Origin of the sequence: Phaeobacter sp. SYSU ZJ3003, assembly GCF_041300735.1 — a bacterium.
GTDB classification, from domain to species: domain Bacteria; phylum Pseudomonadota; class Alphaproteobacteria; order Rhodobacterales; family Rhodobacteraceae; genus Phycobacter; species Phycobacter gallaeciensis_A.
Map to the genome: position 1 here is coordinate 1 of NZ_PXNU01000043.1, position 53016 is coordinate 53016.

The window sequence follows — 53016 nt, forward strand, 5'->3', positions numbered from 1 at the left end:
AAAGACATGAAATCATAGGAACAACATCAGGGGAATCCTGAATCTGGTCAGAGGCGACATGCTCTAAAGTGCGGGAGATTTCGGGGGGCAGGTCAACAGCAGGAGGATTCACAATGACCAAAGACAATAACGACAACTCAGGCAAGTGGAGTGATCCTACGTCCAGCTATTCAGATGCGATGGCCATCAAGCGCCTGATAAAAAAGGTCAAGGAGCAGAAGGAAAATAAACCGAAGGATGATGATAAAATTTCATCCTGATCTACGTCCGCCGAGGCATCATGCATTCTTAGTGCAATGGTGCCCCTTCAAGGAAATCATGCCATTGCTCCAACATTTTTGCACGTAACCTCAAAAGGGTTGTGCGATTGTATGCTTGCTCGGTTTCGTTACCTATGCGGTGCGCAAGTTGGAGTTCTGCAATATCCCTATTTTGCTGGGTTTCCGCTGCCCAGTTCCGGAAAGTAGATCGTATTCCGTGCGGCACAGCAGGCTGTCCATACTCTTTATCAAAATATCCTTCATCATCACTGTGATGCATACGCTTCATTGTTGCAGAAATGGTCATATCAGAGAGCACCCCACCTCGTGGTGCTGGAAACACAAGACCATTATGATTGGGTTGTGCGTTTATTAACTCTTTCACAGGTGCAATTATTGGGATTTCGTGCGCAATACGGGCTTTCATGCGTTTTGCAGGTATCTTCCAGATTCCCCAAAAGCCAGATTTTTCAGATTCTTTTTCGCTGAAAAACTCGATTTCCTCAAAGGTCATTCCACGCACTTCGCCTGATCGTGCGGCAACAAGCGTCAGCATTATTAGCGCCTTAGCGCCATTACCGTCTCGCATTTTGAGTTCCTGCCACCACCTGTGAGCGTCTTTTAGTTGTAGTGCAGGCATTTTTTTCGATTTCTGAACCTTGGAGGGTTTTGGAAGCAAGTGCTCTAAGTTGCCTTTCCAGACTGCCGGATTTGGATGTGAAGCATATCCTTTGGTGATGGCGTAGTTCAGAACGTATTCAATGCGCCCTCTCGTGCGCTGAGCAGTTTCATTCTTTTTAAGCCAAATCTTTTCCAGTGCTTTGTGAACATCATTCACAGTAATGGTGTCTACAGGCATATCGCCAAGTATCGGAAAGGCGTATTGGGTAAGAGTCGAGGTCCACTGATTGAAGTGTTTCGTGTTGCTGAGTTCTTGCTTTTGCTTGACGAGAGCGTCGCCGGTAACATCCCGAAATGTGGGTATTTCGGTTGGTTTTGCATTGTGTTTTCTTGGGTCAATGCCCTTTGAGCGCAAAATGGAATTTTCTTGGGCAGCTAGTCGAGCATCCTTTAAATCTGTCGTTGCCACGCTGCCCAGTGAAATGTCCACCTGCTTACCATTGACCGTCGTCCTCTGGATATAAACTTTCGTCCCCCCTTTGCGAACCCAAAGGTGCAGTCCAGTATTCTGGTTGTCAAAGTAGCGTCCCGGTGTTTTGGCATTCTTCACGAACGTGACAGTAAGTGGCCCCTTGCGCTTCATGATGACCCCAATTGTGTCCCTAGATATGTCCCTAAAAATATCACGGATAGAGTGAGTTTGCAATGGAACAGTATGGAATATGATATGACAAAAATGTTTTAAAAACAGATATTTAAGGTAATTTGTGGGAACATTCTAGAATGCTAATTATACAGACTTCGTCTCCGCCATTACCCAAGAAATCATGGGAAACGGCGATTAGGGAAGCCTACCCGCCAGCATACCGCTAACAGGTTCACGCTTGGACACGACGTGAAGCATCGGCTTCGGCATGTGCGAAATCGTGGGGAATCTGGACCGGTCGTTTTGCTACTATGCTTTCGGAAGTTGGTCTTTAGCTGCTTTCTATAGCTGTTCGGGTAGGTCTCGCCAGATTGATCTAACCCTGTCTGCCCGCAGAGGTTCAATCTGAAGGTAGCCATTGTGTCTCTGCATCTTCGGTTCCCTAAAGGGAGCCATATTGTGTTTTTGATGAGAGGTTTGGCGCAAAGAAGGTCTTCGGACTTGCGGAAAACCAGCTGGTGCAGGGGTTGCCTGCCGACAGTCAGGCCGAGCTGGCCGCTGCCCGCGCGCTGGTCCGGGATGCGGCGCGCACGTATGACGCAACCGGGGCTGCGGCGCTGGAAGCCTCTTGTGCCAAATATTTCTGCACCGAAATGGCGGGCCGGGTTGCGGACCGCGCTGTGCAGGTGCATGGCGGCGCTGGCTACATGGCCGAATATGCCATCGAAAGACTGTACCGAGACGCGCGGCTGCTGCGCATTTACGAAGGCACCAGCCAGATCCAGAAGATCATCATTGCCCGCAACATCGTGAAGGCCGCAAAAGACCGCATGTAAGCGGCAGGGAAGGAAAGAATATGTTTGAAGACGTCGTAATTTGCGAACCGGTCCGCACGCCGGTTGGCCGTTTCGGAGGCCAGTTCCGCGACCTGCACGCCCATGAGTTGGGCCGCATGGTGATCGAAGGCCTCTTGGCGCGCACCGACCTGCCGGGTGATCGCGTGGACGAGGTGATCTTCGCCCAATGCTACCCATCGATGGATGCGCCGGCGCTGGGCCGTGTGGTGGGGCTGGATGCCGGTCTGCCGATCAGCATTGGCGGCTATCAGATCGATCGCCGCTGCGGCTCTGGCCTGCAGGCGGTGATCAACGCAGTAATGCAGGTGGCGACCGGAGGGTCTTCGCTGGTGATCGCAGGCGGCGCCGAGTCGATGTCGAATGCGCCCTTCTATTCGACCAAGGGTCGCTGGGGCATCAAGGGCACCGCGATGGTGTTCGATGATGCGCTGGCGAAGGGACGTGTGACGGCAGGCGGGATCAACCACCCGGTGCCGGGGGGCATGCTGGAAACCGCCGAGAACCTGCGCCAAGAATACAATATCGGCCGCGAGGAACAGGATGCCTTTGCGGTGGAAAGCCATCGCCGCGCGGTGGCGGCGCAGGACGGCGGGCTGTTCGATGATGAAATCATTCCGGTGTCCGTCAAAAGCCGCAAGGGCGAAGAGACTTTCTCGAAGGATGAGCATCCGCGCCCCGAGGCCACGATGGAGAGCATGGCCAAGCTGCGCCCGATCCGGGGCGGTATCGACAGTCAGGCGACGGTCACGGCGGGCAATGCCTCTGGTCAGAACGACGGCGCCTCGGCGGCGATCATCACCACCCGCGCCATCGCGGAGGAACTGGGGCTCAAGGCCTATGCCCGGATCAAGTCCTGGGCCGTGGCCGGTGTCGGTCCCGAGGTCATGGGCATCGGCCCGGTGCCGTCGGTGGCCAAGGCGCTGGACCGTGCGGGTATGGCGCTGAAGGACATCGACCTGATCGAACTCAATGAAGCCTTCGCGGCGCAGGTTCTGGCCTGCACCCGTGAATGGCAATTCGCCGACAGCGATTTTGAGCGAATGAACGTCAATGGCTCGGGCATTTCGCTGGGGCACCCGGTGGGTGCGACCGGCGGACGGATCATGGCTGGGCTGCTGCGCGAGATGCACCGCCGCGATGCGCTGTATGGGGTTGAAACCATGTGCGTCGGTGGCGGTCAGGGTCTGGCCGCGATCTTTGAAAAGGTCTGACCGGGCCGCGCTTTGCGCCTGATCTTAAAACGGACAGGGCCGCTCTGGCTGGAGCGGCCCTTTTTCGTGTGTGGAGTAGGTGACAGAAACGGCCGCCCCGATGTACTGGGACGGCCGCAGGGTCTGTCAGCCCGTTGGTCAGTCGTTGTTCAGCATGATCACGTTGCGCCGCGCGTTGCCGGCCATGGTGTCGGCAAAGGCCTCGTTCACCTGATCCAGCGTCCAGCGCCCGGTGATCAGCTCGTCCAGCTTCAGGCGGCCCTGCTGGTAGAGGTCCACGATCCAGGGAATGTCGCGCTTGATCACCACGTCGCCCATTTTCGAGCCGAGGATTTTCTGCCCCGCGTCCGCCATCACAAGCGGCGAATAGCTCGCGTTAGAGCCGAAATGCGGCATGCCGACCATGACGATCTTGCCGTTGTGGGCAAGGTAACGGGGCGCCTGATCATAGACCGCAGCGACACCGACCGTCACCAGCACCGCATCTGCGCCGCGCCCGTCCAGCAGCGCCTTCACCTCCTTGAAGGGTTTGCCTTCGGCCAGCACACCATGGGTGGCGCCAAAGGCTTTGGCGTCTTCCAGTTTGGCGGGGTTCATGTCGACCGCGACGATGCGGCGGGCGCCAGCGATACGGGCGCCCTGAATGGCATTGAGGCCGACACCGCCCGCGCCGATCACCACCACGTCGTCACCGGGGCGGACATTGGCGGTATTGATCGCGGCGCCGACGCCGGTGATCACGCCGCAGGAGATCAGCGAGGCCGCATCTTTCGGCATGTCGGCGGGGATCTTCACGATCTGGCTTTGATCCACGACCACCTTTTCGGCAAAGGCGCCGGTGAAAACCGCCTGCCAGACCGGGGCGCCTTCGGTCGTGGTGATCGGGCCCTCGGCCGGATCGCCCGGTTCTTCGCAGACGGTCGGATGGCCCTGGCCGCAGGACGGGCAGGTACCGCAGGAACGGATCAGGGTAACGGCCACGCTGTCGCCTTCGGCAAAACCTTTGACGCCGGTGCCGACGGCGGTCACGGTGCCTGCGGCCTCGTGACCGAAGATCGCCGGAACAGCGCCGCCAAAGCCCCCCTGCCACAGCGAGATGTCCGAATGGCAGACGGCCACGGCATCGATTTTCACCTCGACTTCACCCAGTTCGGGCGCACGCAGTTCCACCTCCTCGATCACAAGGGGCTCTCCGTGTTTGTGGCAAACGGCGGCTTTGACTTTGGTCATGGGAGGTCCTTTCGGTCTGTCGTGTCATGCGCGGGCAGCGCGGATTTCCGTATGTACATGAAGCTGCCGATTGCAGTGGCGCGCGGTCTTGGTCTGGATATCCGCGAAACGGAACATGCAAAGCTTCTCCTCTTTCGCAAATTTTAGGGTGCCATGGTGATTGTTAGCAATCTAATTAAACCACGTGACGCAACGGACTATGCGAAAACCAGCAACGCAACGGTCAGGATCGACATGGCGAGCGTACCATAGGCAAGGTTCCAGCGCAGACCGACGCGGGCGGGATCTTCATCGATCATGCGCGCCGACAAGCGGACTGAGGCCGAAAACGGCGTTACGTTCACCACGATGGACCAGATCGACACCATGGTAACCGCAACCGCGAGCGGGCTGATGGCCAATGGAGTCAGGTTCGGCAGCGTGCCCGCCAGGATGGTGACCGAGATGATCGGGCTGACGCCCACCATCGACAGCAGATAGGCGATCCAGCCCGCCAGCGCCAGAACCGCACCGCTGCCAAGTCCGAGGGCGACGATGGTCTGACCAAGGGCATCGGTGTCGATCAGCGGTAGCACCAGAACACCCAGAAAGGCCGAGGTTGTGAACAGGCCGATTTCGGAGCGCATGCTGGGCAATCCGGGGAGCAGCCCGGTCACGGTGGCTCGGGCGGTGCCGGTGAGCGCCGGAAGCGCGCCCTCATGCCAGCGCTGGATCGCCATCCAGCCAAGGGAGACCAGCGGCAAGCACAGAAGCAGCGCCTGAATGAGTGTAACGCCGAGTATTACGGAGACGCCCCAGGAAAACGACGGCACGAAGATTACCATCCCCATCAAGGGCAGCAATCCAGCAAGGGAGGGCGCCTCGGGCAGGCCCGGAAGCACCCGGCGCGGATAGCTCATCCGGTCGATCCCCCAGCCCAAAAGCAGCATCACCACCGCCAGCGGCAGTGAATAGATGATGATCTGCCCATAGGCGACGCTGGGAATGGCCGCAGTGATCAGTGCCATGGTGACGGTCATCGGCGACCACATCGGAAGCGAGGAAAACCCGCGCATCATGGCCAGCGTCATGCGGCGGCGGCGGATGCCCGCGATGCGCTTTTCCTCGTCGGTCTCGCCGGGAGATACACCCTTGGCGATCATTGTCCCCAAGAGGCCAATGGTCGAGAAATTCAAGAGGATGCCAAATACCGCCGCGCCGAAGGTCAGGACCAGATAGCGGCGGCCCGGGCGCTGGTTCACCAGGATCTCGCCAGAGCGCAGGATCAGCGGTGAGCTGTTCGCGGCGAACTGAAGGAAGCTGAGCGAGGTGAGGAAAAAGGCGAAGAACGCGGCCCGGTCGATGGCAGTGGAGGCGCGGGCAAGATCAAAGGTGCCTTGGCTGACCTCATAAAGCGGTAGCGCTATGCACAGTGAAAGGAGAATTAAAGCGACTTTGGACAGGCCGCGCAGCTCCAGCGCCAGAAAACCCAGGATCCCCACGAGCTCCATCAGCCGCAGAGCGGGCGCATCGGTAAAGATTTCACCGATGGCCCCGAGGCTGACAAGAAGAAGAAAAGCGGACGACAGCATTATTGGGCGCTGTATTGTGACGGCGAGTTTTGCTTGGCCATCTTGTCAGAACTCCTCAGAGCTGTGCGGGTTAGAGTGGTGCAGCTCCGTGCGAGAGCTGCCTCCGGCGGTTGCGGAAGCAGAGCCAAAGCCTTTTGGTTAGGGTATTTATCTTGCAAATAATAATCAAGCTAATTACCCTTTTTTGCCAAGCGGTCGCGCGGGCGGGCCGGGGCAGATTGGCGAAGTATGGGGCGGCAGTATGACCAAAAGCGATAAGGCAACCACGGCTCGCAATGAAGGGGTCTCGGGCCCGGTGTTTCAGGATATCGCGCGGTTTCGCGGCATTCTGTTTGACGGGCTATTGCGGCCGCACGACATCACCATGGCGCAGGGTTGGGCGGTGCTCAGCCTCATGCGAGAGGCTGGTCAGCGGCAGGCGGATCTTGCAGCGAAGCTGGACATCGGGCCAGTGACCACTTCCAAACTGATCGACCGGTTGGAGGCACGCGGCTTTGTTGAACGGCGCGCCGATCCCGGCGACCGGCGGTCGAAACGGATCTTTGCAACAGACAAGGCGCACCAGCTGATGGATATCATGACCGAGACGCAGCGCCAGGTGGATACCATCGCCAATACAGGGATCGAACCGGAAGAGCTGGCCACCACCATGAAGGTGCTGGCGAAGATGCGGCAGAACCTCAAGGCGTCGATGACGCGGGATTGAGGCGGGTCAGGATCTCGTCTTAAGGCTGGGCTCAACCCGGGCAATGCACGGGCTCCGCTGGCCGCGGCTCCTTCCACCGTGCAAGTCGATTGCCCCGACCGTCTGTGACGCGTGCCTTCGCCTCGGCACCTTCTTGGGACGGACGAATCCGTAATTAATTACCAAGCTAATTGTTTGCCAAGTATCTAACCGGCCTTATAAGGGGCGGTAACGCGCCCGGTCCGGTGCAGACCGGACCGGCACCCTTTGCAGTAGGACAGGAGAGAACATGTTTTTGGTGCTCATCGAACGCCCCGGTGACCGGGTTGGTGTGATCCGGCTCAACCGCCCCGAACGGCGCAACGCGCTGTCGACCGAATTTCGGGCGGAAATCGCCAAGGCGGTGACTGAACTGGACGCCGACCCCGGGATCCGGTGCATCGTGATGACGGGCGACGAAAAGGCCTTTGCCGCAGGTGCTGATCTGGCCGAGCTGGCCGAGGTGCGGCCGATGCAGGAGGTCTTCGACCGTCTGGGTGCTGTCAAACGCGCGCTCGAAGCGTCGAATACCCCCGTCATCGCAGCGGTGCGTGGCATGGCGCTGGGCGGCGGTTGTGAGATGGCGATGATGTGCGACATCATCATTGCAGGCGACACCGCCAAATTCGGCCAGCCGGAAATCAAGGTGGGCATCATGCCCGGCGCCGGTGGCACCCAGAAGATCCTGCGCACGGCAGGCAAGGCCAAGGCGCTGCGTTACCTTCTGACAGGCGATCTGTTCCCGGCGGATGTGGCGTTGGATTTGGGCATCGTCTCAGAAGTGGTGCCGGATGCCGAGGTGATGGACACGTCGCTTGCCATGGCCAAGAGGATCGCCGCCCAGCCTGCCAAGGCGGTGCAGGCGATCCGTGACGCGGTGCGCGAGGGGGCGAACACGCCGCTGGATACCGCGCTCATGCTGGAGAACCGCCTGTTCCAGATGCTGTTTTCCACTGACGATCAAAAAGAGGGAATGCGCGCCTTTCTTGAAAAACGCGCCCCCGAGTTCAAAGGACAATAAGTGATGGCTTACGCATTCGACGACATCAAAAAGGTTGGCGTGATCGGCGCCGGGCTCATGGGGGCGGGCATCGCGCAGGTGCTGGCGACTGTGGGCTATGACGTGGTGCTGAACGACATGAACGCCGAGGCGCTGGCCAAGGCGAAGACCGATATCGAAGGCCGCATCGACCGGCTGGTGGAGAAAGGCAAGCTGGAGGCGGACGCCGCCGCTGCGGCCAAGGGGCGGCTGACTACCTCTGGCGATCTGACATCCCTCGCGGATACGCAGATGGTGATCGAAGCCATCATCGAGCGGCTCGACATCAAACAGAGCCTGTTTGCCGAACTTGAAGGCATCGTCAGCGCGGACTGCATTCTTGCGTCGAACACCTCCTCGCTCTCTATCGCATCGATTGCGAAGAACTGCGAAAACCGCGCCCGCGTGGTGGGCATGCACTTCTTCAACCCGGTGCCGCTGATGAAGCTGGTGGAGGTGATCGGCGGCGCGGCCACCGATGCGGGCGTTGTCGATGCGACCTATGAAATGGGCAAGGCGATGGGCAAGGTGCCGGTGATCGCCAAGGATGGACCCGGCTTCATCGTGAACCTGGGTGGGCGGGCCTATTACACCGAAGGTCTGCATATCGAGGCCGAAGGCGTCGCCCCGCCTGAGCAGATCGACCGCATCATGAAGATGGCAGGCGGATTCCGGATGGGCCCGTTCGAGTTGATGGATCTCACCGGCATCGACACCAACTTCCCGGTCTCGACCTTCATCTTCAACGGCTACCATAGCGATGCGCGCCTGCGCACCACGCCGCGCCATGGCTATATGGTCGAAGCGGGGCTGCTGGGGCGCAAGGTGGGGCGCGGTTTCTACGACTACGCGCAGGACCTGCCCAAGCTGCCGACCCCGCCCGAAGCCGGACCAAAGACCCCGCTGACCGCAGTTCTGCCGGAACGCTCCGATGCATTTGCGCCGCTGGTGGAAAAGGGCCTCAGCGCTGCCGAGGATGACGGCAAGGCGCCGATCCTGGTCAGCCCGCTTGGCGAGGATTGCACCAGCACCGTTGCCCGCCTCGGGCTTGATCCCAAACGCACCGTTGCGGTGGATCTGAGCGCGGTCGAACGCGGGATCGTTACCGTCATGACTGCTCCCGGTGGCTCGGATGTGCTGGAGGCGGTGACCACCTGGCTGGCGGGCGCGGGCCTGCATGTCGAGGTCATCAAGGACAGCCCCGGCTTTGTTGCGCCGCGCATCATTTCGATGATCGTGAACCTGTGTTGCGAGATGGCGCAGATCGGCGTCGGCAGCCCCGAGGATTTGGGCAAGGCGATGACCATGGGTCTCAACTACCCGTTCAACCCACTGGAGTATGGCGACAAGGTCGGCGCAGATCGGGTGCTGTCGATCATGGAAGGGTTGCAATCCACTACCGGGTCCGAACGCTACCGCCCCAGCCTCTGGCTGAAACGCCGCGCGCTTCTGGGGCTGTCGCTCAGCACCGCGGACTGACAGGCGCTGCGAAAGGCGGGCGCGCTGGATCAGGCGCGCCCGGCAAGATACCCCAAAGTCACCGCCGCCAGCAGCCCGTTGCCCGATAGATAACCGCTGTCGCCGGTGCCCGAAACGCCGCAGGCCGCGCCGCCCACGGCATGAAGGTTGTCAAAACTTCCACCCGCCGCGCGGCGCACCCGGGTCGTTGCGGGATCGACCTCTAGCCCGCCTTGGGTATGGAACAGCGCGCCGGTGACCTTCACCGCGTGATAGGTTGGGCGCAGTGGCGGGGTCTGCCCGCTCCAGAGTCTGCCAAAGGCGTCCGTGCCCTCGTTGGGTATATCGCCAAGGGTATTGGCCAGCGCATCTGCGGGCAGGTCGGCCGCCTTGGCAAGCTCTGCAATGCTTTCACCGGCTAGCACCGCGCCTTGCTTTTCTGCGTTCTTGAAATCCTCGAACTGCCGCGCCACGGCGGCGATGCGACTGTCGAACACCACCCAGGCGGTGCCGCCCGGCTGCGCCAGTACGGCGCGGGCTGCCTCGGAATAGCCCTGCGCCTCGTTCCAGAACCGTTTGCCCTGGCAATTCACCTGCACGCCGCCTTCGGTGATGGTGGCCCAGGTGATCAGGATGCCATGCGGATGCGCGACATTACCGTGCCCCTGATAGGCGCCCAGATGGTCGGTCGCTGCGCCCAGAGCCTGCCCCCAGGTCACGGCCTCGCCGCGGTTGCCGTCATGGCCGAACCAGACCGCATTGTCGATCTCTGCCATATGGGTGGAGACCATGGTGCGATTGCCACCAAAGCCGTTGCAGGCGAGGATCAGCCGCGCGCAGCCGATGGTTTCTGTACTGTCATCGGGCAGCTGCAACTGGGCGCCAAAGATGCGGTTTTCCTTTGAATAGAGTCTGATTGCGCGGCGATTGCAGATCAGCGGCACATCCAGCGTTTCGATCCGGGCGCGCAGGGCGTCGATCAGTTCCTGCCCGGAACGGGTCGGCAGCCCGTGCATGCGGCGGCGGCTGTGGCCGGGGTAGTCAAAGTCGGTGACCAGTGAAAACGGCAACCCGTGATCGCGGGCCAGCCATTCGATCACCGGCGCCGCCGTGCTGGCCATGCTGGCGACCAGATCCGGATCGTTTTCATCATGGGCCTTGGCCTGAATGTCCTGCGCAAACCGCTCTGCGTTGTCCTGGATGCCTGCCTCGGTCTGAAACTGCGTGCCCGCAGCGGGGATCAGACCGGCGCTGAGCGCGGTGGACCCCGATGGTACGGCGTCGGCCTCGACCAGCAGAACTTCCTGTCCTGCCTCATGGGCGGCCAGGGCGGCCACCATCCCCGCAGCGCCCGCCCCGATGATCAGTGTTTCGACCGTCAGGTCAAAGGATGCGGGCGGTTCAGCGACATCAGGACTTGCCATCGAACCGCTTTCCAAGGGCCAGCATTTCAGGTGTTCCAATGGCCGCGTTCAGCCCGTCGAAATCGTGCATCCGGTCGGAAAATGGCTTGTTAGAGCCTGATTTTTTCAGGCTGGCATAGTAATTCTGCGCGGTCATCGCCAGGGCGCGGACGATACCACCGGGGAAGATCACGATGTCGAAGCCCATGTCCTGAAGGGTCGTGGCCGAGGAAATCGGCGTGGCTCCGCCTTCGACCATATTCGCGAGCAGCGGCACCTTGCCTTTGAAGGTCGCCGCGATTTTTGCCAGCTCGTCACTGTCGCGCGGGGCCTCGATGAACAGCACGTCGGCGCCTGCCTCGATGTAGCTGCCGGCCCGGTCGATGGCGGCATCAAATCCTTCGACGGCGATGGCATCGGTGCGGGCAATGATCAGCGTGTCCTGACGGCGGGCATCGGCCATGGCGGCGATCTTGCCCGACATCTCGGTCTTGGAGATCAGCGATTTGTCGGACAGGTGGCCGCATCTTTTCGGATAGCTCTGGTCTTCGACCTGAAGGGCGGCAGCACCTGCACGTTCATAGCTTTGCATGGTGCGCCGTGCATTGAGCGCGTTGCCAAAGCCGGTGTCGGCATCCATGATCACCGGCAGATCGGTGCGATCCGCGATCAACGCCATGGTATCTGCCATCTCCGAGGCGGTGGTGAGACCGATATCGGGGCGGCCAAGGCGGGTGTAGGCCACCGCGGCCCCCGACAGGTATAGGGCCTCGAACCCGGCATCGGTGGCCAGCGCGGCCGTCAGGCCATCGTAGACACCGGGGGCCAGCAGGATCTCGGGCGAGGTCAGGCGCTTGCGCAGGCTCATGACGTGCCTCCCAGCAGTGTCACTGCCTCGGCGCAGGTCATGATCTCCGTCACCGAGCCGAGAGATTTCAGAGTGGCCTCGTGCACGTCGTCCTTGAAGGCCGCGCAGCCATCCGACAGCAGGATGGTGTGAATGTCGCGCAGGTGGGCATCGCGGACGGTGCTGGCAACGCCGCCATTGGTGACGATACCGCCGATGATCAGCGTGTCGATCTTCATCGCCCGCAGGATATATTCCAGACGGGTTTGATACAGCGCCGAATAGGCCACCTTTTCCACCGTGAAATCGGCCGGAGCCAGAGTATCGACAAGGCTGTGCCCAAAGCTGCCCGGTTCAAAATCGCCCTTGGTCAGAAAGGGGCGCAGCTTTTTCAGGTGCGGCGAGATCAGCGGCTCCCCACCACGACCCGGCACCAGCGTGAACTGGGCGGAGATATAACTACCCCCGGCCTTGGTCAGGGCGGTTTTCACCGGCGCGATCCGGTCCGGAAGGGCCTTGATGCTGTCGGCGCCCTGACCCGCACGGCCATAGGCACCCTCGGGGTGCAAAAAGTCGTTTTGGAGGTCAATTGTCAGCAGGGCAGTGGAGGAGGGGGTCATGCGCTGGCCCTTTCGATCAGTGTATTGCCGTAGGCGTCGACTTTGCCGACGAGCCCGGGTTCGATCAAGACGGTGGTGTCGGGTTGCTCCAGAATGGCCGGACCCGCGATTTCGGCGCCGACGGGCAGGGCCAGCCGGTCATAGAGGCTGGTTTCGTGCCAGGTGCCGTCGAAATGCACCTGCCGCGTGCCCCGGAAGGCCTGCTCGGTACTGCCGTCCTTGGGTGCCAGCGTTGCCAGATCGAACCGCGGACGGCGGCCTGTGATGGCCGAGCGCAGGTTGATCACCCGCCGGGTGCCGTTTTCCAGAAGTCGACCGTAGGTGGCGCGATAAGCCGCATCAAAGGCATCGGCGATCTGCGCCTCGGTCGGCGGTGTCACGACGCCATTTTCAACGGTGACCGGCAGGGTGACGGGCACCGTGTGGGTTTGCCCGAGATAGGCCATATCAAGGGTGAATTCGGTGTCGCGCCGCTCGAAATGGGTGCGCGCCGCGTCCAGTGTGGCCAGCCCGCTGTCGACGTGGCTTTGCATGAACCCGGTCAGGCTTTGCAGGTCGATACCGGCCAGGACCGAATTGATGGTCTGCACGAAATCCTGCCGCATATCGGCGATCACGCAGCCCATCGCCGAGGTCACGCCGGGATAGCGCGGTACGATGGCGCGGGCGAGACCGACCTCGGCCAGCATGGCGCCCGAATGCAGCGCGCCGCCACCGCCAAAAGGCATGAAGGCAAAACGTTCGGGATCAAAGCCGCGCTCGATAGAGACCAGCCTGAGCGCTCCGGCCATACGGCTATTGGCAACGCGCAGGATCGCCTCGGCGGCTTGCAGTGCATCCATGCCCAGCGGACGCCCGACGTGTTCCAGGATCGCAGCCTTGGCGGCCTCGACATCCAGCCGGTCCAGCTTACCGCCGATGGGATTGTCGGGATCGATGCGGCCCAGAACGACATTGGCATCGGTCACGGTGGGGCGGGTGTTGCCCTGACCATAGGCCACTGGGCCGGGAGTGGAGCCGGCGCTTTCCGGTCCGATGTTCAGCAGGCCACCCTTGTCGACCCAGGCAATCGAGCCGCCGCCCGCGCCGATAGTGGTGATTTCGATCATCGGCGAGCGGATCACCATGCCGAAATCGATTGAGGTTTGCGGCGACAGCATGGATGCGCCCTTGGCGATCAGGCTGACATCAAAGGAGGTGCCGCCCATGTCGCCGGTGATGACATCTGGAAATCCGGCCGCTTCGGCAATGTATCCGGCTGCGATGACACCGGCCGCCGGGCCCGACAGAGCAGTGCGGACAGGCAGTTTTGCCGCCGTGTCCACATCCATCACGCCGCCATTGGACTGGACGATCATGAACTCCCCGGCGAACCCGCCGTCCTTCAGCGCGGTTTCGAGCCGCGCTAGATAACCCGAGACTTCGGGTTGCAGATAGGCATTGAGCGCGGTCGTGGAAAAACGTTCGAATTCCCGGATTTCCGGCAGGATCTCCGAAGATGCCGAAACATGCGCATTGGGCCACATCTCGCGCACGGCAGAAACGGCGGCGCGTTCGTTTTCGCCATTGGCATAGCTGTTGGCAAAGAGGATCGCGCAGGCAAGGCACCCTTCGTCGATCAGTTGCTGGGCGGCAGCGCGCACCGCGTCCAGATCCACCGGTGTGCGCACGGTGCCATCGGCCAGTGTGCGCTCCGGCACTTCCAGCCGCAGGGCGCGGTCCACCACCGGAGTGAAGTTCCCCCGCAAACCCCAGGTGCGCGGGCGATCGCGGCGGCGCATCTCCAGAACGTCACGTAGGCCCATTGTGGTGATCACCCCGATCCGGGCGCCCTTACGCTCGAGCAGCGCATTGGTGCCTGCGGTGGTTCCGTGCACCACCACCGAGACGGTCGAAAGATCATCGACGCGGGAATTGATCCCGGAGAGGAAGCCGCCGGATTGGTCCGGGCGCGTGGTGGGCACCTTGGCGACTTCGGCGGTGCCGGTGGCTTCGTCCAGAACGAAGATATCGGTGAAGGTGCCGCCGACATCGACGCCGATCATGCGGTTGCTGCTGGTCATTGGGTCACCTCTTTCCAGGCCGGGCCATAGGTTTCGGTCGCTGCGTCAGGGCTCATCAACCCGCCTGCGACATCGCGGGCGACATCGGCTGCCGGGCGCTGTGACGCAGGGCCGTAGCCGCCGCCGCCTGGGGTATCGAGCCGCACTGACTGGCCGCGCTCCAGCTTGATCCCAACCATTTTCGAGGCCATCGGCGGGTGATGCCAGCCATCTGCCTGCTCGTAGGAAAAGACATTGAGCGCAGCATCGCCGCCGCCAGCCGCGCCCTTGGGCGCAAAGCGGCCACGTTCACCGAAGAGGAAGGCTGTGGCGCTTTCCTCCAGTACTTCAATTTCATAGGTCGCGCCCATGCCGCCCCGATGCATGCCAGGGCCTGCGCTGTCTGGGCGCAGGGCCCATTGCTTGAACATCACCGGATAGGCTGCCTCAAGTATTTCCATCGGCGGGATTGTCGCGGTCGAAATTGGAGCATTGCCGTGGTTCAGCCCGTCGCCTTCGATGGACCCGCCATGGCCGCCGCCGTAAAAGCTGAACATGACCCAGGGCTGACCATTGGCGCGTTTGCCGGAAATCGACAGGGCGTTGATGGTGCCATAGGCATTGGCGACGACGCGATCCGGCGCCGCCTGTGAGGCCGCGGCAAAGATCACGTCAACCATGCGCAGGATCGTTTCGGTGTAGCCGCCGACCGGCGCCGGGAAGGGCGCAGACAGCAGGGATCCATCGGGGATCTTCACATCGATCGGGCGCATTACACCAGAGTTCGCAGGCAGGGACGGGAAGATATGCTTGATCGCCACATAGGCGGTTGCGACCGCCGTCGGCAGTGCAATGTTCACCGGGCCTGCGCAGCGGTCTGCCGTTCCTGTGAAATCCAGCGTCATCCGGTCATCATTGATCTCCAGCGCGACTTTGATTGCCAGCGGCGTATCGGTGATGCCATCATTGTCGAGGAAATCCTCGGCCTCCCATCGACCGTCGGGCAGTTCCGTCAGCTCCGAACGCATCAGCGCTTCGGCACGGTCCTGCAAGGCATCAAGGGCCGCGCGCACAGTTTCGGCGCCATATTCGGCCAGCAATTCATCAAGACGTTTCACGCCCAGATCCAGCGCTCCCAGCTGACCGTTCAGATCGCCCTGCGCCGATTGCGGCAGACGGGTGTTGCGCATCAGAATGTCGGTGATGTCGGTTTGGATCTTGCCTGCCTTGGCCAGCCGGACCGGCGGCAGGACAAAGGCCTCCTGAAAGGCATCGGTGGCAGCGGGGTTGTAGTTGCCTGGCACCGCGCCGCCCACATCGTGCCAATGTCCGACCGAGGCGAGATAGCAGAACAGTTTGCCATCGTGGAAATAGGGCCGCACTAGCCGCATGTCGCTGAGGTGGGTGCCGCCCAGATGCGCATCGTTGAAAATATAGATGTCGCCGTCTTCCAGGTCGCCGTTTTCGGCGGCCTTTTCGATGACGGCCTTCACCGCAAAGGACATCACCCCGACAAAGATTGGCAGGCCGGATTTGCCCTGTACCAGAGTGTCGCCCGACACCGCGTGATAGAGGCCGTGCGATGCGTCATGGGCCTCGGCGATGATTGGGTTGAAGGCGGCGCGAAACAGAGTGGCATCCATTTCATCCGCGATTTGCTCCATCCGTCCGGCCAGCACGGCCAGCGTGATCGGGTCTATCTCTTTGGTCATGGGTTTGCCTTTGTTTCAGCGATATCGTTCCAGACGTCCTGCCGGGTGAGACGCCCGTCCACTACTTCGAAGCGGTCGATGAACCGGATGCCGCTGAAGGGGGTGCCATCCGGCCATTCGCCCGACAGGGTGCCGCGGCAATAGACAACGGCGGCGTCCTGCGGCGATTGCAGCGCTTCGAAGCCCTCGTATGTCTTGGTGACGAAATTGTATCGGGGCTTTGCCCATTCGATCAGCTCTTCCAGCGTCGTCATCGGGGCGGTGCCGGGGAATGTCATGGAGAAGCCGGGAGCCAGCAGCGTCCGGGCCGTGTCTATCTCGCGCGCTTCCATCGCGGTCAGGTAGTTGCGCACCAGAGATACCGGATCGGGCAGGGCGGGGGCGGGGCTGCGATGCGCGCCGCCGCGCATGTAACCCGCAGGATCCAGCTCGTGAATCATAACGGTGACGGCCTCGGGCGGGGCGGGCACGACGATTCGCACCGCGTTGGTCAGCGCCGCGCACAGTCGCGTTTTCTCGTCTGCGCTATATCCCTGCATCACGTGGAGTTCGATGACGGGCATGAAGTCTCCTTTTCTAAATTGGTATTTTTTGTAATACAGATTATTTGCTGCGCATAGGTCAAATATTTTGAACATCTGTGAATAGATTTGTTGCTTTTGAAAAAACCATCGCTAGGCTTGAGAGGCAGTGAAAGGAGAAATATGGGACAGAATCTGGCATCTTCCGCAAGCAAAGGTCTGCCTGAAGGGGGTAAGGCGCAGCGTGTCTTTCTGCATCTGCATCAAGAGATTACCCGTGGTGTCTACGCGCCCGGGAGCGTGCTGCCGGGTGAGCAGAAGCTGGCCGCGACTCTGGGCGTGTCCCGTGTCACTGTGCGTCGGGCGCTAGATGTGCTGGAGAAGGACGGGCTGGTTGAGCGCCGTGTCGGATCCGGCACAACGGTCTGCGCGCAGAAGTCCAGTCCTTCGATGGCGGCGGACTTCAGTACCCTGATGCCGCAGTTGGTTGAAATGGGGCAGAACACCACTGCACGGCTGCTCTCCTTCAGCTATGGCGCTGCGCCCGGCGGCGTTGCCGAGGCGCTGGGCCTTGGGGCTCAGGTACGGGTTCAAACAGCGGTACGCCTGCGTCTGGTTGAAAATGAACCTTTCTCCCATCTGACCACATGGGTGCCGGAAGAAATCGCGCAGAATTACACAGAGGCTGAACTGGCCACGACGCCACTGTTCCGCCTTCTGGAGCGCTCGGGCGTCAAAGTCGATTCCGCCCATCAGACGGTCAGCGCGACGCTGGCCTCTCCGGAAGTTGCCGAAACGCTGGGTGTTCGGATCGGCGCGCCGCTCTTGTCCCTCGACCGGGTTGTGCGCGACGAGGAAGGCCGCGGGGTCGAATACCTTGCCGCGCTCTACCGGCCTGACATGTTCCGGCTTGAGATGTCGCTGAACCACGTCGGCGTGGGCGAAACCCGCCATTGGGAGCCGGTGATCAATCCGGCCCGCAAAGAGGCAGCCGAATGACTGCCCCGCAGACCCTGTTCGACAAGCTCTGGGCTGCGCATGAGATCATGCGACGCGACGATGGCATGTCCCTCCTGTGGGTGGACCGGCATCTGGTGCACGAAGGCTCGCACCACGCCTTTGCCAAGCTGGCGCAGCGGGGCCTGAAAGTGGCCGAACCTGATCTGACCTTTGCGGTGGTCGATCACTATGCGCCAACACGACCGGGCGCTGTCGCGCCCGATATCCGCCGGATGATCGACACTCTGGGCCAGAATGCACGGGCACAGGGCCTCCGGCTGTTCGATCTGCACGATCCGGGGCAGGGCATTGTGCATGTGCTTGGCCCCGAGCAGGGGCTGACGCTGCCTGGACTACTGATCAACTGCGGGGATAGCCATACCTCCACTCACGGGGCGCTTGGGGCTTTGGCCTTTGGCGTCGGGGCGACCGAAGTCGCCCATATTCTGGCAACCCAAACGATCTGGCAGCGTCGGCCCAAGACCATGCGGATTTCGGTCAATGGCGCCCTTGGCGCTGGTGTCACGGCCAAGGATCTTGCACTGCACTGGATCGCTGAACTGGGCGCGGATGGCGCCAGGGGTCACGCAATCGAATACGCGGGCAGCGCGGTTGAGGCGTTGAGCATCGAAGGTCGCCTGACCCTGTGCAATCTCAGCATCGAGGGTGGTGCCCGGCTGGGTCTGATCGCGCCGGATCAGATCACTTTCGACTATCTGAAAGGGCGCAATTTCGCCCCGAAGGGTGCCGCCTGGGAGGCTGCTCTGGCGGATTGGCAAAAGCTCTACAGCGATGCGGAGGCCATCTTCGATCAGGAGGTTGCAATCGAAGCCGCAGAGATCGCCCCGACGGTGACCTGGGGTACCTCTCCGGAAGAGGCGCTGCCGATCACTGGCCGTGTGCCGCGCCCGGCAGACCTGCCCGGAGGAAAGCAGGGTCAGGCGCGTGCGACGCTGGATTACATGGGCCTTGAAGCAGGGATGCCGCTGGAGGACATCGCGGTTGATCAGGTGTTCATCGGCTCCTGCACCAATGGCCGGATCGAGGATCTGCGCCTCGCGGCCAAGGTTCTGGCGGGACGCCAGGCCAAGGTGCCCGGTCTGGTGTCGCCGGGATCCGCCGTTGTCAAGAAACAGGCCGAGGCTGAAGGGCTGGCGCAGATCTTTACCGATGCGGGCCTGGAATGGGCCGATGCTGGCTGTTCCATGTGTGTGGGCATGAATGGCGATCTGGTCGAGGCGGGCAAACGCTGCGCCTCCTCCACCAACCGGAACTTCCGCGGGCGGCAAGGACGCGGCGCGCGGACCCATCTGATGAGTCCCGCCATGGTCGCCGCCGCCGCCGTTACCGGACATCTTGCCGATGTGCGCCCGCTGCTGGAGGGCCGGTCATGAGCGGATGGAGCAAGATCGAAGGCCGGGCTGTGGCGCTGGCGCAGGAGAATGTGGACACGGATCAGCTGATCCCGGCGCGGTTCATGTCGGCGCCGCGCAGCGAGGGATATGGCCAATTTCTGCTGCACGATGCGCGTCAGGATGACGACGTGCATGTGCTGAACCTGCATCCCGGCGCCTCGGTGCTCGTGACGCGGCGCAATTTCGGCAGCGGCTCCAGCCGCGAGGCTGCCGTTTATGCGCTGGTGGATTTCGGGATCAAGGCGGTCTTCGCCCCCAGTTTTGGCGACATCTTTGCTGGTAACGCCGTCAACAACGGCCTGCTGCCCGCACGCCTGCCAGAAGAACAGATCGAGGCGCTGATCAGCGCTATCGGCAGCAATGATGTGGCGGCCACCGTCGATCTGGCTGCTGGCCGTGCCAGCATCGCCGGGCAGAAGGTCTCTTTCGAGATTGACCCCGTCTGGCAGCAAAAACTGGTCAACGGTTGGGACGACATCGACCTGACCGCTCAGCACCAAGAACGGATTTCAACGTTTCGGGCGGCCCGTGCTTCTCAGCACCCATGGGCCTGGCCCGCGACGTAAGACGGCAACGGGCCCCGCTGGGGGCCGGGGCCACAACCAAAGGGGCGTCAAAAGGCACCCCATCACCAGGGAGAAAGACAAAATGAAGCACAGTATGATTGGTGCAGTCCTTGTCACCACGGCGATGACCTCGGCTGCCTTTGCCGAAGACACGCTGACCGCCGTACACGCCTTTCCGGAATCGCTGATCTACACCAAATCCTTCCTTGAGTTCGTCGACAAGGTGAACGCGGCGGGTGAAGGTGTCGTCAATATCGAGGTCCGTGGCGGCCCCGAGGCCATCGGCATGTTCCAGCAGCCGGACGCCGTGCGTTCGGGCGTTGTGGACATGGTCTACACACCGGGCAGCTTCTATGCCGGCGCCCTGCCGGAAAAAGACGCGCTTGTGACCTCAAACCTGACGGCGGTAGAAACCCGCGCCAATGGCGGTCTGGAACTGATTGACCAGATCCACCAGGAAAAGATGGGCGTCAAATACCTCGGCTGGTTCGACTCGGGAGTCTGCTACAACCTGTGGACCCGCAATGAGCCGAAGCTGGACGCCGACGGCAACCTTGATGTGTCCGGTCTGAAACTGCGCGGCAATGCGGTCTACAACGCATTCTTCACCGAATATCTGGGCGCGCAGGTGATCGACCTGCCTACCACCGAAGTCTATTCGGCGCTGGAGCGTGGCGTGGTGGATGCGACCGGTTGGACCCAGATCGGCCTGATCGATCTGAAGTGGAACGAATTCCTGAACTACCGGATCGAACCCTGCTTCTTCTCGACCGACCTTGGCACCATCGTGAATCTCGACAAGTGGAACAGCCTGTCCGAGGAATCGCGCAAGATCCTGCAGGATGTCGCAATCGCCCACGAGGCGGAAAGCGCCGCCAAACTGGGTGCCCTGCGCGACGCGGATTTCGCGGCCCTTGAAGAGGCCGGCATGAAAGTCGTGACCTTGGAAGGTGACGCCGCCGACGCCTATCTGGCGGCCGCCACGCAGAAAACCTGGGACCGCATGAAGGGCCTGATGGCCGACAGCCCCCAGGGAGACGGCAACTACGACAAGCTGATCGAGCTGTTCTACGACAAGTAAACAGCCACGGGACGGCACGCCGGATCGCGGGTCCGGCGTGCCGTCTGCCTTTGGAAAGGATGAGAAATGGCAATGGTCGGAAAGCTCTATCAAGGCTTCCTATATGCGATGGCGGGCATCGCGGGGTTCATGCTGGTCTGGCTGATGATTTCGGTCACCCTGTCCGTGGTGATGCGCAATGCCGGGCTTCAGCCCTTTGCCTGGCTTTTCACCTCATCCGAATACGCCATTTTGTACATGACCATGATGGGCGCCCCCTGGCTGGTGCGGGAAAAGGGTCATGTGCATATCGAATTGATCACCGCTGCATTGCCCGCTGAGGTGCGCCGGGTGGTCAGCCGTCTGGTGGCCGCGCTTTGTGTTCTGGTGTCGGTGATCCTGGCCTGGAAGGGCGCAGAGCTGTTTCTGGGCAATATCGCGCGCAACGATCTGGACGTGCGCGCCTACTACTTTCCGAAATGGATCCTGACGATCGCCTTTCCGGTCAGCTTTGGACTGATGGCGATTGAATTTTCCCGTTTCGTATTTGGCAGCGACCTGATCCATTCGGGCGAAGCGGGGATACACGAATAATGGAATGGTTTGAATCACTGGCCCTGCTGCTGGGCTCGATCCTGGTTCTGATGGCCATCGGCATGCCGGTCGCGCTTGCCTTTCTGGCGGCCAATATCGTTGGGGCCTGGTTTTACATGGGCGGTGCCAAGGGGATCACGCTGCTGCTCAACAACGGGTTTGGCGGGCTGACGAACTATGCGCTGGTGCCGATCCCGCTGTTCCTGCTGATGGGAGAGGTCTTCTTTCACACTGGCCTTGGGGCACGGATGTTCAATGCCATCGACCGACTTCTGGGTAAGCTGCCCGGGCGGTTGTCCTATGTGACTGTGCTGGGCGGGACAGCGTTTTCAACGCTGTCCGGCTCCTCCATGGGCTCGACCGCGCTGCTGGGCAGCCTAATGGTGCCCGAGATGACCAGCCGCGGATACAAGAAGCACATGTCGATCGGGCCGATCCTTGGAACCGGTGGTCTGGCGATCATCATTCCGCCCTCTGCTTTGGCGGTGCTGCTGGCGACACTCGCCCGCATCGACGTCGGCGCGCTGCTGATCGCGGGGATCCTGCCGGGGCTGGTGCTGGCCAGCCTTTATATCGGTGTCATCTATCTGCAGACCCGCATCGACCCGACAGCTGCCCCTGCCTATGAGGTTGAGACGCTCACCTTTGGCGAAAAGGCGCGGCTGCTGTTTGGAGACGTCTTGCCCATGCTGTCGGTCATGGTTCTGATCGTCATCGGCATGGTTGGTGGGCTGATCACCCCGTCCGAGGCCGCCGCCTTTGGCGCGCTTGGGGTCCTGATCCTTGCCATTCTGTTTCGCTGTCTCAGCTGGGAGGCGATGAAGAAGTCCGTCGTCGGCGCGCTGCGAGTGACGCTGATGGCCTATTTGATCGTGTTCGGCTCAGCCACTTTCAGCCAACTGCTGGCCTTTTCCGGTGCCTCCAGCGGGCTGATCCGCTGGGCAACTTCCTTTGATCTGGCGCCGGTTGCAATGCTGTTGGTGATGTTCTGTGTGCTGCTGCTGCTGGGCATGTTCATGGAGCAGATCTCGATGATGCTGCTGACCGTGCCGATCTTCTTTCCGCTGGCGGCCTCGCTGGGGTTCGATCCGATCTGGTTCGGTTTGATCATCCTGCTGGCGCTGGAGATCAGCTTCACCACGCCACCCTTCGGACTGTTGCTTTTCGTGATGAAAGGGGTGGCGCCCAAGGATACCACGATGCGCGATATCTACATGTCCGCCTTTCCCTATATGGCCTGCTCGATGCTGCTCGTCGCCTTGCTGATCCTGTTTCCTCAGCTGGCGCTGTGGCTGCCGGGGCTGTGACTGCTTTGCCAAAGCACGGAAAGCCATGGGGCAAATTGCTGTGAGCATCGGATCGTAGAAATGAAAACGCTGCCAGCATGTGTTGCTGGCAGCGTTCTTCGTTTTCATTGCTCCGCCCGGGGCGGTGAGGTCATAGCGCGAACCAGTCGGCCTCCGCCGCATCGGTGCCAAGGACCTTGATCACGAAGTCTGCATTTCCATCACCGTCCACATCGCCGGCGATGCGCTGGAAATCGCCACGATCCGCCGCGCGAAGTTCCCCTGCGGTGCCGCTGAAGTGAGCACTGCCGATAAAGGTAAAGGCGTCGTCCTCTTCAGTGGAGCTGTCAGCGTCGATCCGGTCCAGTCGGATGATATCGAGATCGTCGCTCGCGAAATCGGCGATAGTGTCGGTCCCTCTCGGACCCGAAAGCCGGAAAAAGAAATCGTCGGCTCCGTCGCCACCGGTCAAAAGGTCGGCGCCGCGGCCGCCCCGCCGATGTCATCGCCCGCGCCACCGTCCATGGTATCGTCACCAGCGCCGCCGTTCAGTTTGTCGGACCCGCGACCACCAAACAGCTTGTCGTTGCCGCCACCGCGGACCAGCACATCGTCGCCAAACCCGCCCCGCACAACGTCATTGCCCGCGCCACCTTCGAGGCTGTCATCGCCAAGGTTGCCTTTCAGCGTGTCGTTGCCTTCGCCGCCGTCAATCAGATCGTCGCCTTCGTGGCCAAGGATCAGATCATCACCGCCCCAAGAGGCGATGTAGTCGGCGTAGGAACTACCCTCGATGACGTCGTCGGTTGCCTCTGGCGCAGCGATTTCCGTGGTGCCGACGTATTCGTGCAGCACGTAGATGGCTTCGCGGGCGTCTTCCACCGACTGCGCCCAGTCGTTGATCCCGGCGGCCGAGCCTTCGGCCATTTCATAGCTCTCGCCATTGGCAGAGAGTGTCATGTACTCGTCCACCCAGTCCTTGCCGGTGCCGACGTCATTGACGCCGTCGCCGTTGCGGTCCTTGCCCCAGATCACGTCCAGCAGGGTACGCTGCACTGCCTCAAGGTCGGAGGGGTCTCCGTCCATGTCCTGGTACCACTGGACCCAGGCATCTCCATAGGTTGCGATGCGGTCATAATCGAAGGTTTCCGCGCTGCCATCGGTAAAGCCGAAATAGTCGATTGTCTGGGTGTCGCCGGAACCGGTGACTTCGTTCACCCCCATGAAGGTATGCGCGGTGAGCGTCGCATCCATGCTGACCGGGTGGAACTTGGAAAAGACACCGGCCAGCAGCCCGGTGGGGTTCCAGCCCGCGTTCATCAGGTCGATCAGCGATTGCGGAATGTTCCCGGCGACATTCGCCTGAACCTCGGTCCAGCTTGTTGCGCCGCCTGCGGTCATGATCAGCTTGTAAAGTGCGAGGTTCTCGCGCGGGGAATCGATCAGGACACCGTCCACCATGATGCGGCCCGACGCATCAGTCGAGATCTCGGTTCCGGCGTTGATCTTGCCAAGCGCCTCTTCCAGAGCGGATTCGACTACCTGATCGGGCGAGCGCATAATGTTTGCCCGCTCCATCTCGATTTCCTGGATGTAATCCAGCTGGTCAGCTGGGACTTCGTATTCGCCTTCTCCGCCTTCGACGAGGTGGATCGGAAAGGTCTCGCCGGTTTCAGGATTATAGCCGATCGGCACGATCTGGCCGTTCTCATCCAGCACCGGTTCACCGTTGCCGCCGCCATCACTTGGGTCAAGATCCCGGGTCAGCACCCAAAGATCACCATATAGGTCGCCTTGAGCGGCGCCGCCGGAGGTTGAAACTGAATCTGCCATAACCGTCTCCATCGTTAAGCACGCCCTGGTGCTGTCGCATTTAACGTTGGCCAGTGTATGCAAGCGCAGTCGCTACACTTTGATCGATATCATCTTTGAGTGGAAATTCTGTCGGCACAGTCCATAGCCTGATTCGCTGACGGCAATTGCACCAGCTTTTCTTACCAGCGCTGCGCCGATGGCAGCGGCTGGCAATTGCTGGGCTGGTGCGATTGGGCTGGGGGTCAACCCAGTTTACGCCATTCCTGTTGCGCGCCCATGCCTTGCCCCGGGGCAGCGGCGGCCCGTCCAGCGGCCTCTCCGGTCGCAAAGGCGGTGCCCATCACCCGAATAGAGGCATAGGCCATCGGATCGGCGCCGATGGTGCGCCCGGCGAAATAGAGGTTATCCACGCCCTTGGCGCGCAAGGCGTCCAGCGGGATGGAGGCACACCCGGTTCCGCCTACGGGGGTATAAATCGGTTGTCCGGGGACCGTGTGATCCTCCATTGGCCAAGCCGCCTTGGCCACCTCGTCGTCGCGCTGGCGCCCGGTGGCAATATCTTCTCCGGTCAGTTCATAACGGGCTGCTGGGTGGCGGCTTTCCCGGATGCCGATCTGCGGGCCGGTCTGCACCAGATAGGCGTTTTCAAACCCAGGCACATCAGAACGCAGCAGCGCGACATAGTCGTGTGCCGCTTCGCGCGCGGCGCGTTCGGCCGTGCTGAAACTGGCGGAACTCAGATCTGGCATCGGGTGGTCGAACATCATCCACCACATCTCACCGGTGTTGGGTACTTCGGTGTAGATGCCGCCGTCATCGCGAGCAGAGGGCCAGCGTCCATTGCGCCTGTAGCGTGCAAAGGCTGCCTTGATGGCCTCGCGGTCTATTGGCTGTGACCGGTCACGCCCGGCGATCCGAATGGGTGCCGAGATTGCCTGCAGGTTGCCGTTGGTATCCCCGGTGCGGCAGGGAATACCGGCGACCAATGACAGGTTGGCATCTCCGGTGGCATCCACAAATGCCTCGGCCACCACCCGGGTTCGCCCGTCCATACCGGCCAATGTCACCGCTTCGATACGATCCGACGTGCGTGTCACAGCCGCCACGCGGGTATGGAGCAACACGTCAACGCCCTGCGCCGCCAGCACCCGGTCCAGTGCCAGTTTGACCGCTTCTGGTTCCAGAAGGATGATCCAGTTGAGCGTCGTCGGCGATTGAAACGGTGCGCAATCCAGCCCGAGGTTGCGCAGCTCATCCAGGACCAGATCGGCTACCCCTCCTACGACTTTGATGGGCTCAGGCCCCTGCTGATAAAAACCGCAGTAGGCCAGCACCTGTGCGTTGGTCGCGGCGCCGCCAAGGAAACCGTATTTTTCGACCAGTAGGACCCGCGCCCCGGACTGGGCCGCGCCAAGTGCGGCACCAACCCCCCCTGCGCCGCCCCCTGCGATGACGACATCATAGTCGCTTTCGGGTTTTGCCATCATGTCCGCCACCCCAGCAGGCGCCGTTCGATAAACCCGATCACTGCGCTGGTGATGACGCCCAGAAGCGACAGGATCACCACGCCAGCAAACAGCCGTTCCAGATCATAAAGTGAACCCGCTTCGAGGATATAGGCCCCGATACCATACTCCGCGCCCAGCATTTCGGCGGCGACCAGAAGGATGATGGCGATGGCAAGGCTGATGCGCAGACCGGACAGGATCCCCGGCATGGCGCCCGGCAGAACGATCTTGCGCACGATGGACCACCACGACAGGCCAAAGCTTTGCCCCATGCGGATCAGCGTGCGGTCGACATTGTCGACAGCGCTGTAGGTAGCGACCACCGTGGGGGTGAATGTGCCAAAGGCGATCAGAGCATATTTCGATCCTTCGCCAATCCCGAACCAGATCACGAACAGCGGCAGCAGCGCGATTTTCGGAATGGGGAATATGGCCGCAACCAGCGGCACCAGCCCGGAGCGGATGTAGGAAAACAGGCCGATCAGCACCCCGATACAGATACCAAGGCAGGCGCCGATGGCAGCGCCAACCGCCAGCCGGGTCAGCGACGGGCCAAGGTGTTTGAACAGCATGCCGCTGTCATACAGCTCCCGGAAGGTATCGAGCACGTCCGAGGGGCGCGGCAGGGTCAGGGCGGAAATCCAACCCGTGCGGGTGCCCCATTCCGCCAGCAGGATCAGGGCGACAAAAACGGCCACGCCGACCCAGCGACGTGAGTGCGGCGCAAAACCACCGCCCCGGAATGCGACGGGTTTTTCTTGTGTCATGTCAGACATGGATCAGCTCCGCATCTGCAGCCCGCGCCTCTTCGCGCATCAGCTGCCACAGGTGTTTCTGGTGGGCATCAAGATCAGCATCGCCAAAGGCGCGCTCGGACAGGGGTTTGTCGATTTCGACGATCTCCCGGATCTGGCCGGGGCGGCGCGACAGAACCACGACCTTGTGGCCAAGTCGGACCGCTTCGGCCAAGTTGTGCGTCACGTAGACGGCAGTGAACGGTTGGCGCATCCAGAGATCGACAAGATCGTCCATCAACAATTCACGGGTCTGGCTGTCGAGCGCAGAAAGAGGTTCATCCATCAGCATCACGGCGGGCTTCACCGCAAGGGCACGTGCGATTGCGACGCGTTGCTTCATGCCACCCGACAGTTGCTTGGGCAGGGCCTGGGCGAAATCGCTGAGCTTGGTACGGGCCAGCACATCGTCGATAATCCGCTTTGCCTCGGCGCCCTTGATGCCGTGGTCCTCCAGCACCAGCGAGATATTCCCTGAGACGCTGCGCCACGGCAGCAGGGCAAAATCCTGAAAGATATAGGTGAGCGGGTTCAGGCACCCCTCGGGCGGTGTGCCCAGTTGCAGAACCTGGCCCTTACTGGGGCGCTCAAGCCCGCCGATAAAGCGCAAGAGGGTGGATTTACCGCATCCCGACGGTCCCACGATGCAAACGATCTGCCCGTCCGCGATGTCGAGAGAGATATCCCGCATCACTTCGAAATCGTTATAGGAATGGCTGATGCCGTCCAGACGGATGTCCATGCGCTGTCCTTTGACTACAGGAGAAGGACGGGCGCCCCGCAAAAAGCAAGGCGCCCGGAAGAACGTACAAGGCGGGTGTTAGGCGCCCAGCGTTTTGACGTAGGAATCGTCGACCAGCGTGTCGAGCGTGATATCGCCATCGACAAGACCTTCGGACTGGAACCAGCTCAGCTGGTCCTGCACGCTGGCGATATTCAGCGCCGCACCCTGGCTCAGCCGCATGGTACCATTGATGATCGAGGGCGCCGCCTTTTCGCGGGGACGGTCCGTGTAGACGTATTTGTGGATCAGATCGACCATCTCGTCCTGATCTGCGGTGCCATCGATCATGGCTGCGGCATAATCATCGACCCCGCGCGAGAAGCCCTGAAGGAAGCTTTCGGTCAGTCCGCGTTCCTTGGCCGCGTTATTGGCCGAGGTGAAGACAGTGGTCACCTGATAGTCGGGAATGTAGTCCGACACGTTGCCCACCATGTGCCAGGCACCGGCGGCCGCCAGCGGTTTGGCGATATGGGGCACGATGGACCAGCCATCGACCTGGCCCGATTTCATCGCGCCGATGATCGCGCCGACCTTTTGCAGCGGCGTAAAGCTGAGGTTGATGCCTTCGGCGGCGGCCATTTTGGCGCCCATGTAGTGGAAGGACGAGCCGGCCTGTGTGACGGCGTATTTCTTGCCGTCCAGGTCCTTCAGCGTCTTGATACCGGCCTGATAGGAGGCATCCGAGATCAGGTACTTCTGTCCGTCGATGCCGTCCTCTTCGGTCAGGGCGCCGCCGATCACCTTGATCGCGCCCTTGTCCGCGAGGCTGATCAGCCCGCCGGAAATGGCGGTTACGGCATAATCCACATCGCCCGATGCGATGGCCACGGCCATCGGCTGCGCTGCCTGGAAGAACTCCAGTTCCACATCCAGCCCGGCATCCGCGAAATAGCCGCGCTCCTGCGCGATAAAGCTGGCAGAATGCGAGGTGAAGCGCAGCGCGCCCACCTTGATTTTCTTGTTCTGGGCCAGCGCAGGGGCGGCAAGCCCCGTCGCGGCCACGGTTCCGCCCATCAGGGCCAATGCCTTACGGCGATTGAGTTTCATCATGATCTTCCTCCCTTATAGATCAGTGTTACGCCTTCAGATCTGCTCCGATCTCTTCCTTCAGCAGGGCCAAAGCCGTGGTTTCGTCTCTGTCCAGAACCGCATCAAGCAGCGCTTTTTGCCGGGCCTTGCGAGCGGCCCAGTTCAGCTTGCCTTCGCGCAGCAGCGCCAGCCTAAAGCGGCGGCTCTGGTCGAAGAACTTGCGCTGCAAATCGATCAGGCGTGGGCTGTCGCAGGCCGCGATCAATGCCGTGGCAAAGGCGCGGCAGGCATCATCCCATTCCAGCGCCGTCAGATCGTCCGGGGTCGTGGCTACGGCGGCCTCGGCCTTTTGCAGGGCGTGATGGGCGGCAACGACCTGCCCCTCCCAGGCGACATCTCCCAGTGCGATCGCGCGCGACAGGGCGATGCTTTCAATTTCCTGCCGGACAAGTTGAATGTCGCGCAGGTCGTCCTCGGTCGCCGAGGTGACGCGAAAACCGCGCTGCGCGGCGCCTTCGACCAGACCTTCAGAGGACAGGATGCGCAGGGTTTCCCGCATGGAATGGTTGGAGCCACCGTAGCGGCTGCGCAGCTCATTCAGCTTCAGCTTCTGATCCGGCAGCAGGGTGCCGAACGCGATGTCCTTGCGTAGAGAGGACGCCAGCAGTTCGACGATGGTGCTGTCTTCATTTTTCTTGCCAGAGAAGATCATTTCATTCCATATACGCAAAAATGTTGGATATTTTTAAAAGTGCCTCACATTACTGTCAACCTTCAACTTTCGGAGCGCCGCATTATGGACATCTCAGGGACGACCAAGCTGCTGCCGATTATCGGTGCCCCCGTCGCGGGGGTGGTGTCGCCGCCGGGTATGAACGACTGGTTTCGCACCCGCGGTATCGACTGCCGGATGCTGCCCCTGGACGTTCCGGCCCCTGTGCTGACAGAGTTCTGGACGCTGCTGCGCGCCTCCGAGACGTTTCTGGGCTGCTCGATCACCTATCCGCACAAACAGGCGGCCTTTCAGGAAGCGGACCGGGTGACGGACCGGGCCGGGCGCATCAGGGCCGTGAATACCCTGCGCCGTGAGGGCGATGTGCTTGTTGGCGACATGACGGATGGGCTGGCTCTTATGGAGGCGCTGCGCGTTTCTGGGGTGCCGGTTGCTGGACGGTCGGCGCATATCATGGGGGCAGGCGGCGGTGCCGGTCGGGCCATTGCCGATGCGCTGTGCGAAACGGGCGTTAGCGACGTTGTCCTCAGCGACACGGATGAGGGGCGGCTGGCGGAAACGGCAGCCATCCTGCGCGCGCATTGGCCCAAGGTCCGTATTTGGGAGGAAGATCGCGCCGCAGACATTCTGATTGACGCAACCCCGACCGGGAAAGATCAGACTGCTGGTCCGCTGTTCCCGGCTGAACGGATCAGGGAGTGCATGGCCGTGTGCGATATCGCCGGGCTACAGGGCGAAAGCAAATTCCTGCGACTGGCCGCTGAGCTGGGCAAGCAGATCGTGGACGCCGCAGCCTTGGGGCGGGGGCAAATTTCAGTTCAGACGTCTTTTGTTTTCAAGGATGCCTGAGCCGACGCTGCCCTTCTCCCGTTGTTGATCTAGGTCGATACCGAAGACTAGGTGATCGTCTTGTCTGCCTTGAGCGAGGCCGCGGCGACCAGGCGGGCGTTTTCAAGGTCGTTACCTTCGGCGCGGGCCACGGCTTCGCTATGCGGGAGACCGTGGTGGAGCCATCTATCGATCAGACGTTGGCGCAAAGTGGAAAGGTCGACGTTCAGAGAAATCGAGAAGTCCCAGAAGCGGCGCAGCTCCCGCCATCCGGGGGCATCAAACAGCAGGTAATTGCCCTCGACGATGACGGTGTCGCATGTCTCGGGAAGTAGGCCCGCGCCTGCAATGGCGATGTCGCGGTCCCGATCGAAAACCGGGAAGATCACCGACGGTGCATCGGGCAGGGCGCCGATAAGGCGCAGCAATCCTTCCACGTCGAAGGTCTCCGGCGCACCCTTTCTGTCCAGAAGACCGCGCTGGGTTAGAATGGCGTTGTCGAGATGGAAGCCATCCATTGGCACGACCTGGGTCTGGCACCCGGCCTCGTTCAGCTTGTCCGCAAGGACTTCCGCCAGCGTGGATTTGCCAGAGGCTGGCGGTCCGGCCAGAGCGACAAGTTTGCGTTGTCCGGATCGCGGCGCTGTCAGAATGGGATCCAGCAGCCTTTCGGCGATCGCTTCTGGCTCGTTCATGCCGCGTCCTGGGCGGGTGGCTCCTTGGCGCCGGTCATGAAGGCCACGGCATCGGACATGGTATAGTCCTTTGGATCGATGGTGCAGAGCCGTTTGCCCAGCCGGTGGATATGGATCCGGTCGGCGACTTCGAACACATGCGGCATGTTGTGGCTGATCAGGATGATCGGGATGCCGCGCGCCTTCACGTCCTGAATGAGTTCCAGCACCTTGCGGCTTTCCTTGACCCCCAGGGCCGCCGTCGGCTCATCCATGATGATGAACTTGGTGGCAAAGGCGGCCGCGCGGGCGACGGCGACACCCTGTCGCTGACCACCTGACAGCGTTTCGACCGGCTGCTTGATCGACTGCACCGTCATCAGGCCAAGTTCGGTCAGTTTTTCCCGCGCGAATTTCTCCATCGCCGGTTTGTCCAGCATCCGTAGGTATTTGCCCAGAAATCCGGGTTTGCGGATTTCGCGTCCGGTGAACATGTTGTCGGCAATCGACAGGGCGGGGGACAGGGCGAGGGTTTGATAGACGATCTCGATGCCCATGTCGCGGGCCTCGATGGGGGAAGAGAAACTGACCGGTTTGCCTTCGATCAGGATTTCCCCCTCATCCGGGATGGTGGCGCCGCAGATCGCCTTGACGATCGAGGATTTGCCCGCGCCATTGTCGCCGATCACGGCCAGGATTTCCCCGGGGCGCAGTTCGAAATCCGAATGGTTGATGGCGGTGACGTGCCCGTAGCGTTTCACGATACCTTTAGCCTGAACGACTGGTGTCATGCCGAAACCCTCCTGATCCATTGGTCGATGGCGACCGCGATGATGATAAGCCAGCCGATGGCGAAGACCTGCCAGAGCACATCGACCCCGGCCATGCGCAGTCCCGACTGGAAAACGCCGACGATCAGCGCCCCGAAGAGCGCCCCAAGGATCGATCCGCGCCCGCCAAACAGCGAGATGCCACCGATTACCACGGCGGTGATGGACTGCAGGTTGCCTTCGTAAAAGGATTGCGGCGAGATCGAGCCGACCCGTCCGATCGAAGCCCAGCCCGCAATGGCGCAGACCAGACCAGCGAGCATGTAGACCGAGACCAGCGTGCGCTCGGTGCGGATGCCGGACAGTTCCGCCGCCTCCATATCGTCGCCTATGGCGTAGACGTGGCGCCCCCAGGCGGTCTTGTTCAGCATGTACCAGAGCGCAACAAAGATCACGACCATCAGGATCACGCCAAAGGTGATGCGGGCGCCGCCAATATTGAAGGCATTGCCGAAGAACTTCAGGAAAGGCGCTTGATCGTCGATGTCCTGGCTGCGGATCGACTGAGCTCCGGAGAGCCAGAGATTGAGCGCAAAGAAGATTGACCAGGTGCCGAGCGTGGTGATGAAGGGGGGCAGTTTGACCTTGGTGATCAGCAGCCCGTTCATGGCTCCCGCCGCCATACCCCCAGCGAACCCCAGCAGGATCGCAAAGGGGCTGGGCACGCCCAAGTTGACCGCTAGATTGCCCATGATGACCGACATCAGCACCATGATCGCCGCGACCGACAGATCGATGCCCGCGGTCAGGATGATCAGTGACTGCGCTGCTGCGAGCATGCCGATGATCGACACCTGCTGCAGGATCAGGCTGAGGTTGAAGGCGGAAAAGAACCGCCCTCCGGCGATCAGCCCGAAGGCCAGCAGGCTGATGACCAGCACGATGACTGGCACGAAAGTTGGGTTGTTGTGCAGGATATGCTGCACCCGGCTCAGCAGCGTTGTGTTGCGAACTTCGAACTGGGCGACGCGTGTATCACTTCCCTCCAGAACCTGTTCGTAGTGTTGGCCTTTTGAGCCCATTCCGGATGTCTCTGACATGACGACCTCCCCGGCCTGAAGCCTATGCTACGGCCTCTGATACGGTCAAAGGTTTAGATTGATGGCATTTGGCCGGGGCATTTGCTGCCCCGGTCCTGTGGTGTTTGCTGGATTTAGCCCCAGCACTTCTTCAGGCCGTCGGCCGAGCTGAGCGACGGGATACCGTCGACCGGCGCATCGGTGATCAGTTCAACGCCGGTGTTGAAGAAATCCAGCCCTTCGGTGTTCGCCGGTTTGGTGCCGTCCTCGGCCCAGGCCTTGATCGCGTCGATACCGAGCGAGGCCATTCGCAGCGGGAACTGCATGGAGGTTGCGCCGATCACGCCCTCGCCGACATTCTGCACGCCGGGGCAGCCGCCATCGACGGAAACGACCAGCACGTCGTCTTCACGGCCCACCGATCTGAGCGCCTCATAGGCGCCGGCAGCGGCAGGTTCGTTGATCGTGTAGACCACGTTGATGCCCGGGTCGATCTGCAGAAGGTTCTCCATCGCCGTGCGGCCACCTTCTTCGTTGCCGTTGGTTACGTCGTGGCCAACGATGCGCGGGTCATCCTCATCGCCGATATCGGTGGGGTCCTTGATGTCGATGCCAAAGCCCTGCAGGAATCCGCCGTCGCGCAGGTAGTCCACCGAGATTTCCGAGGCGTTCAGGTCCAGGAGAGCGATCTTGGCGTTTGCAGCCTCGTCACCCAGCTTTGCTGCGGCCCACTGGCCAATCAGCAACCCGGCCTTGAAGTTGTCGGTAGCAAAGGTCGCATCGGCCACATTGGCAGGTTCGAACGGAGTGTCCAGCGCGATCACCAGGGCACCAGCGTCACGGGCCTGGGTGATGACGGGCGTCAGGGCGCGGCTGTCCGTCGGGGTGATCAGGATGCCTTTGGCCCCCGATGCAATGCAGGTCTCAACCGCTGCGACCTGGCTTTCCACGTCGCCGTCAATCTTGCCCGCATAGGTGGACAGATTGATGCCGTTTGCTTCGGCTGCGGCGGTCGCGCCCTCCTTCATCTTCACGAAGAAGGGGTTGGTGTCGGTCTTGGTGATCAGACAGGCGTTGATCTCTGCATGCGCCGCGCCAGCCACCGAGGCCAGGGCGAGCGCGGAAATGGTCATGAGTTTTTTCACGTGGTCCTCCCGAAATTATTGTTCTCAATCCGGCTGGCTCCTCTCCAACCGGACCCGCCTAGAGCGATCTGGGCAGGTCGTGAGCCCTAAAAAGCCTGATTCCTCATAGGGTGTCAATTTGTTTGTTAACTTTACTAACTAATCGCCACGGAGTATCTTTCCTGAAGAAAGGCGGCAAACTATGTTCGTCCGAATGGACCATGTCAGTATCAAAGAACGAAGTGCCGGGGTGAATCAGCGGGGTGTCCGCGATCACAACGAACGCCTCATTCTGTCCATTCTGTTTCGCCACCGCGCCGTGTCCGCCGCCGAGATCGCCCGCCGGACCGGACTGTCCCGTCCTACGGTCTCCACCATCCTGCGCAGGCTGGAGGACGACGGCTTCGTCCAGCGGGGGGAGCCGGTCAAGGGCAAGGTCGGCAAGCCTTCGATCCCCATCGAACTCGGCTCTGAAGGGGCACTGTCCGTGGGCATGAACCTAGGCCGCAAGAGCGCGGATCTGCTGCTGCTGGATTTTGCCGGCAACGTGCGCCAGCAGCTGCGTACGACCTATGATTATCCCATGCCGGACGCGATCTTCGAATTCCTTAAAGACGGGCTTGAAACCCTTCTGTCCGGCCTGACTGCTAAGCAGCAGGGTCGGGTCTGCGGCATCGGTATCGGGCGGCCTTTTGAGCTGTGGAAGTGGCATGATCTGACCGGCCCCGCCGCGGAAGAATTTCAATCCTGGCAAGATGTCGATTTTGCCACCGAAGTTGCCTTTTTCAGCGATTTGCCGGTTTTTGTCGTGAACGATGCCACGGCGGCCTGTCAGGCCGAGCATATGTTCGGGCGGGGCAAGGATTTCCGCGATTATGCCTATTTCTTCATTGGGTCTTTCATCGGCGGCGGGGTGGCGATGAATGGCACCGTTTTCGAAGGCAATCGGGGCAATGCCGGGGCGCTGGGATCGATGCGCACCACCGGCCCCCTGGGCGAAAGCCTGCAACTGATCGATACCGCGTCGCTGCACCTGCTTGAGGCGCGCCTGGTCGAGGCCGGGATCGGTCCCGAAATCCTCTGGCGCAAACCGCAGGACTGGAGCGGTCTGGAACGCTATGTGGAGGCCTGGATCGGTACAACGGCACAGGAGTTGGCAAAGGCGTCCCTGTCGATATGCTCCGTCATCGATTTTGAAGCCATCATCATAGATGGCGCCTTCCCGGTCGCTGTGCGTGAGGAACTGGTCGAACGCGTGCGCCGCTATCTGGCCAATCAAGATAAGCGCGGTTTGATCTCGCCGCAGATAGAGGCGGGAGTTGTTGGCGAAAACGCCCGCAGCATTGGCGCTGCCGGCGGTCCGATCTTCACGCAGTTCCTACTCGATACCAACGCCGGGTTGGCCGCGCTTTGACCCGGTTTCAATGCAAAATCCCGCGCGCAGGTGCGGCAGCGGCGCAGCACTGCGCGGAGCGAATGTCATGATCCTATGCTGTGGTGAGGCCCTGATCGACATGATCCCGACCCCGACCGATGGCGGGCGCGACGGGTTTGTGCCCCATTCCGGTGGCGCCGTGTTCAACACCGCCATCGCACTTGGGCGGCTTGGCGCGCAGACCGGTATGTTGACCGGCCTGTCCCACGACATGTTCGGTCAGCAGCTTGTCGAGGACCTGAAGGCCAGTCACGTGGATACCACCCATGTCATCACCTCGGATCGCCCGACGACCTTGGCCTTTGTCAAACTGACGGATGGCCACGCGTCCTACAGCTTCTTCGATGAAAACTCGGCTGGCCGGATGCTGCTGCCTGCAGATATGCCGCTGCTGCCGGAGGATATCACGGCGCTCTATTTCGGCGGCATCAGCCTGGCTTGCGAACCCTGCGCCACCGCCTATGAGGATCTTCTGGCGCGCGAAGGCGCATCCCGCTCGGTGATGCTGGATCCGAACATCCGGCCGGGCTTTATCGAAGATATCAACCGTTTCCGCGCCCGCCTGGACAAGATGATGGCGCTGGCGGACATCGTGAAAGTGTCGGATGAAGACCTGAACTGGATTGTTCCAGGGCCGATGCCGCTGCCGGAAAAGGTTGCGGTCGTGCAAGCCAAGGGTCCTTCTGTGGTGGTCATGACCGAGGGCAGTAAGGGGGCGACGGGGTTTCTCTCCAGCGGAGAAAGCGTGCAAACCCGGGTCCGTCCCGTTCAGATTGTAGACACGGTCGGAGCCGGGGACACCTTCAATGCCGGCCTGCTGGCCCGGCTCAGCGAACTGGGCGTCTTACAAAAAGCGGCCCTGCGCAACTTGCCCGCAGACATGCTTGCAAATGCGCTGTCCTTCGGCGCAGGTGTCGCCGCCGTGACCGTCTCCCGCGCGGGTGCGAACCCGCCCTGGGCGCGCGAACTCTGACAATATCGCAGCTATTGGCCTTGTTGCGCAAATGGGTCGTGGGGTTCACGGCATGAAACCAGCCTGGTGCTTGAGGCATGAGCAGTTGGGTCTCTACGAAGTACAAGACCACGAACTGGTCGTCTTACAATGAAGCGTTGAAGCAACGCGGATCGCTAACGATCTGGTTCGATCCCGACATGGCGTGGAAGCCCCCGCCGACCGGGAAACGTGGGAGGCAGCCGAGTTTCAGCGATGCGGCGATCCAGACCTGCCGTGATGTTCGGCATGCCACTGCGGCAGACAACCGGGTTCATGCAGAGCCTTCTTCATATGGTCAGGCTGGACTGGACCGTGCCTGACTTCAGCGCCTTGTGCCGCCGCCAGCGAACGCTGAACGTGAGCATCTCCTATCGCCCGCTGAACCTTCTGATCCCCTCTCAGGCATTGCTGCGCAATACCTTGCCGGGCAGCGGACAGCACCGGTATCAAGTCTGAGGGCGAAGGTGAGTGGAATGCCCGAAAGCATGGTGGCTCCAAGCGGCGGATCTGGCGCAAAATACACATCCGAATTCATGAGGAAACGCTGAAGGTCAGAGCCGTCGAGATCACCGGCGGCAATATCGGTGACGCGGCCATACTACCGGACCTGTTGGATCAGATCTGAGCGGATCAGGCCATCGCGACGGTCACCACCTATGGGGCCTACGACTCCCGTAAGTGCCACGAGGCCATTACCGCTCGAGATGCTGCCGCTGTCATCCTGCCGCGCAAGAACGCCAAACCTTGGAAACCCACCAGCGCCGGGGCCATAGTCGGCAACGAGACCGTCAATGCATCTCGATACCTCGGCGGCGCTGTTTGGCGACGATGGAGTGGATATCACCGCCGGAGCCGGGCCAAGTCAAAGATGAACTGCATCAAGCTGCTCGGCCAATCCCTGATAGTGCGCGACTTCGAGCGCCAGGTCGCGGAGCTGCAGGTCCGCATCGCCGTGCTGAACGGCTGCACTGCGCTTGGCATACCTGTCCCAGTGGCTATAGGCGAAATCCGTCCGGGGAAAGGGGAAGACCCACCTTCAACCGATTTGCAAAAAAAGGCCGCCGTTGAGGTGAGTTCAGGGCCGAACAGGCAGGTCTCTCCCGGATTTGATCAGGATTAAGGCGTGGACATGAAACCTGTCCAAACTGTGAAAAGTTCTATCACAGGAGAGGCGGGTCATGCCCGAAGACGCAACGAAGTCACAGCACCATATCGTAGGTGGAGGTATTGCTGGTTTGTCGGCGGCGGTGTTTCTTTGCAGGGACGCAGGTGTGCATGGCGAGGACATATGCATCTACGAACAACTCGGTATCGTCGGCGGATCGCTTGACGGGGCGGGTGACGCAGAGACCGGCTACCTGGTCCGGGGCGGTCGAATGTTCGAGGAACACTTTGCCTGCACCTTTGATCTGCTCGAAAGTATTCCATTGACGAGCGATCCGGCGAAGTCTGCCAAGGATGGATTGTGTCCCGGGAACTGGTGTAACTTTGTTCTTCGGCCTTAGCTCGGCCGCAATTACAGGGCGGCGATTTCCGCCGGGTCCATGGGAGCAGTGTCGCAAATCGCGGCGACGGTTTCCAGTGTCATGTAGCGCCGCGTGATCGCCCACTCATCATTCTGCTCCAGCATCAAGGCACCGACGAGGCGCGTGACCGCAGCTTCGTTGGGGAAGATCCCGACCACGTTGGTCCGACGCTTGATCTCCTTGTTCAGGCGCTCCAGTGGGTTCGTGCTATGGATTTTCGCCCAGTGATCGCGCGGAAAGCTCTTGTAAGCCAACACATCATCCTCCGCGCGGCGCATCAGTTCCGCTAGCCTTGAATGGCGCGGTTCGAACGCGTCGATTAACTTTGCCCAGTGGTCTTTCGATGCCGCGAGTGTGTCCTGATCGAAGGCGGTTCTGAGTGCCGCGGTGACAATCGGGCGGTCCTTTTTGCCGACGCTGGCGAGCGCGTTGCGCATGAAGTGGACACGGCAGCGCTGGACGGTGGCACCGAGCACCTTGGCCGCGGCTGCCTTCAGGCCCTTGTGATCGTCGGCAATGATCAGACGGGTTCCGCGCAGCCCGCGATCTGCGAGAGAGCGAAGAAACTCATCCCAGAAAACCTCAGCCTCGCTGGGCTGGACGGCGATGCCCAGAACCTCGCGACGGCCATCCAGGTTGACCGCCACGGCCACTATGGCAGCAACGCTGACGATCCGGCCGCCGCGACGCACCTTGATGTAAGTGGCGTCGAGCCACAGGTACGGCCATTCGCCCTCAAGCGGCCGACCCAAGAACGCGTCGACCCTTTCGTCGATCTCGCCGCAAAGACGGCTGACCTGGCTCTTGGACACGCCGGTCATTCCCATTGCTTTGACCAAGTCGTCCACAGAACGTGTTGAGAGGCCTTGGACATACGCCTCCTGGATGACGGCCGTCATCGCCTTCTCCGCCGCCCTGCGGGGCTCTAGAAACTCCGGGAAGTAGCTGCCCTTACGCAGCTTGGGAATCTTCACATCCACCCTTCCGGCACGCGTCTCCCAGGCTCTGGTCCGGTAACCATTGCGGTGGTTCACTCGCTCGCCGCTGCGCTCGTGCGCACCGGCACCACAGAGATGGTCGACATCCAGCGCCATGAGGCGGTCGGCGACGAACCCGAGCATCTGCGCAAGCAGGTTGGTGTCAGAAGTGTCTGACAAAAGCGCGCGCAGTGCCGCGGTGTCTGATAGGCTGGCCTTGGTCATGGTTGTTCTCCTCGGTCATAGGTCAGGTCGGCAAACCAAACTTTAGCCGAAGAACAACCGTGGCCGCCAAGCGGCCCGCGCGGGCCTCGCTTCGCTACGAAAAGGCTCCGCTCAGCCCGCGCTAACGGCGGAAATTACACCAATCGTTGGGACACTGCTCAAGGATGATATCTTCGAGTTCAACCGAATGGTGCCGGGCTCATCCAATTGCCGCCTCATTCGGGGCGGAAAGCCGGCAGAAGATCGCTATGATCTCACACTCGGCGCGCAAGATATCGTCGATCTCAACCGACTGCTCTTGCACCCGGAAACCGGATTGGGCGCTCAAAGGATAGACGACTGGTTCCAGCCCACCTTCTTCGACAGTAATTTCTGGTTGATGTGGTCCACAGTGTTTTCATTCCAGCCTTGGCATTCCTTGGTCGAGATGCGGCGATACCTGCGTCGCTTCATCCACCTATTCCCTGGCTTCACCCGCATCACCGGCATTCTGCGGACACGATACAATCAGTATGACTCGATGATTGCCCCGATCCTGAATTGGCTGCAGGCCCGTGGAGTACGCATCGAGACTGACAAATGCGTGACCGACGTGATGATCGAAGGCACGCGGCAGGACCGTCGTGTCACCTCTCTGACCCTGGACGATCGCAACACGGTTGAGGTCGGCTTGGACGACGGCGTCTACCTTACATTGGGGTCCATGACCGATGGATCGGTGCTCGGATCCGCGGACCGCGCACCGCTGCTCAACGAACAAGTCGCAGGTGGCTGGAGCCTCTGGCGGAAGCTGGCGTCGCAGTACGAAGGCTTTGGCAAGCCTGAAGTGTTCTGCGGCGACACAGGCAAGACCGGCTGGAACTCATTTACGGTGACGATGGACGGCCCCGATTTTTTCGAATTCATGGAGGATTTTACCAACAACCGAACTGGTACAGGCGGCTTAGTGACATTTGCCGATTCCGGTTGGACGCTATCTATTGTGCTGTTCCATCAGCCGCATTTCAGGGGGCAAAAACACGGCACCTACACCTTCTGGGGCTATGGATTACGAGGTGACCGCAAAGGAGATTTCGTGAAGAAGCCAATGTGGGAAGCGACCGGGCTGGAAATCATCGAAGAGCTTTGCGGGCATCTGCGCTTGGCGGGTGATCAGCGAAAATGGTTCGAGAGTGCGAAAATCGTTCCCTGCCGGATGCCCTACATCACAAGCCAGTTCATGCCGCGTCAAGCGGGGGACCGCCCGGATGTGCGCCCGCATGGGGCTCGCAACTTCGCCGTAATAGGACAGTATTGCGAACTCCCTAGGGACTGTGTGTTCACGGTGGAATACTCAGTTCGCTCTGCACGAACTGCGGTCGCGAGTTTGACAGGTCGTGTAACCCCGCCTCCTCCCGTGGCGCGTACCGATCTCGACCCAAGAGTGCTTATCCGCGCATCCCGTGTTCTTCTTGGAATATGACGCAATACGGATTGCGCCGTATCTTGCCTCCGAGGCAAAAGGGTCTCTGCCTCGCGCTTTTCAGGCCGCACTGACTTTCGTTGAACTGATCCGTTCGAGGAGGAACGACAGCCGAAATTTGACTGCAAACGACAGTGCGCGCACTGAGGAAGTCGCCTCCCCCTTGGACCAAGTTGCGCGGTGCCATGAAGGGCTGCTTTGGGGAGGTGCGCAGTAAGTTTGACCATCCTGTCAAATGTCCGCTCTAGGGCTGGTCATGCCTGTTCCCTCCTCAAGGAGCCTCGGCTTTGCAAAGGCCACTTCGTACGCCTAGCGGACACCATTGAGGATGCTAGCGGGCCCCCTTGATGCAGGCAACGCTTAAACTGTGCCGTCTAATCGCCGTGGAAACCCTTATTTCCCGGTAACCTGTTGTTTCTGTGACCTCAGGGTTCGGGGGAGTACTCAGCGTTGCCTCTGCGTGAGTACGCTACATAGGTATGAAAAATGCTTTTCGGCCATGCCGCGATAGGCGCGCCAGCCGTCTGCCGTGTTCTGCGCAACGGCATCCGACAAAACGGCAAGGGGGCTGCCATCCGAGCGGGCCAGGATCAGGGTCTGAGCGGCCTTTTCGAAGAAATAGAGATCCTCAAAGGCCTCCGCCACCGTATCGCCGACAATGGTGACACCGTGGTTGCCCATGACCAGTACTGATTTGTCGCCAATCGCATCGGCCAGCCGCTTGCCTTCCTCGGTGGCATCAGCAATGCCACCAAAAGAAAGGTCATAGGCCGTGCGCCCGTAGAATCGGGCCGTGTTATTGTCGATCGGCACCATCGTTGGGTCCTTGAGGCAGGCCAGCGCAGTCGCATAGGGCGAATGGGCGTGTAGCACGACCCGTGCCTCGGGCAGGCGGCGGTGCAGGGTGCCGTGTACACACCAAGCCGAGGCATCCGCCGTTGCGGGTGTTTCCCTGGACTGGCTGTCCAGCAACAGCAAGTCCTCTGGCGCGATGGTGTCGAAATGCTGCCATTTGGCGTTTAGCAGAAACTGCTGCCCATCGGCTGAGACCGCTGCGCTGAAGTGATTGCCAACGCTTTCCGACCACCCCAGCATGTGGCAGATCCGGAAGGCATTTGCCAGATCCTCCCGCAGGACCGTCTCGGTATCGCGGAGTGTTGCTGCGTAGGTCATGCCTTGAATCGCCCTTCGCTGACCAGCGCGCGATAGGTGGAGCGCATTTCGGAGCGGTCCACGTAGCAGCCGCGCAGATAACGGTCGCCGCTGGTTGCCGTATAGGCGGCGCGGCCATGCACGATGCGGTGGTTGTCAAAGACCATGCATTCGCCGCCCTTCATCAGGAAACGCATCATGTATTTCTCTTCCTGCAGCATCCGACCAAAGCGGCAGAAGGCGGGGTAGTAATCGTCCAGCAGCTTTTGATCGAGGTCGAAGATATCGGCCATATGCTGGCTGATAGTGAGGCCCTCAACCTCGCCGTGCTGATCCAGCTCGATCACATACTGGCGCGAGCGCGCATCATAAGTGTCATGTTCGCAGTAAAACGGGATCGGCACTTCGGTCAGCAGCTTGAAGCCCTCCGGGTCGCGCTGGCGGAAGTCATTGGCCACCGCAACGCCATCGGCATAAAGGCTGTCACCACCTTCAACCGTGTTGACGCGGCAATGCAGGAACTGGATGCCTGGGGCGAACTCCTCGGCCGGGGTATCTGTGTGCAGCTCCAGCGCGCCAGCGGTATAGGCGGTGTTGGTCGGGTTGATGTGGGTCTTCACATCGAAATAGGTGCCAAAGAAGGTCGGGCGCACGCAGCCCATCAGCTCGGCTGTTTCGGTCAGCCCTTCATCGGAGTCCGGCATGTCAGTCAGGATGGTGAAGCCGTGTACCAGCATCGCCTCGATCCACTTGGCGCGGGTGGCGTCATCGGCCACCAGCTGTGGCTGGGAAAACCGCGGGACCGAGGGGTAATGGTCACCGAACCAAGCGACGCGCGACAGGTCGGCGGGATCGTGGCGGGTCTTGCCGCCCGCATAGGTTTCCAGCCAGGACAGGGGCAGGCGGGTGATGTGGTCTTCGTCCTGCCAGCGGATCACCAGCATGTCGCCATCGAGCTCGGCAGTTTTGGCGCGCGGGGGCACGTCGAGGTGGAAGATATCGAAACTGCGTTCGCGCGTGACCGGGCTGAAGGAACTGGGGCAATTGTCGCGCAGCCAGTAGTAGTTGAAGTAGTGTGTCTTGCCGTCGGGCAGCGTAATGTCGAGGCCTTTTTCGCCAAGACCGGTTACGGCAGGGATAGCGAGGGAGGAGCTGAGATCGTTCATGGAGGAGCCGCGTTTGTTGATTTGCTTTCTGCCATGCAGCATTTCACGGGAAAGGGCCTTGACGACAGCCTGTTTCGGATGAAGATAACTTAAGCAATGGATTAAGTTATTCGATGGAACATCTCCCCCCACTGCGCCTTCTTGTGACCTTCGAAGCCCTGTCGCGGCATGGTTCGATGCGGGATGCGGCGGCGCGCCTGAACGTGACCCAACCCGCAGTCAGTCAGGCGGTCAAGGCGCTGGAGGAACACGTGGGAGTCGCGTTGTTTGACCGGCGGGTGCGGCCCGCGCGCCTGACAGATGCCGGCGAGATGCTGTCGCGGGCAGTGCGTGAAGGGTTGGGGCGGATTGCCGCCACGCTGGAGGATATCCGGGCGTTGCATGCCATCGGGGAACGGCAGGTGACTGTCTCTTGCACCGTGGGAATGGCGACCTACTGGTTGATGCCAAGATTGCCAATGTTTTACGCGGATTACCCGGATATTACCGTAAACGTGCAGGCTCCGGCGAGCGATTTGCCAGTGATGACGCCCGGTATTGATGTGGCTTTGCGCTATGGCAGTGGTGGCTGGCGCGAAGGGCGCACGGAAAAGCTGTTTTCTGAAGCGATTTGCCCAGTCGGTGCGCCTGCTTTGGTAGATCGGCTGTTGGCCGAGGGATGCGCGCTTGCCCAGGCGCCGCTGATCCATGTCCGCAATCCAAGCAATGGCAACTGGGCGGGCTGGGAGGACTATTTTCAGGCTCGCGGCATCCTGCGTCCGCGCGGTGGAGGTCAGGTGTTCAATAATTACGTGCAGGCGGCGCAGGCGGTCTACGACGGGCGTGGGCTTATGCTAGGGTGGCGGTCGATCACGGGGCAGGCAGAACGGGACGGAGCACTGAAGGCCTGGCCTGAGGGGGCATTGGATCTGGGCACAGGATATTTCGTTACGACGGCCAGCGCACCATCGCAAGACACGGGTTTTTTCCTCGAATGGGTGCGCGGGGAAGCCGCTGCATTCTAGATCCTTTGCACCAGCAGCCAGTCGATCAGCTTGCGCACGTCTTGGTGCCTGCGCAGATCGTCCCGCTCCACCAGAACAAAATTTGTCTGCATGGGAAGGTCCAGATCAAAAGGCGCTACCAAGCGTCCCTCGTCCAGCGCGCGGCGGGCAAAACTGCGCGAGATGAGCGCGCAGCCGTGCCCCGCCGACAGGATCTGCATGGCGATCAAGGAGGAATCGGCCTTCATCCAGTGAGGCGGGCGCGGGGCATCAATGCCGCAGTGATGAAACAGGCGGTCCCAATCCGTTTCCGATCCCACGACCTGAACAATATCCGCGCCGCCTAGGGTTTCCTGATCGGGCTCCGGGCCAAAATGGGCGGCATAATCCGGGTGACACAGCAGCGTGGCTCCTTCCACGGGGAGCGGGTGAACCGTCTGCTCTGGCCATTCCCCTTCGCCATAGCGGATGTCCAGATCGACCCCGGCGCCATCAATCCGGTCTGACCAGACTGCGGTGGAGAGTTCGACGTCGATCTCCGGAAACTCCAGCGCAAAATCGCGCAGCAGCGGTGCCAGGATCAAGGCTGCAAAACTGATAGAGCAGCGCACGCGGACGACCGATTTGCTTTGCACCCGAAACAGCCCATCGGTGGCCGCCTGCATTTCGACAAAGGATTTGCGGACCGGGATCGCATAGGCCAGCCCGATATCCGTCAGTTGCACGCCTTTTGGCAGGCGCTTGAACAGCTGGATGCCAAGATGATGCTCCAGCTGGCGGATCTGTTGGCTGACGGCGGCAGGCGTCAGGTGCAGCTCCTCCGCGGCCGCGCTGAAGGAACTGTGACGTGCCGCTGCCTCGAAGGATCGCAGCCAATTGACATGAGGCAGCCTGCGCATGGGAGCTCCGTTCTTTAACCGGCCCATCATGGGGTGCCGCCAAATGGGTGGCAAGCCCTCCTGCCACAACCTGATTTGGGTCAAAGCAGTCATAGACATTGTTTGCAGTTCGGGGGCGCCCGCGCGCATCTGGAGACACGTTTCCAGCAGCCGGACCTACGCCAATGACCGAAGCCCCACTAGAGCAGGATTACGACTTTATCATCGTTGGTGCAGGCTCGGCCGGATGCGTTCTGGCCGAACGTCTGACCCGGTCCGGTCGCCATCGCGTGTTGCTGCTGGAGGCCGGCGGCAGCGACCGGAAGTTCTGGATCAAGCTGCCGGTGGGCTATGCCGTTACATTTGCAATGGCCGCATTGAACTGGGGCGATCACGCAGCGCCGGATGTGGCATTGAACGGGCGGTCCATCTACTGGCCGCGGGGACGGGTGGTCGGCGGGTCGAGTTCGATTAATGCGATGGCCTATGTCCGGGGGCTGCCGCATGACTTTGACGACTGGGCGCGCGCGGGGGCCGAGGGCTGGAACTGGACGAAGGCCCGCGACACCTATCAAGCGCTGGAGACCCACTCGGATGGCACGGGCGAAGGTCCCGTCTGGGTACAGGATCTGTCCGATCAGATGCACCCTTTCTCGGATCATTTTCTGCAGGCTGCGCAGGAAGCTGGTCTTGGCACGGCAAAAGACATGAACGCAGAGGGCGCAGAAGGGCTTAGCCATTATCGCAGTACCGTTCGCGGCGGGATGCGCTGGTCCTCCGCCGATGCCTTTCTACGGCCAGCCCTGCGTCGCCCGAACTTGACGCTGCTGACCCGCGCCGAGGTGCAAGGGCTTGACCTGGAAGGCGCCCGCGTCGTCGGTCTGCAATATACCCGCGGTGGCCAGCGATGCACTGCTCGCGCTGGTGAAGTGATCCTCAGTGCAGGCGCCATCAATTCCCCCCAGCTGTTGCAGCTGTCGGGCATCGGCCCGGCCGATCTGCTGCGGGAGCATGGGATCGAGGTACGCCACAACCTGCCGCAGGTCGGCGAAGGGCTTCAGGATCATCTTGCTATTTCGTGGCAGTTTCATGCGCGGGAGCAGACACTCAACGCGGTTCTCGGCACCCTGTCCGGGCGACTACGGGCAGGGGCGGCATATGCCCTGACGCGGCGTGGCCCGTTGTCTGTACCGGTGAACCAGATCGGAGGCTTTGTGCGCTCTGGTGCGGATGCCCAGGCCCCGAACCTGCAACTGTTCTGCAATCCGGCGTCCTATGAGATCACGCCGAAAGGCAAGGTGGTGATGGACCGGCAGCAAGGCTACTTGCTCTCGGCGCAACCCTGTCGCCCGACCAGTCGCGGCCGTATCCGGATCCGCTCTGCCGATCCGCGCGAAAGGCCGCTGATCGAGGCGAATTCACTGGCCACGCCCGAGGATCGCGGGATGGCTGTACGTGCCAGCCGGGTGTTGCAGCGATTGGCAGAAACGCCTGCGCTCACGGCGGTGACATCCGGCTGCAAGACCAAGGGCTTTGCCGATATGGAGGATGAGGCTCTGCTGGAGGCCTTTCGGGCGCGGGCCTCAACGGTCTACCACCCGACCTGCACCTGCCGCATGGGAGAGGGGCCTCAGGACTCAGTCGTCGACGGGCGGCTGCGCGTGCATGGCCTGGCCGGGCTGCGTGTGGTCGATGCCTCGGCTTTTCCCAACATCACCTCGGGCAACACCAACGCGCCCACAATGATGCTCGCCGCGCGCGCAGCAGATCTGATCCTGCAAGACAGCAGTTGATCGCCCCCAATCAAAACGGAGCAGCATATGCGCCTTGAGACGCTTGAAACCTTTGTCGTCGGCAACCCGCCACCCCGCCACGGCGGGCGCTATTTCATTTTCGTCCGGGTGACGACGGCCTGCGGCATCACCGGTGTCGGTGAAATCTACAACGCCACCTTTGGTCCGGAAGTATGCTGCGCCATGGCGCGTGACATGTTCGAGCGCCAGTTCGAAGGCGCTGATCCACAGCAGGTCGAGCTGTTGTTCCGCAAGGCCTATGGCGCGGGCTTCACCCAGCGCCCGGACGTTAGCGTCATGGGCGTGTTCTCGGGCTTGGAAATGGCCTGCTGGGATATTCTGGGCAAGGCCGCGGATAAGCCGGTTGCGGACCTTCTGGGCGGGCGCGTGCATGACCGCCTGCGCAGCTATTCCTACATCTACCCCACCGGCGGCGACGTCTATCCTGACCCGGATCAGCCCAATGCCTACAATGACCCGGGCATCGCGGCCGAGATCGCGGTGCAGATGGCGGATCAGGGCTTCACGGCGTTGAAATTCGATCCGGCCGGACCTTACACCATCTTTGACGGCCACCAGCCTCGGCTTGAGGACATCAGCCGCTCGGTCGCCTTTTGCCGCGAAATCCGCGCGGCGGTGGGGGACCGTGTCGATCTTCTCTTTGGGACGCATGGGCAATTCACCGTTTCGGGCGCGCGGCGGATGGCGCGGGCGCTGGAACCCTTTGATCCCTTGTGGTTCGAGGAACCGGTGCCCCCCGAAAGCCCGGAGGCCATGGCCGAGGTCGCCCGGTTTACCTCCATCCCCGTCGCGGCGGGGGAGCGTCTTTGCACCAAGTATGAGTTCGCCCGGGTACTTGAGACGGGTGCGGCCTCGATCCTGCAGATGAACCTTGGTCGTGTCGGGGGGCTGCTTGAAGCCAAGAAAATCGCTGCCATGGCTGAGGTCAAACAGGCGCAGATCGCACCACATCTTTATTGCGGACCGATCGTGGCGGCGGCCAATATTCAGATCGCGGCGGCTTCGCCCAATTTCCTGATCCTGGAAAGCATTGGCCGTTTCGATGGCCCCTACATGTCCTGCGTAAAGGGCGGTATCGAATGGGAGGATGGCTATGTCCTCCCTTCGCGGGCGCCCGGACTGGGGCTGGAGCTTGACGATGCCGCAATCGCTGCGTTGCCCTACGAGGGGCGCGAACTTCACCTGACACTCGACACCGCACATGTGACACCCTGAAAGGCAGAGAGACCATGATTGTTCTGAACGAATTCTATATCGGCGGCGACTGGCAGGCGCCTGACAGCAGCCAGACCATGCCCATCCTGACCCCGTCGACGGGTGCGCAGGTGGGGCAGGTGACCCTTGGCAATGCGCAGGACGTGGATCGCGCGGTAGCGGCGGCGCAGGCCGCCTTTGTCAGTTATTCCATGACGACGAAGGATACGCGGCTGGCCCTGTTGCACCGGCTGGCAGAGGTGATGCAGGCCCGCATGGAAGACCTTGCACAGGCGATCACCACTGAAATGGGCGCGCCGATCACCATGTCGCGCGAGGTGCAGGCCGCTTCGGGGCTTGGCCATCTTGAGGCGTTCATCGCCACGCTTGAGGCGCATCAGGAAGAAGAAGCCCTGACCAACGGTGATATCGTCAGCCACGAACCGATTGGCGTTTGTGGATTGATCACGCCGTGGAACTGGCCGATCAACCAGATCGCGCTGAAGGTCATCCCGGCGCTGGCGGCGGGCTGTACCTGCGTTTTGAAACCCTCGGAGCATACTCCTCTATCGGCGCAACTCTTTGCTGAGATGATCCACGAGGCAGGCTTCCCGCCTGGGGTATTCAACCTCGTGTTCGGTGACGGTCCGTCGGTTGGCGCTGCCCTGTCCCGGCACAAGGACGTGGCGATGATGTCCTTTACCGGCTCCACCCGCGCAGGCAGTGCGGTTTCGCGTGATGCGGCGGAGACGATCAAGCGGGTGGCACTGGAACTGGGGGGCAAATCTCCCAATGTGATCTTCGCCGATGCCGATCTGGAGGCGCGCGTGACCGAAGGTGTGGGGGAGTGTTTCGACAACACCGGTCAGTCCTGCAATGCACCCACCCGGATGCTGGTTGAGCGCAGCGTCTATGATCGCGCCCTCGACATCGCCCGCAGCGCCGCCGCGGCCCAGGCAGTCGGCGATCCGCATCAAGAAGGCGATCACATCGGCCCGCTGTTTGATCAACTGCAATATGACCGCGTGCAACGTATGATCCAGATCGGCATGGACGAAGGCACACCCTTGCTGATTGGCGGGCTGGGACGCCCCGAAGATCTGCCTGCGGAACTGGCACAGGGCTGGTTCGCCCGGCCAACGATCTTTTTCGATGTCACCCCGGAGATGACACTCTGGCGCGAGGAGATCTTTGGCCCGGTTCTGGTGATGACGCCCTTTGACACCGAAGAAGAGGCCATCGCGCTGGCCAATGATACCGATTATGGGCTGGACGCCTATATTTCCACCGGGGACGAGGCGCGGGCCCTGCGGATGGCGCGGGCCCTGCGTGCAGGCGGTATTCACATCAACGGGCGGGCCACGGATTACGGTTCGCCGTTTGGCGGGTTCAAGCAATCGGGCAATGGCCGCGAGGGCGGGCGGTTTGGACTTGAGGACTTTCTGGAAGTGAAGGTCAGGCCGCCCTTTTCTGCCTGAGCAGCGCGTCAATGACACCAAAGACACGGGACGCGAAAGGATATCGCGCCCCGTTTTTCTTAAGGTCCGGCCTTACTGGTCCAATAGCTTTGCCAGCGGCGCCGAAAGGCCGGTGGGAATGACTTCGTACCCCGGTTCTTCCGGCTCGTCGTCGGTCATCTCGGCGGGGAAGCCGGGCGCGGTGATCGACAGGCCGGTGGCCTCTTCCAGCCTGCGGATGATGTTGGGCGAGAGTTCTCGTTCACCGAACCGCGCGATCCCGTCGTTCAGAATTCCAACCATCAGGGGGCTGATCTCCAGTGGAACGTCATGGGCCTCCGCGATGCTCTGGAACAGACCGATGTCCTTCTTCACCAGATCCATTGTGAAGGAAATGTCGCGCGATCCGTTCAGGATGACCTGGCTTTCGGTCTCATGCACGAAGGAGGTGCCGGAGGAGATCTTCATCGCCTCGTAGGTGGTGTTCATGTCCATACCGGCGGCTTTCATCGTTACCAGCGCCTCGCAGCAGGTCAGCAGATTGGCCGTCGCAAGGTAGTTGGTCATCACCTTGAGGATCGAGGCACTGCCGATATCGCCGGTGTGCAGGACCCGTCGGCCCAGGGTGGTCAGTGTTGGCAACATCCGTTCAAAGGTGTCCCGGTCGCAGCCGGCGAAGATCGAGATATTGCCGGTGTCAGCCCGGTGACAACCGCCGGAGACCGGGCATTCCATGGTGGCGCCGCCGCGCTCGGCGACCAGAGCCGCCAGTCGTTTCACCTCGCCTGCATCGGTGGTCGACATTTCCATCCAGATCTTGGAGCTGTCGACGGCTGGCAGCATTTCCTCGACGACTGCTGCAGAGGCGGCCGGGGAGGGCAGGCAGGTGATGACAGCGTCACAGTCCTGCATCAGCGCCAGAGGGCCACTGGTGGGCTTGGCTCCGCGCGCGACGAATTCGGCCACAAGGTCGGGGTTGAGGTCATGCACCGTGACATCGAAACCGTTGCGCAGCAGGCTGCCCGCGAGCTTGCCTCCTACATTGCCGAGGCCAACAAAGCCGATCTTCATAGCGGGTGTTCCTTTATCCGAGTGCTATCGTGACAATCCTGACCGGCGATTGCACAGCGGTAAAGCAACCGCTCTTGGCCCAAAGGGGTGGTTCGGATTGCAGCACATAGTTTCGCGGATCGCTGGGCGGCGACCCCCTGGTTCCAGGCGGGACAAGGCGCTGGGCAGGTGGATAGGTTTGGTGTTTCAAGGCTCATCTCTTGCTCTCTCCAGCGCTCTCGCATTTACCTTGAACGGTGCGAATGTCCTGCACAGGGATGGAGCTAAGGCCAGAAACCCCGGCGTTGCGATCATAGTAGACGTTGGCAAACGGCGCTGCGGTGGACAGCCCTACCTCTGCAACGGCGAAGTTGAAGACCGCATGGACGGTGCCGAAGATCCGGGTAATGCTGCTGCCAGCCAGCCCACGCTTGATCAGGTCATCACGGAACTTGTTCGCGTCTGCCTTGGTGTAGTCTGTCAGTGGTTTGTCTCCGCAGACGTCGATCACGTAGCGGCAAGAACGGTGGGCCGCACGGTGGAAGGTCTCAGGGCGTCCCTGACCTTTGAGACGCAGATACGTCAATACAGCCTCCGACAGCGTCAAAACATCAGATGTGACAGTAGTATCCTCTCCAGAGAGATGAGCCTGCCGGGTCAGACCATGCCGGAGGAGGTCTTTGTCAGGGAGTTCCGCATCCTGTGTGCGAAGATGGTACCAGTACTCGTCCAGCTTACATACAGCCCTGTTCGCCCGCGAAAGAGCGATGGAACGGGATCTGGTCCTTAGGGAGTAGGAAATTTTGCCCGACGAGTAGTGCTGTCGCAGGTCTACTGGGATACGGCGGGTGAAGTAGTAGATGCCTTCCTTCACGAAGACACGGCTGCGTGAATTGTTCTCCAATTTGTTCTACGCCTCGTCTTGATCAGTCCAAAAACTGATGCAAAACAATGCCTTGAACGAAGGAGATGGTGCCCGGGGGCGGAATCGAACCACCGACACGAGGATTTTCAATCCACTGCATTGCAGAATTGTTTCATCTAACCCCATCCTGCAACCCACTTAGAAACCTGCATTTATCAAACAAAATCAATAATTTATTCCATTCAGACGAAGAATCTATTCATCATTCCCCAACACACACCGTAGCCTAGAACCGTGCAGGCCACCGTTCAAAAGCACAAAATAAGCACAAAATCTCGGAGCAAGATGAGGGGCAGGATGACACTGCACTGCGTGCCAACAATGTGGCAGAAGCACCTTTCTGAAGCCGCTGGGCGTGAGTTAAGCAAGGGGTGTGGGCAACCGAATACGGCCAAGCAAAAAGGCCAGCACCGTTTCCAGCACTGACCCCCAAAATAATCCTAACGTGAGCGGAAAGGTTGTTCAGAACGACGTCTGACCGCTCATCCCGACGATACCCTGCACAGCAGCATCCACACCGCTGACAATGGTTCCAGTATTCACAGCACCGAGAGCAGTCGTGGAGAGATTGCCGATAGACCCATTCACTTGGTTCATCACGTTGTTGATGGACCCATCAACTGCACTCATATTGGAGGCCACGTTCAGCACAACCGCACCCGTATCAACCGACCCTCCGATTTGGGTCAATGCAGCGGATATAGCGTTTGTATAGGTGGTCGCTGCCTCATCCACGGCAGAATTGACGCCAAGCGTGATGTCGCCCGTATTCACCGCTCCGAGAGCGGTAGTTGCCATATCGCCAAAATCAACGGTTGGCAGAGTAAATTCGGTTGCAGTGGCAATGCTGGCAGTGGCGACAGCAGTGGCCTCTGTAATGCCTGTAACGGTGTTGTTGATGGAACCGTCTATGCCATAAAAGCCTTGCACCTCAACAAGCGACGGAACCATACCGTCTACAAGCTCAACAGCGGGATCAAGTGTGGTTGAACCTATTTGTTGGATGGCAGACAGTGAGGCCACCGTATCACCGTTAAGGGTAAACAACGACGATCCCAGTGGAATGGACAAGTTCAGGTCGCCCCCGTCAGCCACTGACGCTATCGCATTTCCAGTCTCAGCTGCATAGCTACTAGATGGATTGGGTGAAATTATTATCCCATTGCCGCCACCGGTGATTGTGACCGTTGACAAATCAATGCCATTGACCCCGGCCACGCCATAGACAGGTTCTCCGTTTGCGAACTGAGCATCATTGCCGTCTCCAGTAGAGCCTGTGATAACGACTTCAGTGCCCCCATCAATATAGACATAACCCAACAAGACGGTTTCGCCTTGGTCTAAAATATTGCTTTGCTCAACCTCTCCAGGCACCATCGTTTCAACAACACCGGTTCCACCTAAATTCTCGGCAATGTTGGCATAAGTGCCGTTAACAGGTGCTAGGTTTGTTGCATTGTCGATCTGACCGAGCACGCGTTCCAGAACTGATTGAGCATTGGCTGGTGTGCTTTGCACAGCAGCAGCCATCAGGAATGGTAGGCTAAAAAGTCGGACTTTCATTTTCATCTCGGTCCCCCGGATAATCAGACAAAAAACTCTTACAAAGCGTGGCCACATCTTGCAATCGGTGCTTGGTCATTTGGAACCTGCTTAAATTTATCAAGTAATTATATATAATTTACAAGCACTTATAATGAAACTCTACCTAGGTTGACACTGCTGCTACATCCGATATAGACCGCCGCCCCATCGTTCTGGGCACACCCGAGACCATATCCATCACGCCCATCCTGCCCACCACCCCCTGTTCAGCAAGAGCTTCCGTAATGTGAATGTGGGTTTCCAGTTCCGGTGCCACGTTGCCCACGCCTTTGATGGAACCAAGCACCCCCCCTCAGTCAGGATAGTTGTCGCCTCTGTTTCAGTGATAAATTGAACCTGACGAGGCGGGCGGA

General features: G+C 60.7%; 47 protein-coding genes and 3 pseudogenes. 22 read left to right on the forward strand and 28 right to left on the reverse strand.

The genetic code is table 11. The features are described 5' to 3' along the window. Window positions 1–113 precede the first annotated feature (113 nt). The gene (locus tag C6W91_RS15485; RefSeq protein ID WP_370571073.1) at window positions 114–260 is read left to right on the forward strand and encodes a hypothetical protein; all 147 of its coding nucleotides are present in this window, start codon (window positions 114–116) and stop codon (window positions 258–260) included. A gap of 28 nt (window positions 261–288) precedes the next feature. On the opposite strand, the gene C6W91_RS15490 is transcribed toward C6W91_RS15485, so the two are convergent. After that, on the reverse strand, window positions 289–1524 hold the full coding sequence (locus C6W91_RS15490; protein WP_370571075.1) for a tyrosine-type recombinase/integrase: 1236 nt from the start codon (window positions 1522–1524) through the stop codon (window positions 289–291). 485 nt (window positions 1525–2009) lie between these two features. Here C6W91_RS15490 and C6W91_RS15495 point away from each other — a divergent pair. Both C6W91_RS15495 and C6W91_RS15500 read left to right on the forward strand, forming a co-directional pair. Continuing rightward, window positions 2010–2363, forward strand: a pseudogene (locus C6W91_RS15495) (acyl-CoA dehydrogenase family protein); the annotation flags it as partial. 20 nt (window positions 2364–2383) lie between these two features. Beyond that, entirely contained in the window at window positions 2384–3595 is a 1212-nt protein-coding gene (locus C6W91_RS15500; RefSeq protein WP_370571076.1) for an acetyl-CoA C-acetyltransferase, read from the forward strand. 138 nt (window positions 3596–3733) lie between these two features. On the opposite strand, the gene C6W91_RS15505 is transcribed toward C6W91_RS15500, so the two are convergent. Together C6W91_RS15505 and C6W91_RS15510 are read right to left on the reverse strand one after the other, a co-directional pair. Further along, entirely contained in the window at window positions 3734–4825 is a 1092-nt protein-coding gene (locus tag C6W91_RS15505; protein ID WP_370571077.1) for a Zn-dependent alcohol dehydrogenase, read from the reverse strand. A gap of 197 nt (window positions 4826–5022) precedes the next feature. Continuing rightward, window positions 5023–6396 carry a hypothetical protein gene (locus C6W91_RS15510; RefSeq protein ID WP_370571078.1) on the reverse strand — a complete coding sequence of 458 codons (1374 nt, stop codon included), beginning with the start codon at window positions 6394–6396 and terminating at the stop codon, window positions 5023–5025. 241 nt (window positions 6397–6637) lie between these two features. Here C6W91_RS15510 and C6W91_RS15515 point away from each other — a divergent pair, with 241 nt between their 5' ends. The 3 genes from C6W91_RS15515 to C6W91_RS15525 all read left to right on the forward strand — a co-directional run bounded on the left by C6W91_RS15515 (window position 6638) and on the right by C6W91_RS15525 (window position 9638). Then, window positions 6638–7102 carry a MarR family winged helix-turn-helix transcriptional regulator gene (locus tag C6W91_RS15515; RefSeq protein WP_274831522.1) on the forward strand — a complete coding sequence of 155 codons (465 nt, stop codon included), beginning with the start codon at window positions 6638–6640 and terminating at the stop codon, window positions 7100–7102. A 268-nt stretch (window positions 7103–7370) separates the two neighbouring features. Beyond that, complete coding sequence (locus C6W91_RS15520; RefSeq protein WP_274831521.1) at window positions 7371–8141, forward strand: enoyl-CoA hydratase-related protein; 771 nt, start codon at window positions 7371–7373, stop codon at window positions 8139–8141. 3 nt (window positions 8142–8144) lie between these two features. Then, window positions 8145–9638: a 3-hydroxyacyl-CoA dehydrogenase gene (locus tag C6W91_RS15525; protein WP_370571079.1), complete on the forward strand. Its 1494-nt coding sequence runs from the start codon at window positions 8145–8147 to the stop codon at window positions 9636–9638. A gap of 29 nt (window positions 9639–9667) precedes the next feature. On the opposite strand, the gene C6W91_RS15530 is transcribed toward C6W91_RS15525, so the two are convergent. Genes C6W91_RS15530 through C6W91_RS15555 form a run of 6 tightly spaced genes read right to left on the reverse strand, consistent with a single transcriptional unit; the run spans window position 9668 to window position 16804 of the window. Beyond that, window positions 9668–11041 (reverse strand): FAD-dependent oxidoreductase, encoded by a 1374-nt coding sequence (locus C6W91_RS15530; protein WP_370571081.1) that lies wholly within the window; start codon window positions 11039–11041, stop codon window positions 9668–9670. Further along, on the reverse strand, window positions 11028–11888 hold the full coding sequence (locus C6W91_RS15535; RefSeq protein WP_370571084.1) for an oxaloacetate decarboxylase: 861 nt from the start codon (window positions 11886–11888) through the stop codon (window positions 11028–11030). The genes C6W91_RS15530 and C6W91_RS15535 overlap by 14 nt, the downstream gene beginning before the upstream one ends. Next, window positions 11885–12487, reverse strand: coding sequence for a cysteine hydrolase family protein (locus tag C6W91_RS15540; protein WP_274835330.1), 603 nt, complete (start codon window positions 12485–12487; stop codon window positions 11885–11887). The genes C6W91_RS15535 and C6W91_RS15540 overlap by 4 nt, the downstream gene beginning before the upstream one ends. After that, a complete protein-coding gene (locus C6W91_RS15545; RefSeq protein ID WP_370571086.1) occupies window positions 12484–14550 on the reverse strand; it encodes a hydantoinase/oxoprolinase family protein in 2067 nt (688 codons plus the stop codon). The genes C6W91_RS15540 and C6W91_RS15545 overlap by 4 nt, the downstream gene beginning before the upstream one ends. After that, window positions 14547–16241, reverse strand: coding sequence for a hydantoinase B/oxoprolinase family protein (locus C6W91_RS15550; RefSeq protein ID WP_274831516.1), 1695 nt, complete (start codon window positions 16239–16241; stop codon window positions 14547–14549). The genes C6W91_RS15545 and C6W91_RS15550 overlap by 4 nt, the downstream gene beginning before the upstream one ends. After that, window positions 16238–16804 (reverse strand): nuclear transport factor 2 family protein, encoded by a 567-nt coding sequence (locus C6W91_RS15555; RefSeq protein WP_274830602.1) that lies wholly within the window; start codon window positions 16802–16804, stop codon window positions 16238–16240. Before C6W91_RS15555 ends, C6W91_RS15550 begins: the two co-directional genes overlap by 4 nt. A 141-nt stretch (window positions 16805–16945) precedes the next feature. Between C6W91_RS15555 and C6W91_RS15560 the strand changes: the two genes are divergently transcribed. From C6W91_RS15560 to C6W91_RS15585, 6 genes are all read left to right on the forward strand, one after another. Next, entirely contained in the window at window positions 16946–17761 is an 816-nt protein-coding gene (locus C6W91_RS15560; RefSeq protein WP_065272363.1) for a GntR family transcriptional regulator, read from the forward strand. Further along, on the forward strand, window positions 17758–19155 hold the full coding sequence (gene leuC, locus C6W91_RS15565; protein WP_065272364.1) for a 3-isopropylmalate dehydratase large subunit: 1398 nt from the start codon (window positions 17758–17760) through the stop codon (window positions 19153–19155). The genes C6W91_RS15560 and leuC overlap by 4 nt, the downstream gene beginning before the upstream one ends. Next, window positions 19152–19742 (forward strand): 3-isopropylmalate dehydratase small subunit, encoded by a 591-nt coding sequence (leuD, locus tag C6W91_RS15570; RefSeq protein ID WP_370571088.1) that lies wholly within the window; start codon window positions 19152–19154, stop codon window positions 19740–19742. The genes leuC and leuD overlap by 4 nt, the downstream gene beginning before the upstream one ends. A gap of 82 nt (window positions 19743–19824) precedes the next feature. Continuing rightward, a complete protein-coding gene (gene dctP / locus C6W91_RS15575; protein ID WP_065272366.1) occupies window positions 19825–20823 on the forward strand; it encodes a TRAP transporter substrate-binding protein DctP in 999 nt (332 codons plus the stop codon). 66 nt (window positions 20824–20889) lie between these two features. Next, window positions 20890–21396, forward strand: a complete 507-nt coding sequence (locus C6W91_RS15580) for a TRAP transporter small permease (RefSeq protein WP_370571089.1) — start codon at window positions 20890–20892, stop codon at window positions 21394–21396. Further along, window positions 21396–22703, forward strand: a complete 1308-nt coding sequence (locus C6W91_RS15585) for a TRAP transporter large permease subunit (protein ID WP_370571090.1) — start codon at window positions 21396–21398, stop codon at window positions 22701–22703. Before C6W91_RS15580 ends, C6W91_RS15585 begins: the two co-directional genes overlap by 1 nt. A 130-nt stretch (window positions 22704–22833) precedes the next feature. Here C6W91_RS15585 and C6W91_RS15590 read toward each other — a convergent pair whose 3' ends face one another. The 7 genes from C6W91_RS15590 to C6W91_RS15620 form a co-directional block, all read right to left on the reverse strand. Next, window positions 22834–23154, reverse strand: coding sequence for a hypothetical protein (locus C6W91_RS15590; protein WP_370571091.1), 321 nt, complete (start codon window positions 23152–23154; stop codon window positions 22834–22836). Then, window positions 23151–24515 (reverse strand): calcium-binding protein, encoded by a 1365-nt coding sequence (locus C6W91_RS15595; protein WP_370571092.1) that lies wholly within the window; start codon window positions 24513–24515, stop codon window positions 23151–23153. The genes C6W91_RS15590 and C6W91_RS15595 overlap by 4 nt, the downstream gene beginning before the upstream one ends. Before the next feature lie 224 nt (window positions 24516–24739). Next, window positions 24740–25984, reverse strand: a complete 1245-nt coding sequence (locus tag C6W91_RS15600) for an FAD-dependent oxidoreductase (RefSeq protein WP_065272370.1) — start codon at window positions 25982–25984, stop codon at window positions 24740–24742. Then, the gene (locus C6W91_RS15605; protein WP_274830610.1) at window positions 25981–26781 is read right to left on the reverse strand and encodes an ABC transporter permease; all 801 of its coding nucleotides are present in this window, start codon (window positions 26779–26781) and stop codon (window positions 25981–25983) included. Before C6W91_RS15605 ends, C6W91_RS15600 begins: the two co-directional genes overlap by 4 nt. Further along, entirely contained in the window at window positions 26774–27541 is a 768-nt protein-coding gene (locus tag C6W91_RS15610; protein ID WP_274830611.1) for an ABC transporter ATP-binding protein, read from the reverse strand. Before C6W91_RS15610 ends, C6W91_RS15605 begins: the two co-directional genes overlap by 8 nt. Before the next feature lie 78 nt (window positions 27542–27619). After that, window positions 27620–28633 (reverse strand): ABC transporter substrate-binding protein, encoded by a 1014-nt coding sequence (locus tag C6W91_RS15615; RefSeq protein ID WP_274830612.1) that lies wholly within the window; start codon window positions 28631–28633, stop codon window positions 27620–27622. 25 nt (window positions 28634–28658) lie between these two features. Further along, the gene (locus C6W91_RS15620; protein ID WP_065272374.1) at window positions 28659–29324 is read right to left on the reverse strand and encodes a GntR family transcriptional regulator; all 666 of its coding nucleotides are present in this window, start codon (window positions 29322–29324) and stop codon (window positions 28659–28661) included. Between the two features lie 84 nt (window positions 29325–29408). On the opposite strand from C6W91_RS15620, the gene C6W91_RS15625 reads away from it, so the two are divergent. Further along, the gene (locus C6W91_RS15625) at window positions 29409–30194 is read left to right on the forward strand and encodes a shikimate dehydrogenase (RefSeq protein ID WP_274831507.1); all 786 of its coding nucleotides are present in this window, start codon (window positions 29409–29411) and stop codon (window positions 30192–30194) included. Window positions 30195–30241: 47 nt separating this feature from the next. On the opposite strand, the gene C6W91_RS15630 is transcribed toward C6W91_RS15625, so the two are convergent. The 4 genes from C6W91_RS15630 to C6W91_RS15645 form a co-directional block, all read right to left on the reverse strand. Then, the gene (locus C6W91_RS15630; RefSeq protein WP_274831506.1) at window positions 30242–30868 is read right to left on the reverse strand and encodes a nucleoside/nucleotide kinase family protein; all 627 of its coding nucleotides are present in this window, start codon (window positions 30866–30868) and stop codon (window positions 30242–30244) included. Further along, window positions 30865–31659, reverse strand: coding sequence for an ATP-binding cassette domain-containing protein (locus tag C6W91_RS15635; RefSeq protein WP_065272377.1), 795 nt, complete (start codon window positions 31657–31659; stop codon window positions 30865–30867). The genes C6W91_RS15630 and C6W91_RS15635 overlap by 4 nt, the downstream gene beginning before the upstream one ends. After that, window positions 31635–32717: an ABC transporter permease gene (locus C6W91_RS15640; protein ID WP_065272378.1), complete on the reverse strand. Its 1083-nt coding sequence runs from the start codon at window positions 32715–32717 to the stop codon at window positions 31635–31637. Before C6W91_RS15640 ends, C6W91_RS15635 begins: the two co-directional genes overlap by 25 nt. A gap of 113 nt (window positions 32718–32830) precedes the next feature. Continuing rightward, on the reverse strand, window positions 32831–33841 hold the full coding sequence (locus C6W91_RS15645) for a sugar ABC transporter substrate-binding protein (RefSeq protein WP_370571093.1): 1011 nt from the start codon (window positions 33839–33841) through the stop codon (window positions 32831–32833). A gap of 181 nt (window positions 33842–34022) precedes the next feature. On the opposite strand from C6W91_RS15645, the gene C6W91_RS15650 reads away from it, so the two are divergent. The 4 genes and pseudogenes from C6W91_RS15650 to C6W91_RS15665 all read left to right on the forward strand — a co-directional run bounded on the left by C6W91_RS15650 (window position 34023) and on the right by C6W91_RS15665 (window position 37754). Beyond that, the gene (locus C6W91_RS15650) at window positions 34023–35234 is read left to right on the forward strand and encodes an ROK family protein (RefSeq protein ID WP_370571094.1); all 1212 of its coding nucleotides are present in this window, start codon (window positions 34023–34025) and stop codon (window positions 35232–35234) included. 67 nt (window positions 35235–35301) lie between these two features. Further along, complete coding sequence (locus C6W91_RS15655; protein WP_370571095.1) at window positions 35302–36228, forward strand: carbohydrate kinase; 927 nt, start codon at window positions 35302–35304, stop codon at window positions 36226–36228. A 77-nt stretch (window positions 36229–36305) separates the two neighbouring features. Beyond that, a pseudogene (locus C6W91_RS15660) lies at window positions 36306–37369 on the forward strand (IS5 family transposase). A 58-nt stretch (window positions 37370–37427) separates the two neighbouring features. After that, window positions 37428–37754, forward strand: a complete 327-nt coding sequence (locus C6W91_RS15665; RefSeq protein WP_370571096.1) for an oleate hydratase — start codon at window positions 37428–37430, stop codon at window positions 37752–37754. A gap of 11 nt (window positions 37755–37765) precedes the next feature. On the opposite strand, the gene C6W91_RS15670 is transcribed toward C6W91_RS15665, so the two are convergent. Next, window positions 37766–38977, reverse strand: coding sequence for an IS256 family transposase (locus C6W91_RS15670; protein WP_370571097.1), 1212 nt, complete (start codon window positions 38975–38977; stop codon window positions 37766–37768). 169 nt (window positions 38978–39146) lie between these two features. Between C6W91_RS15670 and C6W91_RS15675 the strand changes: the two genes are divergently transcribed. After that, window positions 39147–40439: an oleate hydratase gene (locus C6W91_RS15675; RefSeq protein WP_370571104.1), complete on the forward strand. Its 1293-nt coding sequence runs from the start codon at window positions 39147–39149 to the stop codon at window positions 40437–40439. A gap of 444 nt (window positions 40440–40883) precedes the next feature. Here the strand turns inward: C6W91_RS15675 and C6W91_RS15680 are convergent, their stop codons facing one another. Then, window positions 40884–41612: a class II aldolase/adducin family protein gene (locus C6W91_RS15680; protein ID WP_370571098.1), complete on the reverse strand. Its 729-nt coding sequence runs from the start codon at window positions 41610–41612 to the stop codon at window positions 40884–40886. After that, window positions 41609–42757, reverse strand: a complete 1149-nt coding sequence (locus C6W91_RS15685) for a TauD/TfdA family dioxygenase (protein ID WP_370571099.1) — start codon at window positions 42755–42757, stop codon at window positions 41609–41611. The genes C6W91_RS15680 and C6W91_RS15685 overlap by 4 nt, the downstream gene beginning before the upstream one ends. Before the next feature lie 113 nt (window positions 42758–42870). Between C6W91_RS15685 and C6W91_RS15690 the strand changes: the two genes are divergently transcribed. Further along, window positions 42871–43761: a LysR family transcriptional regulator gene (locus tag C6W91_RS15690; RefSeq protein ID WP_370571100.1), complete on the forward strand. Its 891-nt coding sequence runs from the start codon at window positions 42871–42873 to the stop codon at window positions 43759–43761. On the opposite strand, the gene C6W91_RS15695 is transcribed toward C6W91_RS15690, so the two are convergent. Then, window positions 43758–44639 carry a LysR substrate-binding domain-containing protein gene (locus tag C6W91_RS15695; RefSeq protein WP_370571101.1) on the reverse strand — a complete coding sequence of 294 codons (882 nt, stop codon included), beginning with the start codon at window positions 44637–44639 and terminating at the stop codon, window positions 43758–43760. The genes C6W91_RS15690 and C6W91_RS15695 overlap by 4 nt on opposite strands. Window positions 44640–44803: 164 nt before the next feature. Between C6W91_RS15695 and C6W91_RS15700 the strand changes: the two genes are divergently transcribed. Genes C6W91_RS15700 through C6W91_RS15710 form a run of 3 tightly spaced genes read left to right on the forward strand, consistent with a single transcriptional unit; the run spans window position 44804 to window position 49104 of the window. After that, the gene (locus C6W91_RS15700; protein WP_370571102.1) at window positions 44804–46411 is read left to right on the forward strand and encodes a GMC family oxidoreductase; all 1608 of its coding nucleotides are present in this window, start codon (window positions 44804–44806) and stop codon (window positions 46409–46411) included. A 27-nt stretch (window positions 46412–46438) separates the two neighbouring features. Next, window positions 46439–47647, forward strand: coding sequence for a mandelate racemase/muconate lactonizing enzyme family protein (locus tag C6W91_RS15705; protein WP_274831495.1), 1209 nt, complete (start codon window positions 46439–46441; stop codon window positions 47645–47647). A 14-nt stretch (window positions 47648–47661) separates the two neighbouring features. Next, entirely contained in the window at window positions 47662–49104 is a 1443-nt protein-coding gene (locus C6W91_RS15710) for an aldehyde dehydrogenase family protein (RefSeq protein WP_274831494.1), read from the forward strand. 72 nt (window positions 49105–49176) lie between these two features. On the opposite strand, the gene C6W91_RS15715 is transcribed toward C6W91_RS15710, so the two are convergent. From C6W91_RS15715 to C6W91_RS15730, 4 genes and pseudogenes are all read right to left on the reverse strand, one after another. Next, window positions 49177–50154: an NAD(P)-dependent oxidoreductase gene (locus C6W91_RS15715; protein ID WP_274831493.1), complete on the reverse strand. Its 978-nt coding sequence runs from the start codon at window positions 50152–50154 to the stop codon at window positions 49177–49179. A gap of 193 nt (window positions 50155–50347) precedes the next feature. Continuing rightward, window positions 50348–50719: a hypothetical protein gene (locus tag C6W91_RS15720; protein WP_274831492.1), complete on the reverse strand. Its 372-nt coding sequence runs from the start codon at window positions 50717–50719 to the stop codon at window positions 50348–50350. Window positions 50720–50896: 177 nt separating this feature from the next. Beyond that, window positions 50897–51007: pseudogene (locus C6W91_RS15725) on the reverse strand (DUF6538 domain-containing protein); the annotation flags it as partial. A 513-nt stretch (window positions 51008–51520) separates the two neighbouring features. Beyond that, entirely contained in the window at window positions 51521–52627 is a 1107-nt protein-coding gene (locus C6W91_RS15730; RefSeq protein WP_370571103.1) for a hypothetical protein, read from the reverse strand. Window positions 52628–53016: the final 389 nt, after the last annotated feature.

Coding starts and splice junctions, on each gene's coding strand:
- C6W91_RS15485 (WP_370571073.1), top strand. CDS start 114: ATGACCAAAGACAATAACGACAACTCAGGCAAGTGGAGTGATCCTACG.
- C6W91_RS15490 (WP_370571075.1), bottom strand. CDS start 1,524: ATGAAGCGCAAGGGGCCACTTACTGTCACGTTCGTGAAGAATGCCAAA.
- C6W91_RS15500 (WP_370571076.1), top strand. CDS start 2,384: ATGTTTGAAGACGTCGTAATTTGCGAACCGGTCCGCACGCCGGTTGGC.
- C6W91_RS15505 (WP_370571077.1), bottom strand. CDS start 4,825: ATGACCAAAGTCAAAGCCGCCGTTTGCCACAAACACGGAGAGCCCCTT.
- C6W91_RS15510 (WP_370571078.1), bottom strand. CDS start 6,396: ATGCTGTCGTCCGCTTTTCTTCTTCTTGTCAGCCTCGGGGCCATCGGT.
- C6W91_RS15515 (WP_274831522.1), top strand. CDS start 6,638: ATGACCAAAAGCGATAAGGCAACCACGGCTCGCAATGAAGGGGTCTCG.
- C6W91_RS15520 (WP_274831521.1), top strand. CDS start 7,371: ATGTTTTTGGTGCTCATCGAACGCCCCGGTGACCGGGTTGGTGTGATC.
- C6W91_RS15525 (WP_370571079.1), top strand. CDS start 8,145: ATGGCTTACGCATTCGACGACATCAAAAAGGTTGGCGTGATCGGCGCC.
- C6W91_RS15530 (WP_370571081.1), bottom strand. CDS start 11,041: ATGGCAAGTCCTGATGTCGCTGAACCGCCCGCATCCTTTGACCTGACG.
- C6W91_RS15535 (WP_370571084.1), bottom strand. CDS start 11,888: ATGAGCCTGCGCAAGCGCCTGACCTCGCCCGAGATCCTGCTGGCCCCC.
- C6W91_RS15540 (WP_274835330.1), bottom strand. CDS start 12,487: ATGACCCCCTCCTCCACTGCCCTGCTGACAATTGACCTCCAAAACGAC.
- C6W91_RS15545 (WP_370571086.1), bottom strand. CDS start 14,550: ATGACCAGCAGCAACCGCATGATCGGCGTCGATGTCGGCGGCACCTTC.
- C6W91_RS15550 (WP_274831516.1), bottom strand. CDS start 16,241: ATGACCAAAGAGATAGACCCGATCACGCTGGCCGTGCTGGCCGGACGG.
- C6W91_RS15555 (WP_274830602.1), bottom strand. CDS start 16,804: ATGCCCGTCATCGAACTCCACGTGATGCAGGGATATAGCGCAGACGAG.
- C6W91_RS15560 (WP_065272363.1), top strand. CDS start 16,946: ATGGGACAGAATCTGGCATCTTCCGCAAGCAAAGGTCTGCCTGAAGGG.
- leuC (WP_065272364.1), top strand. CDS start 17,758: ATGACTGCCCCGCAGACCCTGTTCGACAAGCTCTGGGCTGCGCATGAG.
- leuD (WP_370571088.1), top strand. CDS start 19,152: ATGAGCGGATGGAGCAAGATCGAAGGCCGGGCTGTGGCGCTGGCGCAG.
- dctP (WP_065272366.1), top strand. CDS start 19,825: ATGAAGCACAGTATGATTGGTGCAGTCCTTGTCACCACGGCGATGACC.
- C6W91_RS15580 (WP_370571089.1), top strand. CDS start 20,890: ATGGCAATGGTCGGAAAGCTCTATCAAGGCTTCCTATATGCGATGGCG.
- C6W91_RS15585 (WP_370571090.1), top strand. CDS start 21,396: ATGGAATGGTTTGAATCACTGGCCCTGCTGCTGGGCTCGATCCTGGTT.
- C6W91_RS15595 (WP_370571092.1), bottom strand. CDS start 24,515: ATGGCAGATTCAGTTTCAACCTCCGGCGGCGCCGCTCAAGGCGACCTA.
- C6W91_RS15600 (WP_065272370.1), bottom strand. CDS start 25,984: ATGATGGCAAAACCCGAAAGCGACTATGATGTCGTCATCGCAGGGGGC.
- C6W91_RS15605 (WP_274830610.1), bottom strand. CDS start 26,781: ATGTCTGACATGACACAAGAAAAACCCGTCGCATTCCGGGGCGGTGGT.
- C6W91_RS15610 (WP_274830611.1), bottom strand. CDS start 27,541: ATGGACATCCGTCTGGACGGCATCAGCCATTCCTATAACGATTTCGAA.
- C6W91_RS15615 (WP_274830612.1), bottom strand. CDS start 28,633: ATGATGAAACTCAATCGCCGTAAGGCATTGGCCCTGATGGGCGGAACC.
- C6W91_RS15620 (WP_065272374.1), bottom strand. CDS start 29,324: ATGATCTTCTCTGGCAAGAAAAATGAAGACAGCACCATCGTCGAACTG.
- C6W91_RS15625 (WP_274831507.1), top strand. CDS start 29,409: ATGGACATCTCAGGGACGACCAAGCTGCTGCCGATTATCGGTGCCCCC.
- C6W91_RS15630 (WP_274831506.1), bottom strand. CDS start 30,868: ATGAACGAGCCAGAAGCGATCGCCGAAAGGCTGCTGGATCCCATTCTG.
- C6W91_RS15635 (WP_065272377.1), bottom strand. CDS start 31,659: ATGGATCAGGAGGGTTTCGGCATGACACCAGTCGTTCAGGCTAAAGGT.
- C6W91_RS15640 (WP_065272378.1), bottom strand. CDS start 32,717: ATGTCAGAGACATCCGGAATGGGCTCAAAAGGCCAACACTACGAACAG.
- C6W91_RS15650 (WP_370571094.1), top strand. CDS start 34,023: ATGTTCGTCCGAATGGACCATGTCAGTATCAAAGAACGAAGTGCCGGG.
- C6W91_RS15655 (WP_370571095.1), top strand. CDS start 35,302: ATGATCCTATGCTGTGGTGAGGCCCTGATCGACATGATCCCGACCCCG.
- C6W91_RS15665 (WP_370571096.1), top strand. CDS start 37,428: ATGCCCGAAGACGCAACGAAGTCACAGCACCATATCGTAGGTGGAGGT.
- C6W91_RS15670 (WP_370571097.1), bottom strand. CDS start 38,977: ATGACCAAGGCCAGCCTATCAGACACCGCGGCACTGCGCGCGCTTTTG.
- C6W91_RS15680 (WP_370571098.1), bottom strand. CDS start 41,612: ATGACCTACGCAGCAACACTCCGCGATACCGAGACGGTCCTGCGGGAG.
- C6W91_RS15685 (WP_370571099.1), bottom strand. CDS start 42,757: ATGAACGATCTCAGCTCCTCCCTCGCTATCCCTGCCGTAACCGGTCTT.
- C6W91_RS15690 (WP_370571100.1), top strand. CDS start 42,871: ATGGAACATCTCCCCCCACTGCGCCTTCTTGTGACCTTCGAAGCCCTG.
- C6W91_RS15695 (WP_370571101.1), bottom strand. CDS start 44,639: ATGCGCAGGCTGCCTCATGTCAATTGGCTGCGATCCTTCGAGGCAGCG.
- C6W91_RS15700 (WP_370571102.1), top strand. CDS start 44,804: ATGACCGAAGCCCCACTAGAGCAGGATTACGACTTTATCATCGTTGGT.
- C6W91_RS15705 (WP_274831495.1), top strand. CDS start 46,439: ATGCGCCTTGAGACGCTTGAAACCTTTGTCGTCGGCAACCCGCCACCC.
- C6W91_RS15710 (WP_274831494.1), top strand. CDS start 47,662: ATGATTGTTCTGAACGAATTCTATATCGGCGGCGACTGGCAGGCGCCT.
- C6W91_RS15715 (WP_274831493.1), bottom strand. CDS start 50,154: ATGAAGATCGGCTTTGTTGGCCTCGGCAATGTAGGAGGCAAGCTCGCG.
- C6W91_RS15730 (WP_370571103.1), bottom strand. CDS start 52,627: ATGAAAATGAAAGTCCGACTTTTTAGCCTACCATTCCTGATGGCTGCT.